This window comes from Halomonas alkaliantarctica, from assembly GCF_029854215.1.
GTDB classification, from domain to species: domain Bacteria; phylum Pseudomonadota; class Gammaproteobacteria; order Pseudomonadales; family Halomonadaceae; genus Vreelandella; species Vreelandella alkaliantarctica_A.
The window spans coordinates 57,672-115,342 of the sequence record NZ_CP122961.1 but is presented as its reverse complement, the minus strand read 5'-3'; the positions used below and the strand labels follow the sequence as shown (position 1 = coordinate 115,342).

Annotated in this window: 54 protein-coding genes (2 of these 54 cut by a window edge); 17 read left to right on the top strand and 37 right to left on the bottom strand. The window is 53.9% G+C overall.

From position 1 onward, the window contains the following. Nucleotides 1-276 carry the 5' end (the start) of a single-stranded DNA-binding protein gene (locus QEN58_RS00535; RefSeq protein ID WP_280105315.1) on the bottom strand. Its footprint begins 372 nt before the window's first position, so only the first 276 of its 648 coding nucleotides appear in the window; the start codon lies at nt 274-276; its stop codon lies beyond the left edge, outside the window. Nucleotides 277-348: 72 nt separating this feature from the next. Then, on the bottom strand, nt 349-1,728 hold the full coding sequence (locus QEN58_RS00530) for an MFS transporter (RefSeq protein ID WP_280105314.1): 1,380 nt from the start codon (nt 1,726-1,728) through the stop codon (nt 349-351). A gap of 183 nt (nt 1,729-1,911) precedes the next feature. Here QEN58_RS00530 and uvrA point away from each other — a divergent pair, with 183 nt between their 5' ends. Beyond that, nucleotides 1,912-4,758: an excinuclease ABC subunit UvrA gene (uvrA, locus tag QEN58_RS00525; protein WP_280106877.1), complete on the top strand. Its 2,847-nt coding sequence runs from the start codon at nt 1,912-1,914 to the stop codon at nt 4,756-4,758. Between the two features lie 160 nt (nt 4,759-4,918). Further along, nucleotides 4,919-5,662: a Crp/Fnr family transcriptional regulator gene (locus tag QEN58_RS00520; protein ID WP_280105313.1), complete on the top strand. Its 744-nt coding sequence runs from the start codon at nt 4,919-4,921 to the stop codon at nt 5,660-5,662. Nucleotides 5,663-5,716: 54 nt separating this feature from the next. Here QEN58_RS00520 and QEN58_RS00515 read toward each other — a convergent pair whose 3' ends face one another. Both QEN58_RS00515 and QEN58_RS00510 read right to left on the bottom strand, forming a co-directional pair. Beyond that, the gene (locus QEN58_RS00515) at nt 5,717-6,511 is read right to left on the bottom strand and encodes a ribonucleoside-diphosphate reductase (RefSeq protein ID WP_280105312.1); all 795 of its coding nucleotides are present in this window, start codon (nt 6,509-6,511) and stop codon (nt 5,717-5,719) included. 56 nt (nt 6,512-6,567) lie between these two features. Then, complete coding sequence (locus QEN58_RS00510) at nt 6,568-8,679, bottom strand: adenosylcobalamin-dependent ribonucleoside-diphosphate reductase (RefSeq protein ID WP_280105311.1); 2,112 nt, start codon at nt 8,677-8,679, stop codon at nt 6,568-6,570. Between the two features lie 195 nt (nt 8,680-8,874). Between QEN58_RS00510 and QEN58_RS00505 the strand changes: the two genes are divergently transcribed. Then, the gene (locus QEN58_RS00505; RefSeq protein WP_280105310.1) at nt 8,875-9,465 is read left to right on the top strand and encodes a hypothetical protein; all 591 of its coding nucleotides are present in this window, start codon (nt 8,875-8,877) and stop codon (nt 9,463-9,465) included. Here QEN58_RS00505 and QEN58_RS00500 read toward each other — a convergent pair. From QEN58_RS00500 to QEN58_RS00370, 27 genes are all read right to left on the bottom strand, one after another. Further along, entirely contained in the window at nt 9,462-11,483 is a 2,022-nt protein-coding gene (locus tag QEN58_RS00500; RefSeq protein ID WP_280106875.1) for a sensor domain-containing diguanylate cyclase, read from the bottom strand. The genes QEN58_RS00505 and QEN58_RS00500 overlap by 4 nt on opposite strands. Nucleotides 11,484-11,506: 23 nt before the next feature. Then, entirely contained in the window at nt 11,507-12,181 is a 675-nt protein-coding gene (locus QEN58_RS00495) for an OmpA/MotB family protein (protein ID WP_280105309.1), read from the bottom strand. Nucleotides 12,182-12,186: 5 nt separating this feature from the next. Then, nucleotides 12,187-13,008 (bottom strand): motility protein A, encoded by an 822-nt coding sequence (locus QEN58_RS00490; RefSeq protein ID WP_215090133.1) that lies wholly within the window; start codon nt 13,006-13,008, stop codon nt 12,187-12,189. Between the two features lie 40 nt (nt 13,009-13,048). Then, nucleotides 13,049-13,750 carry an RNA polymerase sigma factor FliA gene (locus QEN58_RS00485; protein ID WP_280105308.1) on the bottom strand — a complete coding sequence of 234 codons (702 nt, stop codon included), beginning with the start codon at nt 13,748-13,750 and terminating at the stop codon, nt 13,049-13,051. Between the two features lie 26 nt (nt 13,751-13,776). Further along, nucleotides 13,777-14,208 carry a flagellar protein FlhE gene (locus QEN58_RS00480; protein WP_280105307.1) on the bottom strand — a complete coding sequence of 144 codons (432 nt, stop codon included), beginning with the start codon at nt 14,206-14,208 and terminating at the stop codon, nt 13,777-13,779. Nucleotides 14,209-14,233: 25 nt separating this feature from the next. Beyond that, nucleotides 14,234-14,800: a C15 family peptidase gene (locus QEN58_RS00475; RefSeq protein ID WP_280105306.1), complete on the bottom strand. Its 567-nt coding sequence runs from the start codon at nt 14,798-14,800 to the stop codon at nt 14,234-14,236. Next, a complete protein-coding gene (gene flhF / locus QEN58_RS00470; protein ID WP_280105305.1) occupies nt 14,797-16,980 on the bottom strand; it encodes a flagellar biosynthesis GTPase FlhF in 2,184 nt (727 codons plus the stop codon). Before flhF ends, QEN58_RS00475 begins: the two co-directional genes overlap by 4 nt. A 59-nt stretch (nt 16,981-17,039) precedes the next feature. After that, entirely contained in the window at nt 17,040-19,127 is a 2,088-nt protein-coding gene (gene flhA, locus QEN58_RS00465; RefSeq protein WP_280105304.1) for a flagellar biosynthesis protein FlhA, read from the bottom strand. Then, nucleotides 19,124-20,290 carry a flagellar biosynthesis protein FlhB gene (flhB, locus tag QEN58_RS00460; protein WP_280105303.1) on the bottom strand — a complete coding sequence of 389 codons (1,167 nt, stop codon included), beginning with the start codon at nt 20,288-20,290 and terminating at the stop codon, nt 19,124-19,126. The genes flhA and flhB overlap by 4 nt, the downstream gene beginning before the upstream one ends. Before the next feature lie 102 nt (nt 20,291-20,392). Further along, complete coding sequence (gene cheZ / locus QEN58_RS00455; protein WP_280105302.1) at nt 20,393-21,088, bottom strand: protein phosphatase CheZ; 696 nt, start codon at nt 21,086-21,088, stop codon at nt 20,393-20,395. A 41-nt stretch (nt 21,089-21,129) separates the two neighbouring features. Beyond that, the gene (gene cheY / locus QEN58_RS00450; RefSeq protein ID WP_007112066.1) at nt 21,130-21,519 is read right to left on the bottom strand and encodes a chemotaxis response regulator CheY; all 390 of its coding nucleotides are present in this window, start codon (nt 21,517-21,519) and stop codon (nt 21,130-21,132) included. A gap of 125 nt (nt 21,520-21,644) precedes the next feature. Then, the gene (locus QEN58_RS00445) at nt 21,645-23,339 is read right to left on the bottom strand and encodes a methyl-accepting chemotaxis protein (RefSeq protein WP_280105301.1); all 1,695 of its coding nucleotides are present in this window, start codon (nt 23,337-23,339) and stop codon (nt 21,645-21,647) included. 81 nt (nt 23,340-23,420) lie between these two features. After that, complete coding sequence (locus QEN58_RS00440) at nt 23,421-24,482, bottom strand: protein-glutamate methylesterase/protein-glutamine glutaminase (protein ID WP_273195242.1); 1,062 nt, start codon at nt 24,480-24,482, stop codon at nt 23,421-23,423. Between the two features lie 91 nt (nt 24,483-24,573). Next, complete coding sequence (locus tag QEN58_RS00435; RefSeq protein WP_280105300.1) at nt 24,574-25,446, bottom strand: CheR family methyltransferase; 873 nt, start codon at nt 25,444-25,446, stop codon at nt 24,574-24,576. After that, nucleotides 25,443-27,593: a methyl-accepting chemotaxis protein gene (locus tag QEN58_RS00430; RefSeq protein WP_280105299.1), complete on the bottom strand. Its 2,151-nt coding sequence runs from the start codon at nt 27,591-27,593 to the stop codon at nt 25,443-25,445. The genes QEN58_RS00435 and QEN58_RS00430 overlap by 4 nt, the downstream gene beginning before the upstream one ends. 60 nt (nt 27,594-27,653) lie before the next feature. After that, nucleotides 27,654-28,925, bottom strand: a complete 1,272-nt coding sequence (locus QEN58_RS00425; protein WP_280105298.1) for a methyl-accepting chemotaxis protein — start codon at nt 28,923-28,925, stop codon at nt 27,654-27,656. A gap of 133 nt (nt 28,926-29,058) precedes the next feature. Then, nucleotides 29,059-29,556 (bottom strand): chemotaxis protein CheW, encoded by a 498-nt coding sequence (cheW, locus tag QEN58_RS00420; protein WP_280105297.1) that lies wholly within the window; start codon nt 29,554-29,556, stop codon nt 29,059-29,061. Continuing rightward, a complete protein-coding gene (cheA, locus tag QEN58_RS00415) occupies nt 29,553-31,640 on the bottom strand; it encodes a chemotaxis protein CheA (protein WP_280105296.1) in 2,088 nt (695 codons plus the stop codon). Before cheA ends, cheW begins: the two co-directional genes overlap by 4 nt. 52 nt (nt 31,641-31,692) lie before the next feature. After that, the gene (gene motB, locus QEN58_RS00410; protein ID WP_280105295.1) at nt 31,693-32,640 is read right to left on the bottom strand and encodes a flagellar motor protein MotB; all 948 of its coding nucleotides are present in this window, start codon (nt 32,638-32,640) and stop codon (nt 31,693-31,695) included. After that, nucleotides 32,637-33,506: a flagellar motor stator protein MotA gene (gene motA / locus QEN58_RS00405; RefSeq protein WP_280106874.1), complete on the bottom strand. Its 870-nt coding sequence runs from the start codon at nt 33,504-33,506 to the stop codon at nt 32,637-32,639. The genes motB and motA overlap by 4 nt, the downstream gene beginning before the upstream one ends. 255 nt (nt 33,507-33,761) lie before the next feature. Continuing rightward, complete coding sequence (flhC, locus tag QEN58_RS00400; protein ID WP_280105294.1) at nt 33,762-34,304, bottom strand: flagellar transcriptional regulator FlhC; 543 nt, start codon at nt 34,302-34,304, stop codon at nt 33,762-33,764. After that, the gene (flhD, locus tag QEN58_RS00395; RefSeq protein ID WP_280105293.1) at nt 34,301-34,633 is read right to left on the bottom strand and encodes a flagellar transcriptional regulator FlhD; all 333 of its coding nucleotides are present in this window, start codon (nt 34,631-34,633) and stop codon (nt 34,301-34,303) included. The genes flhC and flhD overlap by 4 nt, the downstream gene beginning before the upstream one ends. 106 nt (nt 34,634-34,739) lie before the next feature. Beyond that, a complete protein-coding gene (locus QEN58_RS00390; protein ID WP_280105292.1) occupies nt 34,740-35,033 on the bottom strand; it encodes an EscU/YscU/HrcU family type III secretion system export apparatus switch protein in 294 nt (97 codons plus the stop codon). Continuing rightward, nucleotides 35,017-36,273 carry a flagellar hook-length control protein FliK gene (gene fliK, locus QEN58_RS00385; protein WP_280105291.1) on the bottom strand — a complete coding sequence of 419 codons (1,257 nt, stop codon included), beginning with the start codon at nt 36,271-36,273 and terminating at the stop codon, nt 35,017-35,019. Before fliK ends, QEN58_RS00390 begins: the two co-directional genes overlap by 17 nt. Continuing rightward, nucleotides 36,270-36,680 carry a flagellar protein FliT gene (gene fliT / locus QEN58_RS00380; RefSeq protein WP_280105290.1) on the bottom strand — a complete coding sequence of 137 codons (411 nt, stop codon included), beginning with the start codon at nt 36,678-36,680 and terminating at the stop codon, nt 36,270-36,272. The genes fliK and fliT overlap by 4 nt, the downstream gene beginning before the upstream one ends. A 7-nt stretch (nt 36,681-36,687) precedes the next feature. Continuing rightward, nucleotides 36,688-37,104, bottom strand: coding sequence for a flagellar export chaperone FliS (gene fliS / locus QEN58_RS00375; protein ID WP_280105289.1), 417 nt, complete (start codon nt 37,102-37,104; stop codon nt 36,688-36,690). Between the two features lie 208 nt (nt 37,105-37,312). Further along, a complete protein-coding gene (locus QEN58_RS00370) occupies nt 37,313-39,001 on the bottom strand; it encodes an HD domain-containing phosphohydrolase (RefSeq protein ID WP_280105288.1) in 1,689 nt (562 codons plus the stop codon). Nucleotides 39,002-39,332: 331 nt separating this feature from the next. Between QEN58_RS00370 and QEN58_RS00365 the strand changes: the two genes are divergently transcribed. Beyond that, nucleotides 39,333-39,698, top strand: coding sequence for a flagellar protein FlaG (locus QEN58_RS00365; protein WP_280105287.1), 366 nt, complete (start codon nt 39,333-39,335; stop codon nt 39,696-39,698). A gap of 17 nt (nt 39,699-39,715) precedes the next feature. On the opposite strand, the gene fliE is transcribed toward QEN58_RS00365, so the two are convergent. After that, nucleotides 39,716-40,048: a flagellar hook-basal body complex protein FliE gene (gene fliE / locus QEN58_RS00360; RefSeq protein ID WP_280105286.1), complete on the bottom strand. Its 333-nt coding sequence runs from the start codon at nt 40,046-40,048 to the stop codon at nt 39,716-39,718. A gap of 256 nt (nt 40,049-40,304) precedes the next feature. Between fliE and fliF the strand changes: the two genes are divergently transcribed. The 13 genes from fliF to fliR all read left to right on the top strand — a co-directional run bounded on the left by fliF (nt 40,305) and on the right by fliR (nt 51,681). After that, nucleotides 40,305-42,074 carry a flagellar basal-body MS-ring/collar protein FliF gene (fliF, locus tag QEN58_RS00355; protein WP_280105285.1) on the top strand — a complete coding sequence of 590 codons (1,770 nt, stop codon included), beginning with the start codon at nt 40,305-40,307 and terminating at the stop codon, nt 42,072-42,074. After that, complete coding sequence (fliG, locus tag QEN58_RS00350) at nt 42,067-43,074, top strand: flagellar motor switch protein FliG (protein ID WP_280105284.1); 1,008 nt, start codon at nt 42,067-42,069, stop codon at nt 43,072-43,074. The genes fliF and fliG overlap by 8 nt, the downstream gene beginning before the upstream one ends. Further along, nucleotides 43,067-43,840, top strand: a complete 774-nt coding sequence (locus tag QEN58_RS00345) for a flagellar assembly protein FliH (RefSeq protein WP_280105283.1) — start codon at nt 43,067-43,069, stop codon at nt 43,838-43,840. The genes fliG and QEN58_RS00345 overlap by 8 nt, the downstream gene beginning before the upstream one ends. Nucleotides 43,841-43,851: 11 nt before the next feature. Beyond that, entirely contained in the window at nt 43,852-45,246 is a 1,395-nt protein-coding gene (gene fliI / locus QEN58_RS00340; protein WP_280105282.1) for a flagellar protein export ATPase FliI, read from the top strand. Beyond that, entirely contained in the window at nt 45,243-45,695 is a 453-nt protein-coding gene (gene fliJ, locus QEN58_RS00335; RefSeq protein WP_280105281.1) for a flagellar export protein FliJ, read from the top strand. The genes fliI and fliJ overlap by 4 nt, the downstream gene beginning before the upstream one ends. 19 nt (nt 45,696-45,714) lie before the next feature. Beyond that, a complete protein-coding gene (locus tag QEN58_RS00330; protein ID WP_280105280.1) occupies nt 45,715-47,019 on the top strand; it encodes a flagellar hook-length control protein FliK in 1,305 nt (434 codons plus the stop codon). 172 nt (nt 47,020-47,191) lie between these two features. After that, complete coding sequence (gene fliL, locus QEN58_RS00325) at nt 47,192-47,668, top strand: flagellar basal body-associated protein FliL (RefSeq protein ID WP_280105279.1); 477 nt, start codon at nt 47,192-47,194, stop codon at nt 47,666-47,668. Nucleotides 47,669-47,689: 21 nt separating this feature from the next. Then, complete coding sequence (gene fliM, locus QEN58_RS00320; RefSeq protein ID WP_280105278.1) at nt 47,690-48,745, top strand: flagellar motor switch protein FliM; 1,056 nt, start codon at nt 47,690-47,692, stop codon at nt 48,743-48,745. Beyond that, complete coding sequence (gene fliN, locus QEN58_RS00315; RefSeq protein WP_280105277.1) at nt 48,742-49,266, top strand: flagellar motor switch protein FliN; 525 nt, start codon at nt 48,742-48,744, stop codon at nt 49,264-49,266. The genes fliM and fliN overlap by 4 nt, the downstream gene beginning before the upstream one ends. After that, complete coding sequence (gene fliO / locus QEN58_RS00310) at nt 49,263-49,706, top strand: flagellar biosynthetic protein FliO (RefSeq protein WP_280105276.1); 444 nt, start codon at nt 49,263-49,265, stop codon at nt 49,704-49,706. Before fliN ends, fliO begins: the two co-directional genes overlap by 4 nt. An 8-nt stretch (nt 49,707-49,714) precedes the next feature. Next, entirely contained in the window at nt 49,715-50,530 is an 816-nt protein-coding gene (gene fliP, locus QEN58_RS00305; protein ID WP_425270296.1) for a flagellar type III secretion system pore protein FliP, read from the top strand. An 85-nt stretch (nt 50,531-50,615) separates the two neighbouring features. Beyond that, a complete protein-coding gene (gene fliQ / locus QEN58_RS00300) occupies nt 50,616-50,885 on the top strand; it encodes a flagellar biosynthesis protein FliQ (protein WP_007112097.1) in 270 nt (89 codons plus the stop codon). 4 nt (nt 50,886-50,889) lie between these two features. After that, nucleotides 50,890-51,681 carry a flagellar biosynthetic protein FliR gene (gene fliR / locus QEN58_RS00295; RefSeq protein WP_280105274.1) on the top strand — a complete coding sequence of 264 codons (792 nt, stop codon included), beginning with the start codon at nt 50,890-50,892 and terminating at the stop codon, nt 51,679-51,681. A 63-nt stretch (nt 51,682-51,744) separates the two neighbouring features. On the opposite strand, the gene flgL is transcribed toward fliR, so the two are convergent. The 5 genes from flgL to QEN58_RS00270 form a co-directional block, all read right to left on the bottom strand. Beyond that, nucleotides 51,745-52,971: a flagellar hook-associated protein FlgL gene (gene flgL / locus QEN58_RS00290; RefSeq protein WP_280105273.1), complete on the bottom strand. Its 1,227-nt coding sequence runs from the start codon at nt 52,969-52,971 to the stop codon at nt 51,745-51,747. Nucleotides 52,972-52,987: 16 nt separating this feature from the next. Beyond that, a complete protein-coding gene (gene flgK / locus QEN58_RS00285; RefSeq protein ID WP_280105272.1) occupies nt 52,988-54,901 on the bottom strand; it encodes a flagellar hook-associated protein FlgK in 1,914 nt (637 codons plus the stop codon). A gap of 73 nt (nt 54,902-54,974) precedes the next feature. Then, nucleotides 54,975-56,003 (bottom strand): flagellar assembly peptidoglycan hydrolase FlgJ, encoded by a 1,029-nt coding sequence (gene flgJ, locus QEN58_RS00280; RefSeq protein WP_280105271.1) that lies wholly within the window; start codon nt 56,001-56,003, stop codon nt 54,975-54,977. Then, on the bottom strand, nt 56,003-57,070 hold the full coding sequence (locus tag QEN58_RS00275) for a flagellar basal body P-ring protein FlgI (protein WP_425270316.1): 1,068 nt from the start codon (nt 57,068-57,070) through the stop codon (nt 56,003-56,005). The genes flgJ and QEN58_RS00275 overlap by 1 nt, the downstream gene beginning before the upstream one ends. A gap of 124 nt (nt 57,071-57,194) precedes the next feature. Continuing rightward, nucleotides 57,195-57,671: the 3' portion of a flagellar basal body L-ring protein FlgH gene (locus QEN58_RS00270; RefSeq protein WP_280105269.1), read on the bottom strand. Its footprint extends 213 nt past the window's final position; 477 of the gene's 690 nt are visible here — the last part of the coding sequence; the start codon falls outside the window, past its right edge; the stop codon is at nt 57,195-57,197.

The window sequence follows — 57,671 nt, the reverse complement described above, 5'->3', positions numbered from 1 at the left end:
GTTTTGATCCTGCCATTTGCGGGTTTGCAGGCGCCCTTCAATATAGACTTTGGAGCCTTTTTTCAGGTACTGCTGGGCGATTTCGGCGGTTTTATTGAACATCACCACACGGTGCCATTCGGTGCGCTCTTGGCGCTGGCCGCTCTGACGATCCATCCAGGTATCGGTGGTGGCCAGATTTAAATTGGCCACGGCGGTGCCGCTGGGGGTGAAACGCACCTCTGGATCCTGCCCGAGGTTGCCAATCAGAATGACCTTGTTAATGCCGCGAGCCATAAGGCGCTCCTTTAATAGCTGTCATGTAGAGTTTATTGCCAACCGCCGCCACACTTCATTGGCACGGCTGGATTATGATTTTGGGGGTGCCATTAGCTTGTTCAACGCTGCCTGATCAAGCTGCTGTCGGTTCACCTTTAAATAGACCAAACGCTCTTCCGGCACCACCATGACATCTTCCACGCCGACCACATCGGCTAAGTGCTCCATCAACAGGTCGAGCGCATCGGCCTGGGTCTCGTGTAGCGCCACCACTTCGCTGGAGAGTGGTGGAGGTGCGGGCATCCACCACATAGCGATCCACCAGCATAGCGCCAGACCAGCACAGCCAATGAAGACCGCATTGAGACCGCCATAGTGAGCCAGCAAGCCACCTAGCGTACCGCCTAAAAAAGCGCCTAAAAATTGGCTGGTGGAGTACACCCCCATCGCAGTTCCTTTGGCGCCCGCCGGGGCAAGTTTACTGAGCATGGAAGGTAGCGTCGCTTCTAGCAGATTAAAGCCGGTGAAGAACACAAACAGCCATACAAACAGCCAGTAGCTTGGCAAGAGTGGCAACCCCAGCCCCGCCAAACTCAGCACAATAGCGCCGATCGCTGCCAAACACATCAAGCGCATGCGCTGCTGCTTCTCAGCCACAATAATCAGCGGCACCATAGCAACAAACGATAGCGCCATAATGCCAAGATACGCCAGCCCATGATACTCAATCGCCACACCGGCGTTCAGCAGGCGAAAAGGTACCGCCACAAATATCGCCATCAGCACTAAGTGCAGGGCAAAAATCGACACATCCAACCGCCATAAATCAGGGCGGGTTATCACGCTCTTAAACTGCTGGCGGTCCATGCCCACGTCACGGTGACGCCTTCGGCGCGGCGCTGAAGGCACCCAGCGCCACAGTACTAGCAGCCCCACCAGCGTTAGCAGTGCAGTAAACCAGAACACCCCGGCCAGTCCCGCCCAGGCGGCAAGCCACGGCCCCAGCACCATGGCAATCGCAAACGACACGCCAATAGACAGCCCAATGGTCGCCATGGCGGCGGTGCGCACCTCCTCACGGGTTTGATCCGCCAGCAGTGCCATAATAGCCGCGGCTACGGCGCCACAGCCCTGCAGCGCTCGCCCAGCGATAACGCCGGCAATGCTATCGGAGAGCGCCGCGATCACGCTACCGAATGCAAAAATTACCAGCCCTATGGCAATCACCCGCTTACGACCAATGCGGTCAGAGAGTAAACCAAACGGGATTTGCAGCGTTGCCTGGGTTAACCCATAAACACCCAGCGCCACGCCCACTAGCAGCGGGGTCGAACCCTCAAGAGTGTCGGCATACAGTGCCAACACCGGCAGCACCATAAACAGACCCAGCATGCGCGATGCATAAAGCCCGGCCAAACCACTGATCGCACGTCGTTCAGAGGCCAGCAATAGTGCGGAAACCTTGCGCATAATGCCCTTTTATATGGTGGTTAAGCATGTGGTGAGTCAGTGTGAATTGTGACAATCCGCTATTCTAGCGGTTTGGGCTGGCGCTGGAAACGTCGCGAGTTGCCGCAGGTTATGAAAGCTGTTTTGCCGGGAGGGTGCCGACAAACGTATAATCGCGCTTTTGCCGCGCGATTCGAGGTGTTGATGGACAGCATTCTGGTCAGGGGTGCCCGCACCCACAACCTCAAGCAGATCGATGTGGAGCTGCCCCGTAACAAGCTGATTGTGATAACCGGCCTCTCCGGCTCGGGTAAATCATCGTTAGCGTTCGATACCCTTTACGCCGAGGGGCAGCGCCGCTACGTGGAATCGCTCTCCACCTATGCGCGCCAGTTCCTGTCGATGATGGAAAAGCCCGATGTGGATCACATCGAAGGGCTGTCACCTGCGATCTCCATTGAGCAGAAGTCCACCTCCCACAACCCGCGCTCGACCGTGGGCACCATCACCGAAATTTACGACTACCTGCGCCTGCTGTTTGCCCGTGCCGGGACGCCCCGCTGTCCCGAACATGGCGAGGACTTGGAAGCCCAGACCATTTCGCAGATGGTCGATCAGGTCATGAATCTCGCCGAAGGCACCAAGCTGATGCTGTTGGCGCCGGTGGTCAAAGGCCGCAAAGGCGAACATTTACAGCTATTAGCCGAGCTGCGCGCCCAGGGCTTTGTGCGCGCCCTGGTCGATGGTCAAGTGCTGGAACTGGACGACATCGCACCGCTGGATAAGCGCAAAAAACACGATATCAGCGTCGTCGTTGACCGCTTCAAAGTGCGCGACGACCTTGCCCAACGCTTGGCGGAGTCCTTTGAAACCGCGCTGAATCTCGCCGACGGCACCGCCATGATTCACTTTATGGACGGTGAGCGCGAAGACATTGCCTTTTCGTCGCGCTTTGCCTGCCCGGTGTGCGGCTACTCGCTGGCGGAACTTGAGCCGCGCATGTTTTCGTTCAACAACCCGGCGGGTGCCTGCCCCACCTGCGACGGGCTCGGTGTACAGCAGTACTTCGATCCGGACAAGCTGATCAGCCACCCGGAGCTGTCGCTTGCCGAAGGCGTCATAAAAGGCTGGGATCGGCGCAATATTTACTACTTTACCCAGCTCCAGGCGCTGGCCAAACACTATGGCTTTGAGCTGGAAACCCCCTGGCAAGAGCTCGCCCACCGCGATCAGGAGGTTATCCTCAACGGCAGCGGCGACGAGCAGATTCCGTTTGCCTATGTGGGCGATCGCGGTCGTAAAGTCACCCGCGAACATGCTTTCGAAGGCGTGTTGCCCAATATGCAGCGCCGCTATCGGGAAACCGAATCCAACATGGTGCGCGATGACCTGGTCAAATATATTGCCGTGCAGCCTTGTGCGACCTGTAGTGGCTCGCGACTGCGTAAAGAGTCACGCCATGTTTACGTGGATGATCACAACATCGCCGAGATTGTGCGCTTTCCGATTGGCGAAGCGTGGCGCTACTTTGCCGACCTAAGCCTGCCGGGACGCAAAGGTGAGATCGCCGATAAAATCGTCCATGAGATCCACGCTCGATTAGAGTTTTTGGTCAATGTGGGGCTGGACTATCTCAACCTGGAGCGCAGCGCCGATACCCTTTCCGGCGGTGAAGCCCAGCGTATCCGCTTAGCCAGCCAAATTGGCGCGGGCTTGGTCGGGGTGATGTATATTCTCGATGAGCCGTCGATTGGCTTGCACCAGCGCGACAACGACCGGTTGCTAAAAACCCTTGAGCGGCTGCGCGATTTGGGCAATACCGTGATTGTGGTCGAGCATGACGAAGACGCCATTCGCGCCGCTGATCACGTGCTGGATATCGGCCCGGGCGCTGGCGTCCACGGCGGTGAAATCGTTGCCCAGGGCACCCCACAAGACGTGATGGACAATCCCAACTCGCTGACAGGGCAATATTTATCCGGTACCCGGGAAATCGCCGTACCGCCCTACCGCATCCCCGGCAATCCGGAAAAGCAGTTGATCGTGCGCGGCGCCACCGGCAACAACCTTCAGAACGTCACGCTGAGCCTGCCGCTGGGGCTGTTTATCGCCATCACCGGCGTTTCCGGCTCGGGTAAATCGACACTGATCAACGGCACCTTGATGCCCATTGCCGCTCGCGAATTAAACCGCGCCACCACGCTGACCGCCGCGCCCTATGAGAAGATCGAAGGGCTCGACCAGCTCGATAAAGTTATCGATATCGATCAGAGCCCGATTGGCCGCACACCGCGCTCCAATCCGGCCACCTATACGGGTATTTTTACACCGATTCGCGAGCTGTTTGCGGGGACCCAAGAAGCGCGTTCCCGGGGCTATAAGCCCGGCAGATTCAGCTTTAACGTTAAAGGCGGGCGCTGCGAGGCGTGCCAGGGCGAAGGGATGATCAAGGTAGAGATGCACTTCCTACCGGATATCTACGTGCCCTGCGACGTGTGTAAGGGCAAGCGCTACAACCGCGAAACCCTGGATATCCACTACAAGGGTAAAACGATCCACGAAGTGCTGGCCATGACCGTGGAAGACGCGCTGGAATTCTTCAGCCCAGTCCCGGCGATTGCCCGTCGCCTGCAAACGTTGCTCGATGTAGGACTCTCCTATATCCGCTTGGGACAGAGCGCCACCACGCTTTCGGGCGGCGAAGCACAGCGGGTTAAACTCGCCCGCGAACTCGCCAAGCGCGATACCGGTAAAACGCTGTATATTTTGGATGAGCCGACCACCGGGCTGCACTTTGAGGATATTCGTCAGCTGCTGACAGTACTCCACCGTCTGCGCGATCACGGCAATACCATCGTGGTGATCGAGCACAACCTGGATGTGATCAAAACCGCCGACTGGATTGTTGATCTTGGCCCTGAAGGGGGCTCTGGTGGCGGTCAGATCATCGCCGAAGGCACGCCTGAACAGATCGCCAAGCAGGAAGTCTCGCATACCGGCCGGTTCTTAGCGCCACTGCTGGCACGGGGAAAACGCGCAACGAAGCGCTAGCATTCGTTTTTGAAGGCGGGGTGGGCAGACGCCCACCCTCAGACTAAATGGCCATGCTAGTTGGTACCTTTGGGCAACGCAGTAGGTAGCCACATTGTTTATAGTGGCGAGCAGATTATAGTTAGCAGTATTATGCAATCCTCTGCTGGAGGGATAAGTCGTGGGTCAAGAAAAAAGTTGTATTATTAAGCACTTCAATCACTACTGTTCATTAAGCGATGATGAGAAGAGATTGCTCATGACGCTGGAGGAGAGTCCGACCGATATTAAGTCGGGCACGCTACTCTGGGAGATGGGCGACCCGGCCAATGAGTTCTGCACCCTAAAAAGCGGCTGGGCCTACTCCTACCGCCATCTGGAAAACGGTGATCGCCAGATTCTGGAAGTGTTTTTACCCGGGGACATTATTGGACTGCGCGAGTTTGCATTCTCCGAGCGTCTTGAGAATGTGCGCATGATTGATGACGGAGTGATTTGCCATTTCCCGCACAAGCGTATGCTGGAAATATTCCGCCAATCGCTATCGCTGACATCGGTCATGTTTGCCATCGGTAGCCGCCAACAGGCGCTAATGACCGAGCGGCTGGTCACCTTGGCTAGACGCAGCGCCCGTCAAAAAATGGCGCATTTTCTTTATGAAATGTACCTAAGGCTGCGCCAAACCAACCCGGACATTAGCAACCAGTTCCGCCTGCCTCTCTCCCAGGAGCAGCTGGCCGATGTGTTAGGGCTAAGCCCGGTACATGTTAGCCGTACCTTTACCGCACTTAGCGAAGATGGTTTGGTGTTTCGTGATCGCCACCGCCTGACGATACCTGACTTAAAAGCCCTCAGTAACGAAGGACAGTTTGACGACTGCTACCTTACCGACAACGTCCGCCCCCTGTTATGCGAAACGGCATAAAAAACCGCGTGCTGTTAGCACGCGGTTTTTTTAAACCAAGAGTCTAAGCTAAGACTAACCGCACTTTGACCAGCCGCAGCCTGCATAGCAGGTGGGGCAGCCATCCATCATGATCAGTTCGCCGCGGCACTCGGGGCAGTTACCCACCGTAGCTGGGCCACTGCCCTCAGGCTTTTTTCCCGGCGTTGCCTTATCACCCCCAATAGGCTCTACCGCGCCGGTTTCAATGGGAACATCATTCGCCTCTTCTTCAGCACTGGGCTGCCAAGCATGGCCGTGAGTCATACGGTGGGCATAACGTTCGACCAACTGCTCAACCGGCACCTGGTTACCATCCCGATCCAAAAAGCCGCGGCGGTAAAGAATTTGCTGAATAGACCAGGCAATCGCCGCGACTTCCGAATCGTGGAACATTGGCTTGTTCCAGCGGTTCATGCCACAGCGAACCAGCCCTTTATCCCAGGCTACTTTGCGTAGATCCGCCACCGCCTGGGTGACGTAACCGCCCCGAGCCGCCAGCGAGAGACTACGCATGGTGGCGGTAATCCACTGGTGCTCGCTGGAGAGCTGCCCTGATGGAAAAAAGAACTCCACCGGGCGCTCAATCACCACCCGCTTACCGCCAATCACGCCCTCCACCGGCATAAACGACACCAGCAGGTATACTTTCTTGCGGCCTTCCGCGCCTACGTAAGAGATCTTTTCAGATACCGCTTCCAGGGTGCCTTCCGGACGTGAAGGAATACGCACCGTCAGCGGGTTTTCATCCTGAAGCTCGGGAACGGGCGCGGCCTGTTCCTGCTGCTTGATACGGTAACCAACGATTTTTGAGGTAATTTCTACAGCCATGGTGTTCTCCACTTAGCAAAGGTGTGCGTTTAAAACAGATAGCGCTTAGCGCGGCATCACCATTTGCCGTAGGTGCCTTCTTTTAAGCCATCAAAGAGGTTGGCAGCGTTATGCTCTTCACCGTCGTAAATTACCGTTTCGCTACCATTGAGCTCAAGGGTTTCACCATTTTCCAGCTCAAACACGTAGGTGGTGTTTTTAAGATCATCTTCCCGTACCAGCACGCCCTGAAAGGCCTCGGGGTTAAAACGGAAGGTAGTACAGCCTTTTAAGCGGCTTTCGTAAGCTTGCAAATAGAGATCCTGGAACTGCTCAAAGGGAAACTCGGTAGGCACGTTGACCGTTTTTGAGATCGCCGAATCGATCCAGTGCTGGGCGGCGGCCTGAACCGCAACATGCTGTTCGGGCGAGATGGCATCGGCGGTAACAAAGTAGTCCGGCAGGTCGCTATCCACAGCGTCGTCAGCGATAAAGTGACGGTAGGCGGCCAGCTCAAAAGAAACCACTTCTACCTGCTCTTTGGTCTTCTTACCCGACTGGATAATATTGCGAAAGTAGCGATGCGAGAAGGAGGGCTCGATACCGTTGGAGGCGTTGTTACCCATCGATAACGAAATCGTGCCGGTCGGCGCAATCGAGCTGTGATGGGTAAAGCGCGCGCCGTGCTCGGCCAACTGTGCCACAAGCTCGGGCTCAAGCTCGGCCACTTGGGCCATGTACTGACTGTAGCGAGCGTGCAGGATACGCCCCGGCACTTGATCGCCCACTTCGTAACCATCTTTGGCTAGCTGCGGCCGCTCGCGCAGCATTTTAGGGGTAATGGTATGCTCCTGCTCCAGCACCGGGGCCATGCCCTTCTCTTGAGAAAGCTCCAACGCCTGCTTCCAACCCTCTATCGCCAAATGACGGCTCACCTCATCGGTGAACACCAGCGACTGCTTAGAACCGTAGGGGATTTTGAGCATAGTGAGCGTTGAGCCCAGTCCCAAGAAGCCCATGCCGTGGCGGCGTTTGGCTTCAATTTCACGCTGCTGCTGAGGCAGCGGCAAACCGGCAATCTCGACCACATTGTCGAGCATTCGCGTAAAGATCGCGACCACTTTGCGGTAGCGCTCCCAATCAAAGCGCGGCTCGGCACCGAAGGGGTCGATGACAAACTTGGTCAGATTGACCGAACCCAGGAGGCAGGCGCCTTCCGGCGGCAGAGGCTGCTCGCCACAGGGGTTGGTGGCGCGGATATCCTCGCAGAACCAGTTATTGTTCATGCGATTAACCTGGTCTATCAGGATAAAGCCCGGCTCGGCGTAGTCGTAGGTGGAGGACATAATGGTGTCCCACAACTCCCGCGCTTTAATCACTTCAACAATGCGGCAGGCAACGCGGCCTTCGGCATCCACCGTGTAGCCCTCTTCCACCACCGGCCAATCACGATAGAGCAGGTCTTCCGCTTTCACGTCCTCTTTCTCACCGGGGTGCAGCGGAAAAGCCAGCGGCCAGTCGGTATTGTTCTTGACCGCCTCCATAAACTCATCGGTGATCAATAACGACAGATTGAACTGACGAAGACGACCCGCTTCGCGCTTAGCCTGGATAAACTCGCGCACATCCGGGTGGCCCACATCGAAGGTGCCCATTTGGGCGCCGCGTCGGCCACCGGCAGAGGCGACGGTGAAACACATCTTGTCGTAGATATCCATAAACGCCAGCGGGCCGTTAGTGCCCGCGCCAGCGCCGAATACGAACGCGCCTTTGTGGCGCAGCGTCGAGAAGTCGTAGCCAATACCTGCACCGGATTTCAGCGTCATGCCCGCATCGACCACCGAGTCGAGAATATCGCGCATGGAGTCGCGAATCGTGCGCGAAACGGTGCAGTTAATCAGGCTCACCGCGGGCTTATACGCTTCAGCGCCCGCGTTGGAGAGAATACGACCGGCAGGAATAGCGCCATTTTCCAGCGCCCAACGGAATTTCGGCAGCCACTCTTCCGCTTTATCACCTTCTACCACTGCGAGGGCGCGAGCAACCCGTTCAAACGTAGCACCTACGTCCTGATCGACGGGCTGGCTATGACGGTCCTTGAGACGATATTTAGCATCCCAGATCTCCCGCGAAGGGGCCTGCATCGGGACATCGTTAGAGGTCTTCATAGCCTTAGCAGCGGTGCTCATATCGCAAAACTCCTTCACAACGGGGTGAATATAGCGCTTAAATGGGGCAATTATACGTGGCATCGGAATGAAGTATAGACTTGACTTCCCACTATATGGGGCGCTTTTTTTAAAGTTTTCTACCATATATAGAAAAATCAGCGCGTTACTCTTTTGACACTTCCCAACACGCTATAGACTGACCCTTTTAGTTAAATGGCTCAGATCATGACTGCTACTGATACCCTGCGTTTCCGCTGGCCTGCGTTAGTTACTGTGGCAATGGCTGTGTCACTGATGGTAGTAACGCCCGACACTCGCGCCGCCACGTTTAATACCAAGGACGTAACCAACCACGACCATTGGCAGTCGATGACGTTAACGCTGGGGGGCGAACGCCACTACCGTGCAGTGGAAACCCACAGCTACTCCGACGCTACGCTGAGCTTGAACGCCACCGCAGGCGTTTGCGATTTACCCTGGCTGGAGATGCGCGTCACCCTTGAGCAGCAGCAAGATGAGAGCCGTGCGGTCAACCTAGTGCCCGCTCGGCTGCGAGTCGATGAGCAGCCCGTTATCGACACCATGGCGGAATTTATTACTGAGCGCGGCGATAACGGGTTTTATGCCCACTTTTACTTAAGTGACTTGGAATCTCTAATGGCCGACATGCGCCAGGGCGAGCAGCTGTTTCTCGGCTTTGATCAGCAGGAGCGCGAGCCTTGGTATATGACTTTTAGCCTGAAAGGCGCCGACGCAGCGATTCAACGGATGCTCAGCCAGTGCAAAGGTAGTGGAAACTTTTAAGGCGTGAATGATGAGATCGGCACCATGGGCTTAGGCGCTATTTCAACGCGATTGCGTCCGCCATGCTTAGCACGGTACATGGCGTCATCGGCCCGTGAGATAATGGTTTTACAGCTGTCGCCCGGCTGCCAAACAGCAACACCGATACTCACCGTAATGGTCTGTTCAAGCCCTTCTATACGTAGCGCTGCTACCAACGAGCGCAGCCGCTCAGCCAAGCCAAGGGCAGCGTCAACGTCAGAGTGGGTTGCCAGTACAATAAACTCTTCGCCGCCCCAACGCCCCAGGTGGTCGCAGCCGCGCAGCGAGCTTTCCACTAAGCGTGCCAGCGCCACCAGCACATCGTCCCCCACGCTATGGCCGTGGGCATCGTTGATCTGTTTGAAGTTATCCACGTCGAAGAGTAATAACGCAAAGGCAGCAGCGTAGCGCTTGGCAGCCACTAGCTCCGCATTGATCGCTTCCTCAATGCGGTAGCGGTTCCACACCTTGGTTAGCGGATCAAAATGGGCCAGTTGCTCAAGTCGCTGATTAACCTCTGCAAGGGCTTTGCGCTCGTGCTCCAAATGTCTATTAAGTGAGCTAATTTCATAGGCGGAAATCGCCAGCGTCAGATCTTCACCCAAATCTACCGCCGCTAAGCGCTCTACCCGTTGCCACGCTTCGCTCTTACCCACCACCTCTTCCTGCCAGGCGGTCGAGGGAACCGCTATCGACGCCGGATGAGAGTTGGTCGTGGGTTGCATCGCCCAATATAGCGTTTCCACCTGCTCGGGGCGAAAAAACATCAGCCAGGCGCGCTGGGTTGAGTTCATCGGCAGCGGCACAGCTAAAGCTCCGCACTGTTCGGGCATGTCTAGCGAACAGGTCAACGGCTCTTTGGCGATTTCGCGCGTGCACCAAGGACCGCTATGCACATGGGTCCTTTCCAGGCGCAGCACAAACTGGCTGATCGCTTCTGGGGTCGGCGTCATGCCCGCTTGATAAGCGCCACCATTCACCCACAGCACCACGCCATGGGCACGAAATAGCTTCATCCAGATAGCCGCCTGCTCATGTAGCATTTGCTGGGGGCCTTGCGGCTCGCTGCGCACTCGTACACTGAGTACCAGGCTATCCTGAACCCGCTGCAGGTAACGGGCTTCTTGACGCGCCCGCAGCAGCAGCATGCGCTGGGTGGCCATTTGCACGAGAGTGCGAACGGCATCTCGCACGGGAGGCTCAACCGAGTACGGTGCTGACGAGTGGCAAAACACGAGCCCCCATAAGCCGGTATCCCCCTGCATAGCCAAACTAAATGACCCACGCACTCCCAGGCGGTTTAAATAGCGCTGCCGCTCCGGGGCAGGCGCGCGTAAAAAACTGCCGCTAAGGCTTGCTCCCGAATAGGCGGGCTCCAGCGTTTCAGGCGACGCATCGACGTCTTCAATTAACCGAACGGGGTAAGCTTGGTAACTTTTGCGTAGGGCGACAGGGAAGTCGCTGGCAGGAAAGCGCTGCCCCAACAGCGAGGGCAGTTGCTTTCCCTGTGCTTCGGCGACCATCAAACCATGCCAGTCGCTATCAAAATGACACACGCTGACGCGATCATAGCCGGTAAGCTGTTGAATAGCGTTAACCAAAGCCTCAAGCAGCTCTTCCTGACGCGTCGCTTCTGCTAAGTGCATCAGCCGCTCATTCACAGTACCCAGTAGGCGGCGCCTACCCTGGGGATTAAGTGGCTCAATCTCGACGATAACCTGCTCACCCGCTCGGTAAGCGTGGAGTTGAAAACGCCCATTGCTGTGTTGGGAACGATTAAACACTAGCGGGCCGGGGAGCCGCTGCTGCCCCTGCAGCTCATGACGCATCCGCTGGCTTAGTCGTTTCCCCAACACGCAGGCAAGGGTGAGCTGCCCATTTTCAGGGCGCTCAACACCGGTCAAGCGAGCTAAGTTAGTGCTACTGGTTTGGACGCGTCGACAATCGGCATCTAAAATCAGCAGGGCACCAAATGACTGCAACCGCGGGTGGTACATGGACACAAGCGTGGCCTCGCAATCTATTCACCCTCGACCTGCTGCCTTAACAACAGTTCTACGCGACGGTTGGCAGCTCGCCCATCCGCGGTTGCGTTCGGTTCCATGGGTTGGGTATCGGCATAACCGACGGCCCGCATACGAGAAATATTGAACCCTTGGCGCTCTAAATGCCTCACCACAGCGATAGCCCGCGCGGATGAGAGCTCCCAATTAGAAGGAAAGCGGGCCGTTGAAATAGGCACGCTATCGGTGTGGCCTTCCACCGAAATTTGGCCATCAAAACGGCTCAGCACATCGATAAGGCTTTCTACCACATCTTGCCCACGGGGCGTCAGTACCGCTTGGCCGCTAGGAAATAGCAGGCTGGTATCAATGCGTAGCGTAACCCCTTCACGCCCTTGCGAAACGCTCACGCCGGGAATACTGAGGCCATCAAACTGTGGCTGCAGCCCTGCATGGCGGGGCTGTATGCCGGTAGCCAACGTCGCCAGCGGCAGTGATGATACAGCGCTAGCCGAGCGCATGAAAGCAGTATCAGCTGCTTCACCACCGCCTGGCGGCGTTAGTGAAAGCAGCAGTACAAAGAGCGTGATTAGTAGCGTCAATACATCAAGATAACTGGTTAGCCAACCCTCATCACCATCGCCTGGCGATGGCGACATTTCCAGCGCATGGCGCATATCGCGGTCTAACATGCTGGTTATCCCTTGGCCGCCGAACTAACCGACGAGTCAGGCCTTGGCTTGACGCTGTTATCACGAATTTCATCGTGGTAGTTAGCCACAAACGAGTTGAGGGTTTCTTCAATAAACGACGGTAGGCGACGCTTGGTAATCAGCGAAATACCTTCCAGCACCATATTCATGGTAATCAGCCGCTCTTCGGTGCGGCGCTCGAGTTTCACGGCAATCGGCTTAAACACTAAGTTGGCGAGTAAAATACCGTAGAAAGTGGTAAGTAGAGCGACTGCCATACGCGGGCCAATCACTTGCAGGTCGCCTGCGTCCATAACTTCCAGCATATTGACCAGCCCCACTAGGGTGCCGATCATGCCAAACGCGGGTGCATAGGTCGCCATGGTACGGAATATTTGTGCCTCAGCATGCTCACGCGCTTTAAGGCGGGCGATGCGCCAACGCAGCATGTCAAAAATTTCATCCTCTTTAGTGTTGGCAATCACCAGTTGGATCCCAGTACGTAAAAACGGATTCCGGGTATGCTCCAACTCACGCTCGACCGCGCGCACATCGCCTTTAAACCACAGCCGCGACATATCTACCAGTTCGCGAATATCGTCACGCATATAGGTATTTTCGCGCCGGAAAACCAAGCCCACTAGTCGTACTACGCGGAGCACCTCTTTCAGCGGATAGCTGATAAAGGTCGCCGCTAAGGTACCGGTCACCACGATGGCTAGGCCCGGTAAATTGATAAAGCTTTCAGGGGACTCTGCGGTGAAAAACAACACACTCACCAACAGCAGTATGCTGGCAAATATGCCTATCAGCGTCGAAGGATTCATCCACGGCTCCTTGCCGGTCACAAGTGAGTAAAAAGAGGTGTTATGCCGAGTCGTGTAAACGCGCTCGTAAACGGCTGACGGCTTGGCTGTGCAGTTGAGAAACGCGTGATTCCGTTACGCCCAACACAGCCCCTACTTCCTTGAGGTTGAGTTCTTCTTGGTAGTACAGCGCCATGAGCAGCTTTTCCCTCTCTGGCAGCGCTTCAATCGCGTCAATCAGCGTTTGCCGCTGCTGGCCATCTAGCAACTGCTCGAACGGTGAAGTGCCCAGCTCATTGCTGACAGGCTCGCTGCCGTCGGCCACCAGCTCTTCAAACGGCAACAGTTGGCCACTGTTGGTGTCATTGAGAAGCTGCTGATACTCACTCAGCGGCATCTCAAGGTGGAGGGCGATTTCGTTCTCTTCCGGCGCTCGCCCGAGCTGTTGCTCTAATTGGCGAACGGCACTGTCAACCGCACGCGCTGACCGGCGCACGCTGCGGGGCAGCCAGTCACGGGTGCGTAACTCATCCATCATCGCACCGCGAATACGTTGACTGGCAAAGGTCGCGAATGTCGCGCCCTGGGTGGCATCGAAACGACCCAGCGCTTCCAGCAGTCCCACCATTCCAGCCTGAATGAGGTCATCGAGCTCAATACTTGCTGGCAACCGAACCTGTAGCGTCAAGGCCTGACGTCGCACCAGTGGCATGTATTGCGTCAATAGCTCATTTTGTTTAATTCTTCCCTGTGCTGTGTACATATTCTCGCCTCGCGGCTATCCAGCCTTCACTGATAGTTCACAATCAATTGCAACCCTTGCACGCGAACAGGCCGCTGGCCTGGGCGTAAGGCGAAGCGAAAATGCAACGGCTCTTCAGCGGCTCGCCCCGCTAGTGCCGTGGTAGAACCACGCATACCGTTTAATGCAACGCACTGATCAGGATGACATAGCCAGGCGTTTAATAGCACGCCAGGGGAATGTTGAAACTGCCACTGAATGCGCCCTAGCTGCGCCAACTGCACGTTGTTAGCGGCAGTTGGTGGGGTAGCCGCTTGGCTAGCGCTTGCCCGATCACTCATCGCCACCATTAGACTAGGTATCTGGCTGCTCCAACTACCGGCTGTTGCCTGGGCACTGCCCGCTAATCCTGTTAGTAGCCACCCTGCTACTAGTACTAAGATCAGAGGCAGTCTCTTTCTTAATTGCCAGCTTAGCATGCTTGGTATCCTCGGCAGAGTGCGATCATCGTGCAAGTACCAGTAACTCCATATTTAAGTAGTAATCAGCGGCCTGACGCAAGTTATCGAGTAACCCTTGGCGCGGTAAGTGAGGTTCATGCAGCGCCAGCAAACGACGTGGCCCACCCCGCTCATGCAACTGACGCAACGTTCCAAACATACCAGCGAAGGTATCCGCATCGCTACTGATCCATAGCGCCCAACGGCTGTATTGATCGCGTAGCTGAGCAAGATCAGAAGTTTCCGCCATTGCGATACGAATATCCCAATCGTCAGGGTCACCGGCCCAGCTTCGACCTAGCCTTGACCACTGCCCCAGACGCGCTTTGACCTTGTTCACCTGGGGTGCACCGCTACCGGGCAGCCCGACCACAATAAGTGGAATTTTGGGCTTGGGTGGCGTCATTGCCGCTGGCTCTTCCACTGTCGCTAACGCAGGCGCTAATAAAGGGGCGGTATCTTCGGGCACATGCTCTGCCGCCGCAACGTCAACCGTACCCTCAGCCTGCTGCTGTTGGCGCTGCAGACTTGCCCACTTGCGCAGCCCCGAGGCTTGATCTTGTTCGCTCACGCCACACCCTCTCGACTAACACTGCCCATCTGGCGAATCGCATCCCGCGCCATAAAGGCGTAGACCATCGCATCGAGCATGCCGGTATCACGGCGGCGACGGCTGGTGCCTAACAGGTTGAGCAGATCACCGCGCAGCGTCTGCGCCTCCTCATCATCGGCCACATCGAGATGCCCGGCGACCGACGCCACACCGCTGGCCATCAATAGGCGAACTTCGGCATTGAGATCACCGCTATCGGCTTCTTTTAACTGCTGCCACGCGCGACGCGTCAAAGCGGACAAACCTTCGCTTTGCAGCTGGGTTAACAGCAACGAGAGCACCTCTGCCCCCAACCGTGCTGGGGTAAGCCAGTAACGCCGCGCCACCACTTTGGCACTTTCCGGGTCGCGCACTTCGCCGTACCAGGCGAGTAGAGCCGTACCGTTGGCGTCCTCGACTTCGGCGTAGGCAGTCCACAGCTGCACCGGTTGCCCGCGAAAACGTACCCCTACATGATGCGTCAGCACACTGTCACTAAACAGCTGACGGATCGACTGACGTTCGTGGTGAAAGCGTACTCGATGACTGGGGGCTACTTGGCTGACCCAGGTCAAGTGCTCGGCTTCCAGCCACGCTAGTGCATCAGGTTCGGGAAAGCGCGGTAGTAGATGCACCGCGACGCCGCTTGATGAAGTCAAGGCAGCTAAGCGGGGCTGCCACCCCGCGGCGTGGCGATGCTGCAGCCAGGGAAGCGCCAGCCAGGCGCCATCGGCGTCCAGACCAATGTCCGGCATTGCCCAGTCGCAGCCGCGCTCGTTACGCCGTGCTGACCACGCCATACCTAAGGTGGTTTCCGCCGCTGGGTAACCGACAAGTAATGCATCCAAACGCGTTTCCTGCACACGGCTAGGTAGCGAAGCTAAATTCCAGACCTCTTCTAATGCCGCAAAGCCCGTGACGCGTTGGCGCAGCCGCGCCAGTAGCGACGACAAACGACGCCCCTGGCCCAGTACATCCCGCGACCAGCGCGGCATGCCCATCGGTGCGTCGGCACTTTGCGCCCGCTCCCGCTGTGGCGTCGCCGTGCTAAGCGCTTGATCCACTAGCGCATCAGGAGCGGCAATGGCCATATCTTCAGGCACCTGCTGGCCATTTGAACCAAACAGCACGCGCATTCCGTGACGCATAATAATGTCTAACACCGGCGCAAGGCGTCCCGCCTCATCCTGCTTGGTAATAATGCAGTCATCTAGCTCTGCGCCTGCAGCTCGCGCGGCCTGTCGGTAACGCAGCACGACTTCTTCGAGGGTTTCCGGCTGACTGGCGGCATTGAGCAGCAGTACCAAACGCACCCGCGAGCGTCCGCCCTGGAGGTGGGCAATCTGCTCAATCACCCGCTGGTCACGCTGACTCATACCCACGGTATCGATAATCACCCACTGCTTGCCCTGCAGGCGGCCCAACAAATCGTCGATGGGTTGCTCGGCGTCAAGCGCGTACATCGGGGTATCCAGCAGGCGCGCATAGATGCGCAGCTGCTCGTGGGCGCCAATCCGGAAGCTGTCGGTGGTGACCAGCGCCACCGGGCGCGTACCGTGGCGCATCACAAAACGAGCGGCCAGCTTGGCGGTGGTGGTGGTTTTACCCACTCCTGTCGGCCCCACCAGGGCAACAATACCGGTTTGATCGAAAAAGCTGGGCTCATCGCTCAGCACGCAGAGGCGATCCATTAACTGTTGACGAAGCCACTGCAGCGGCGCTTCGCTCTCGCCGTCTAACCTGGTGAGCGGTGCGGGCAACCCTGCCAACAGCTCATCGGCGAGCTCACTGCTAAAACCGACGTTCCATAGCAGTTGGCGCAGCCGCGCCACCGTGCCGGTAGGCGCTGTTGGTATTGGAGAAGCGGCATTGGCTGGCTGGCTATTGGCTAGCAGCGCGCGCATATCCTGCATTTCGCGCAGTAAGCGCTCACTCATCGCTTGCATGGGATCTTGCGGCGGAGGCGCTGCCGGCGTTTTGGGGGCGGTGGGTTCTGGTGAAGGTTCAAAGTGGTCAATGGCTTCATCCGCCATGGCCAAAATTTCAACGCCCCCTTCAGTGCGCCGATTGGCAACAATCAAGGCGTCTTCACCGAGCGCTTCGCGCACTTGGCGCATCACATCTCGACTGTTGGCTCCCACGAAACGTCTAACGCTCATGATTTACCTTTTGCCTATTCTGGAAATGGTCGACGCTAGCCTATCACGGCGCGTCATCATTAACGTCCGCCGACGACGGTGGTCACTCTTAATGTGCGGTCATCGGGAATTTCAGCCTGGGACAATACCGACATATGGCGTAGACGGCGGCGCAAGAAACGCGATAGCACCGCTCGCAGCGAGTGCTGCACCACCAGCACCGGCGGTTCGCCGGAGCTTTCGTGACGCTCCAGCGCCTGCTGCGCCTGGGTCATTAGCGTCTCGGCCAACCCGGGCTCCATGGCGCCGTTACCGTTCATAGCCTGTACCAGCACCTGCTCCAACTGGGCGTCCAGCCCCATGACATTGAGCGTCTCCTGCCCTGCAAACCAATGCTGGACAATTGCCCGCCCCAGCGAGACACGCACCAGCGCTGTCAGCTCGTTGGGATCTTTTTGCTGAGTAGCGTACTCTGCCAGGGTATCCAGAATAGTGCGCATATCACGAATAGAGACATCTTCGTCGAGCAGGTTTTGCAAGATACGCTGCAGCACCGTGAGCGAAATAGCCTTGGGGATCACCTCTTCGACCAACGCTTTCTGATCATCACCCATTTTATCCAGCAGCTTCTGCACTTCCTGACGACCCAGCATCTCGGGCGAATGGCGGTGCAGCAGGTGGTTCAAGTGGGTCGCTATGACGGTACTGGCATCCACCACGGTGTAGCCGTACACCTGGGCATGTTCACGCTGGTTGCTATCAATCCATACAGCGGGCAAGCCAAAGGCGGGGTCCTCGGTATGGGTGCCCTGCAGCTCGCCCGATACTTGGCCTGGATTGATCGCCAGCCATTTACCCGGCTGTGCCTCGGCGCGACCAATCTCGGCGCCTTTCATGGAGAGTACATAGGCGTTGGGCGGTAGCTCCAAATTATCGCGGATATGCACCACCGGGGGCAGGAAGCCCACTTCCTGGGCAAACTTTTTCCGCACGCTCTTAATGCGCCCCAGTAGTTCGCCTTTTTGACGCGAGTCGACCAGCGGGATTAAGCGATGACCCACTTCCAGGCCAAGGGTATCGACCAGCTGCACGTCTTCCCAGCTCGCTTCGGGGGTCTCTTGTAATGGTACAGGCGCAGTCGCAATTTCTTCCTTGACCAACGATTGCTCTTTTTGGCGCATAATAAACCACGCCAAACCCGCCAGCAGCGCGGTAAAGAGTAGAAACACTAAATTGGGCATGCCGGGCACCATGCCCAGCAGCCCCATCACTATGGCGGCCAATATCAGTACCTGGGGATTAACGAATAGTTGGCTGAGCATTTGCTGGCCAATATCCTCGTCCGTATCGGTACTTACCCGAGAAACCGTGACACCTGCTGCGGTCGAGATCACCAGGGCCGGAATTTGTGCCACCAGGCCATCGCCGATCGCCAGCAACATATAGGTCTGACCAGCAGCGCCAAAGCTCATATCGTGCTGCAGCATACCAATCAACAGCCCGCCGATGATATTGACCACCATAATCACCAAACCGGCAATGGCATCGCCACGGACGAACTTACTTGCGCCGTCCATCGAACCAAAGAAATCCGCCTCTTGCGCGACTTCCGCGCGGCGCTTTTTGGCGTCTTCTTCGCCGATTAAACCAGCGTTCAGATCGGCATCGATGGCCATCTGCTTACCGGGCATTGCATCCAGGGTAAAGCGCGCCCCCACTTCGGCAATACGACCAGCACCTTTGGTGATAACCATAAAGTTGATGATGACGAGAATAAGGAAGACCACTAGACCCACAGCGAAATTACCGCCGACCAGGAACGCCCCAAACGCTTCGATGACCTTACCCGCGGACGCACCGCCTTGGTGGCCCTCCATGAGCACCACCCGGGTAGAGGCCACATTGAGCGACAGGCGCAGCAGCGTGGTAAAAAGCAACACAGCAGGGAACGCCGCAAAGTCCAGCGGCTTCTGGGTAAACATGCTGACCATTAACACCATAATGGCCAGCGCGATATTGAAGGTGAAGAGTAAATCCAGGGCGAAGGGGGGCAACGGCACAATCATCATGCCCAAGATCATGAGGATGAGCAGCGGCCCGACCAGCAGCTTCATGCGCACATCACTCATCCAGTCGCGCCGCCCTACTAGCTGACTCAAGCCTTTCATGGTTGCGCCTCATTACCACCGGCGACATGCCCGGGGCTTTCCATCTCCGGTGGTACCGGCAGGTTATCGGGGGTTGGGGGCACCTCGCCTCCTTGGTTTGCTACTTGCTTGAGGCGATAGGCCCAGGCCATTACTTCCGCCACCGCGGTATACAGTTCGGCAGGTACTTCTGCATCTAGATCGACGTGATGATACAGGGCCCGCGCCAATGGCGCTGCCTGCAAGCGAGGCACGCCCGCCTCTTCAGCAATTTCGCGAATGCGCGCGGCCACTGCGTCGGCGCCTTTTGCCACCAGCCGTGGCGCACCCATGCTGCCTTCCTGATACGTCAGTGCTATCGCGTAGTGCGTGGGGTTGGTAATGATAACGTCGGCCTTAGGCACTTTGCTCATCATCCTGCCCCGCGCCATGGCCTGCTGCTGCTGGCGAATGCGCGCTTTCACATGCGGGTCGCCTTCGGACTCTTTATGCTCACGCTTAACCTCTTCCTGAGTCATGCGCAGCTTCTTTGCATTGTCCCAGAGCTGGAAAGGGACATCGATCAAAATGACCACGATCAACACCAGCACCATGAGCCCGGCCGCCTGAGCCGCCATGGTTAGCGCGTTGGTCAGCGCTTGCTGGATAGACTGATCCATTAGCGCCATAAATTTGTCGATATTGAAATACAAAAACGTTGCAGCGACTCCCCCTACTAGCACCGACTTGGCGATCGCTTTGGCCAATTCGATCAGTGCCTGGGTGGAGAAGATACGCTTTACACCCTTAATAGGGTTTAGCTTGGAAAACTTGGGCTGCATCGATTTACCCGATATCAGCCAGCCGCCCATCAACCCCGGGGCTACTAATGCAATCACGGCTAACAGTAAAAACAGCGGCATCATGGCAAATAGCGTGCGCTGCCCAAGATCCAGCGCATTGACCAACATCGGCGTACTTTCCATTGCTTGGCGGCGCTCAAACAGGAAAGCCTGCTCCATCACTGCACCCAGCTGGTTGTAGAGCATTTTACCCATGCTATAGAGGCCAATCACACCGCCCAGCAGCAGCAAAAACGTATTTAACTCGCGGGAACGGGCAACCTGGCCCTCTTCACGGGCTTTCTCTTGTCGCCTGGGCGTGGCCTCTTCGGTCTTTTCCTGGTCGCTATCGTTATCTGCCATACGGGTATCCGGCCAGGTTAAGCGGAGCTTATCACGTATTCAGCCGTCCATAGGGACGGCTGAATAGCGTGCTTGCGTGCCCAGAGGGCGTGTAATAACGCTTTAAAAGCCTAATTCATCCAACAAGTCGTCTACTTGGTCTTGTCCAGAGACGGTATCGGGGACATTATCCTTCACTTGTGGTCCATTCAAAAGCTCTTCGTTACGCCGTGCATTGTCGTTTTTCCACTGATCCTCGGCCTTGCGCTGCAGTGTTTCTCGTGCATGTGCCCCCGGCGCGTTATCAATGAGCACCTGAACCAGCTGATGTTCGATCTCATGGATCACGTCCATCATCTTCTTAATTACCTGGCCGGTCAGGTCTTGGAAGTCCTGGGCCATCATGATTTCCATCAGCTCTTTATTCGTCGCGGAAACCACATCAGGCACATCGCTAAGATAAGTGCGCGTCTCGACGACGAGTGCCTTGGCCTCATCCAGCTCTTTCGGCGCTTCAAACCATTCGGCCCAGCGCTTATCCAACGCTTCCGCTCGGTCTGACAACTGATCCTGCAGCGGCTGCGCACGGTCAACGGCATTGAGCGCTCGATCTGCTGCCTGCTCCGTCATGGTAGCGACATAGTGCAAGCGGTCGCGTGCATCGGGAATGGCTATTGCCGCCTTCTCAATCTCTTTATCCAGCCCTAGCTCACGCATGTTCTCACGCAACATGCGCGTCAACTTACCGATGCGATGAATTAGGTCTTCAGCGGCTTGCTCGGACAGCTGGGCAGAATCGGACTGCTCATTCTGACTCATAATGTTGTCTCCTCATTAACCAAACCCATAGGCTTGGTCGCTCACATACCCAGTTTGTCGAAGATCTTATTGAGCTTCTCTTCCAGGGTGGCGGCGGTGAACGGCTTGACGACATAGCCGTTAGCGCCCGCCTGAGCTGCCGCTATGATATTTTCTTTCTTCGCTTCTGCGGTCACCATCAGCACGGGAAGACTTTTCAAAGCGTCGTCTTGACGGATCTCCTTGAGCATCTCCAGGCCATCCAGGTTCGGCATGTTCCAATCGGAAACGACGAATTCAAACTTGCCAGCGCGCAGTTTATTGAGCGCATCTTGGCCATCTTCGGCTTCATCCACGTTGGTGAAGCCCAGCTCCTTAAGCAGACTACGCACGATCCGACGCATGGTAGGAAAGTCGTCGACAACTAGGAAACTCATATTCTTATCTGCCATGGGTCATCCTCTAATCAATCAGTATATGGCGCTGGGGTGACTGAACAGTACAGTCAGGGATTTAAAGCTGTCTCTTAGAATTTTTCCTAAGACTTTTTCTTAAAACTCATTCCTAAAACTCATTCTTAAAACTCTTCCCACTCTTCGTGGTCGCTGCGCTTGGCGGCAGGTCGATTTGCTTGCTGATGGTCGCCCCTGGGTGCAGGCATTGCATTCGTGGCTGACGATGCAGCGGGCAGCACCGGATGTGACGACCCTTGCATACCTACCAGTTTAAACACGGCGACCGCTTGCTCCAGTCGGTTGGCCTGCTCCTCGAGTGATGCAGCCGCCGCAGAGGCTTGCTGCACCAGCGCGGCGTTCTGCTGGGTGACTTGATCCATCTGACCCACGGCTTGGCTGACCTGCTCAATGCCGTCGCTCTGCTCTTGGGAGGCAGCGGAGATTTCATCCATGATATCGGTTACGCGGCGCACGGCGGTGACCACATCCGACATGGTGGTACCGGCTTGCTCGACCAGCGTTGAGCCTTGCTGAATCTGGGTCACAGAGGCATCAATCAACGTTTTGATCTCTTTGGCCGCATCCGCACTACGGCTAGCCAAATTGCGCACTTCCCCCGCCACGACCGCAAAGCCTCGGCCTTGTTCGCCGGCACGCGCGGCTTCTACTGAGGCATTCAGCGCCAAAATATTGGTTTGAAAGGCAATCGAATCAATAACGCTGGTAATATCGGCGACTTTTTTCGAGCTGGTGGAGATGCCGTGCATGGTTTGAACTACTTGCGCGACCACTTCACCACCGCGCTCTGCCGTGGTGGAGGCGTCTGCTGCCAGGGTGCTGGCTTGGCGGGCGTTGTCGGCATTCTGTTTTACCGTCGCAGTCATCTCTTCCATGCTAGCTGCGGTTTGTTGAATCGATGCCGCCTGCTGCTCGGTGCGCGAAGAGAGATCAGCGTTACCGCTGGCAATCTCGCGGGTGCCGTGATGGATCTCGTTACTACCTTCACGTACCCGGCCTACAATATTGGTGAGGTTTTGCTGCATGGTGCCCATAGCGCCAAACAGACGACCAATTTCATTTTTACCCGCCTCTGGCAGCGGGTTGGTTAGGTCGGCCTCGGCAATCGCATCCAGGCGTTGAATGGCCCCTCTTAGCGGCGCAATCACCGTACGGCGTAAACCAAAGTAAATGACCAGGGTCATCAACAGGGTGAAGATCACCGCTACCGCTTTGATAATATTAAACAGATCGCTCTGGGCTGCCGCATCGGCTCGAATGGTATCTACTCGCTGGAAGCCATAGGCGACAAATGCGGTCATGCTTTCGTTCAAACTAAGTAATGGCCCTTCCAACTCCTCACGCAAGGTGTTGTAGCGGGTTAAGTCCATAGATTCGAAGGTTTCATGCTGCTGTTTAACCAGCGCCATGACAGTATTAAAATCTTCAATCAGAGCGTTTGCCAATGCCACGCCTTGGGCAGAGAATGAGTTTGACGCAAAATTCTCAAAACGCTGCTCCGTACGTTCTATGCGATTGCCTGCTATATCAACCTGCTCATTGGATTGCCGAGTCTGACCTACCATCAGGTAGTTAGAGGCAGTTTCCATCGCTAGCATGGCCTGGTTTAGCAGCGAGTCCGCGCGGTTAATCTCATTGAGCTGTTCGCTGCTAATATTATTCAATGTATCAATATTAGTTTGTGCATCGCGGTCAGCGACAACACCCAAGCCCGCAATCACCAAAATCAGCACGCCAAAGCAGCTAAGTGCCGCGACCACCGCAGCGTGTATACTCAAGTTGCGCAGTAAACGATTCATTGTGGTTTCCCTTGCGAGCTTATTAAGTTTTTATGCTTAGTGCTTATACCAAGCTATTTGTAATGATGCGTATCAATCTCACTAAACACGTTGTGCGCGACCCGATGCAGCTATCAGTGCCATCATTCGCGTGGGAATATCGTCCAAAGCCACTACTTCCACGGCACCACCCATCGCGATGGCTTCTCGCGGCATACCAAACACCACGCAGGTCTGTTCATTTTGCGCGATGGTGGGCGCCCCCGCTTGACGCATCTCAAGCAGCCCTGCCGCACCATCCTTCCCCATACCAGTAAGAATCACGCCAATGGAGTTTTTACCTGCGTGTTGAGCTGCTGAGTGGAAAAGCACGTCTACAGATGGGCGATGGCGGTTTACCGGTGGGCCGTCATCTAATCGCGCTACGTAGTTAGCGCCACTACGTGCCAACTTAAGGTGTTGATCTCCCGGTGCGATATAAGCGTGCCCCGGTAGAATCCGCTCACCATCGGTGGCTTCTTTAACCGTAATCCGGCACAGCCGGTCTAGACGCTCAGCAAACGAGCGGGTAAAACCACCTGGCATATGTTGGGTAATCAATATTGCTGGGGCATTAGCCGGTAGCGGTTCTAGTACCGCCCGAATCGCTTCAGTGCCGCCTGTGGAAGCGCCGATAATGATCAACTTTTCGCTCGACACCAGCGGTGCCTTTAAGGCCGCTGGCGGCGGCGTGTTTTTATGTCGCGCCTGGCGGGGGCGTGAGCGTGCCGCAGCACGCAGCTTTTCGGCAATTTCGTCGGCGTACTCCATCATCCCATTGCGTATTCCCAGACTCGGTTTGGCGACAAAGTCCAGCGCACCGAGCTCAAGCGCACGTAGGGTGATTTCCGAACCGCTTTGGGTTAGCGACGACACCATTAACACCGGCATAGGACGCAAGCGCATTAAGCGCTCGAGAAAATCCAAGCCGTCCATACGTGGCATTTCCACATCGAGGGTTAACACATCAGGATTGTGCTGCTTGATCAAATCCCTGGCGGCAATAGGATCAGGCGCTACCGCAACAACTTCCATATCGGGCTGGGAATTAATAATTTCTGTTAACAAATCGCGAATTAGCGCCGAATCATCGACACACAATACTTTGATCTTGGCTGCGCTCAAAGCACGCCTCCTCTTGCTGTAGACGCCTGATGTGTGATTGCAACCGCCGGAGCCACAGCGCCTAAAGCGATTATAAAGACACGATAATTGTTCATTTTTTGGCCACGGTATAAACAGTCTGGCCACGTAGCTTGAAGGCGTCACTTATATACGAGAAGTTTTCAGAGTGACCTGCAAACAGCAAGCCGTCGGGCTTCATCAGTGGCGCAAACCGTTTAAGAATTTTTGATTGTGTATCTTTATCAAAATAAATCATGATGTTTCGGCAGAACACCGCATCAAAAGGGCCTTTAATTGGCCATTGCGGCGCCAGCAAGTTTAGTGGCAAAAACTCCACCAGTGCGGAGACTTCTGGACGTACACGTGCAAAGCCCGCATGGTTACCGGTACCTTTCTGAAAAAACCGTTTTACCCGCGTCTCATCGATCTTGCGCACCTGTTCCAAGGGATAAACACCCGCACGAGCCCTGGCCAGCGCATCGGTATCGATATCGGTCGCGATCACTTTGGCTTGTGACGCTTTCGCGCCCAGCGTTTCCAGCAACGTCATTGCCAGCGAGTACGGCTCCTCCCCCGTGGAGGCAGCCGAACACCAAATGGTGACCGGGTCTTGCTTGTTCTTTATGTGTTCAGCCAACAGCGGAAAATGGTGCGCTTCACGAAAAAAAGCCGTGAGATTGGTGGTCAGCGCATTAGTAAACGCCTCCCACTCTTTGGCCTCTGGCTGGCGCTCCAGGCGTACCAAATAATCAGTAAAGCGCGTCATGCCATGGTGCCGTAGCCGCTTTGCTAAGCGGCTATAGACCATTTCACGCTTATGTTCAGCCAGCACGATACCGGCGCGCTGATAAATCAACTCGCGAATACGCGTAAAATCGGCATCTGTCAGCACCAGATCGCGTTCGATCTGACTGTTCGATGTCCACTGACCTGCGTCTACCACCCGTTCACGTTGTTCGGTCAAAACTCTTCCCACTCCTCTAATGAGGCTGTTTGCCGTTTAACGGGCGAATTATGCGACGGCGCAGTGCTAGGCAGTTGGGCAGCGTGCTTGGATGCTGTCACTGCTGGCGGACGTAGCGTCCCCTCGCTGTTTAATCGAAACGCTTCCACCGATAGCGCTAATAGCCCTGCCTGCTTCTCTAGGGAAACAGCTGCACGTGCCGTTTCCTGTACTCGCGCAGCATTACGCTGGGTGCCTTGATCCATTTCTGCTACTGCTTGGTTAACCTGGGCAATACCATGGCTCTGCTCTTCAGAGGCGGCCGATATCTCGTGCATAATTTGGGTCACACTGCGCGCTGCTTCTGCTACGTCGCTAATCGCCGTTTCGGCTTTAGACACCAAATTAGCCCCCGCACTAACTTCACGGTTCGAGCCATCAATCAGGCCGCGAATTTCTTGAGCAGCGCCTGCGCTGCGGCCAGCTAGATTACGCACTTCTTCCGCTACCACGGCAAAACCCCGCCCGTGCTCGCCAGCACGTGCCGCTTCAACTGAGGCATTCAGCGCCAAAATATTAGTCTGAAACGCAATTGAATCGATCACATTGATAATATCGGCCATCTGCTGGGAGCTTTGCGTAATCCGCTGCATATTGTCGACCAGCTGTGTCATCAACTCGCCGGTGTTTGTTACCTGAATAGCATTATTATCGGCGAGACGACGGGCTTCTTGAGCGTTATCGCTGTTTTGCCGCACGGTAGCGGTCATTTCTTCCATACTGGAAGCGGTTTGCTGCAATGAGGCCGCCTGCTGCTCGGTGCGCGACGAAAGCTCTTCGTTCCCACTGGCAATGTCCTGGGCAGCCGGGGTGACCACATCAATGCCGTTTTTGACGTCGGCAATGATACTGCTGAGGCTTTTACGCATGGTGTTCAGTGAGTCAATTAACTGGCCCACTTCATCGCGTCGTTGGTCGGGCACTTTAGCTGCCAAATTACCGCCAGCAATTTGCAGCGTAAAACCTGCGGCGCTTTTAAGCGGTCGGGTAATCGCCCGTAAGGTAACTACACCAATCAAAACAAGCAGCAGCAAGCCAACCCCAAGGACGATAGCCTGCGCGCCCAGCATCGTGGTTTGACCTTGCTGCGTTTCATCTGCCATGGCCTCAGCTGCCTGCTGCTTCAGAGCAATCAGTTGATTCACCATGCCTGACAGGACGCGGCCCTCGTTGGTCATCACGTTGATCACCGCATCCAGGCCGGTAAACGTTTGATACGCCTCTTCCGCCTGCAGGACGCTGGCCGCCTGGTTCATACCATTTTGCAAGAACACCTGCAGCGCCTGGTCAAACTCGGCGGCAAGTTCGGTCTTATTGACTTCCCGCGAGTAGTACTCCTCCCATGCAGCGGCGACCGATGCGGCGCTTTCCTGAATACTTTCGCCCGTCTCAAAACGCTGCTCAATCAGCTCCATACGCTCTGGCTGAATGATCGCTTGGCGGGATTCGGCAATAGTTTGATCGATTTTCTGCAAGCGAATAACGTCAAGCAAACCATCATTATTCAGTTGTTCCAAACGCTCGCCCGAAACATTCAAGCCGTACAAGCCTAGCCCACCACTAATTAACAGCAGCACTCCGGCCACGACAATCATGCCTACCAACTTGGCACGAATAGTATCGAGGCGTACTCGGGCCAAACGTTTGATCACACCTTTCTGGAGTAACCGACCTTTATCCAAGTAGTAGCGCTTGTTACGGCCTTCACGTATTTCAGCGTACGCCTGCTCTGCCTGCGCAATGGCTTCGCGGCTTGCCTGCACGCGCACTGAGGTATAGCCCACTACTTGCCCATCTTCGACAATCGGCGTCACGCTGGCGTTGACCCAGTAATGGTCGCCATTTTTGCAGCGATTTTTGACCAGCCCGCGCCATGTCTCGCCCGTTTTAACGGTTTGCCAGAGATTATCAAAGGCCGCTGGCGGCATATCTGGGTGACGTATCAGGTTATGCGGCGCACCTATCAGCTCTGCGTGTTCGAAGCCGCTAATATCGATAAAAGCAGGGTTGGCATAGGTAATGCGTCCCTTGGTGTCGGTACGCGAGACTAAGAAGTCGTCCTCTTTTAACTCAATTTCACGCTGAGAGACTGGCTGGTTATTACGCATAGTTTGCCTTTTTATAATGTTATATTTTTTAGAAAAAGTTGCCTGCCCTACCCAAGCAACTTAAAACGACGCCCACTCCTCTGCTTCTTCCGCTGGTTGTTTATGCCGCGCGGGAAGGCTTGGTGATATTGAAGACATAAGAGCCGGCGCTGCTGACGTGCGCTGGGCGGGGGCTTCAGTGACACGAAAGCGCTCTACAGCCTCACGTAAGCGAGCGGCTTCGCTTTCAAGTTCATTGGCACTTCGCGCGGCCTGCTGAACCAACTGAGCATTTTGCTGCACGACCTGATCCATTTGCGCTACGGCCTGGTTAACTTGGCCGATGCCGCTGCTTTGCTGCTCAGAAGCGGCGGCGATTTCATCCATAATATCGCTGACGCGCTGCACAGCACTCACCAGGTCTTCCATCGTTTGACCGGCCTGGTTGACGCGTTGCGTGCCGGTATCAACCTTATTAAGCGATGTATCGATCAGCGTTCGAATCTCTTTTGCAGCAGCGGCACTACGGCTGGCTAAACTGCGCACTTCCTGTGCCACCACAGCAAATCCCCTACCATGCTCACCGGCACGCGCCGCTTCCACCGAGGCATTTAGCGCTAGGATATTGGTTTGAAACGCAATGTTATCGATAACAGTAATAATATCAGCGACTTGATGAGAGCTTGCGCTAATATCCTGCATGGTGCTGACGATTTCACCCACTTCTTCACCACTGCGACGTGCCGTAAGGGTCGCACTCCCGGCCAGTTGGCTGGCTTGGCGAGCATTTTCAGCGTTATGGCCCACAGTGGAGGCTAACTGCTCCATGCTGGAAGCCGTTTCTTCTAGCGAGGTTGCTTGCTGCTCAGTGCGCGAAGAAAGGTCGTTATTGCCACTGGCAATTTGCTGCGAGCGTTCATAAATCGACGCACCGCTGGTACGCACAGTGCCTACCGTCTGCGAGAGAGAGCCCTGCATATGCGCCATAGCGCTATAAAGCCGGCCTATCTCATTATTACCCGGCGAGGTGATAGCCTGACTTAAATCTCCCTGCGCCATACGCTCAAAATGGCCCACCAAGCGGTCTAGTGGACGCAATACATTGGCCGTTACCCCCCAGACAACCACGACAACCGTAGCAATTGTCATCACCACAATGCCGAGCAGTGCCCAGCGAACCGTTGCGGCAAAAGCACTAAACGCGACTTGCTGTGTCTGCACGTCGTCAGATGCCTGAACAATCGCCGCGCCATGGTGTAAGGCATAAAGGCCGATACCGCTGGCAATCACGACAAGTACCGAAAGCGTCGCTAAAACTAAGCCCCAACTTAAGCGCACCGTCATATTATTCATTAATTGCCGCATTCGCTGTGTCACGCCCTTTTTCTCCACGCACAACCTGCACTCGCAAGCACTTTCCGTAGCGCGAGAATGCATCATTGGGTAAAACGGATCTGGCACACTCCCTGTGCCATGCATTTAAGCCTTAGCGGTTGCTGGTACTTTCCACTAACGCCATCTCGTCGCTAGTGAGCAACTTATCGATATCTACGAGTACCAACATGCGGTCATCGAGACTACCCAATCCACTTAGGAAATCAGACGAGAGCGTGACACCGAATTCTGGCGCCGGCTTAATCTGATCAGGGGTTAATGTCATCACGTCGGAAACACCATCCACTACGATACCGACCACCCGGTCTGCAACATTGACCACGATCACCACCGTCTGGCCGCCGTATTCAACTTTATCAAAGTGAAACTTAATACGTAGATCAACGATCGGCACAATGACGCCACGCAGATTGGTGACCCCTTTGATAAAGTCAGGCGCATTGGCAATGCGTGTTACGTTTTCGTAACCACGGATCTCCTGCACTTTCAAAATATCAATGGCGTACTCTTCATCACCTAGTGAGAACACTAGGAATTCGCGGTTTTCGGCTTCTGCGGCTAATACCGCACCACTGTTGGCTTGACTCATGACGGCTCAGCCTCCTTAAAAATTGAAAGGTTTTGATTGTTTACTACTTTTTTGCCTGCCTCTTTTTTATATCGGCTCAGGCGATGTAAACCTGTAATATCCAGAATCAACGCAACACTACCGTCGCCTAAAATGGTGGCGGCCGAAATCCCTGGTACTTTGCGGTAATTGTCTTCCAAATTCTTGACCACGACCTGCTGCTGTCCGATCAACTCATCTACCAACATGGCGTAGCGACGACCTTCGCCCTGCACAATGACAGCGATGCTTTTGGTGGGATCGGTAATCGCATTCTCGACGTTCAGCACTTCGTGAATAGCGATCACAGGGAGATACTCGTCGCGCACTTTGATCACCACGTCGTCACCGGCCATGGCATACATATCGTCTTTTGAGGGCTGCAACGACTCAAGCACGGTGGAAAGCGGAAGAATAAATGTCTCACCGCCAACTTTAATCGACATACCGTCCAAAATAGCCAGCGTCAGCGGTAATACGATACGAGTGTTGGTGCCCTCGCCTAGTTTCGACTGGATTTCAACGCGACCGCCCATGCTCTGAATATTACGCTTCACCACATCCATGCCCACGCCACGACCCGATACATCGGTCACTTCGTTAGCGGTTGAGAACCCGGGGGCAAAAATGAGCTGGAAGACCTCTTCGTCGGACATGGTGTCCGAGACGTTAAGACCATTTTCACGCGCTTTGGCAAGAAGACGATCACGATCCATACCAGCACCGTCATCGCGCACTTCAATCAAAATATTGCCGCCCTGATGGCGTGCCGATAGGGTCAACTTGCCTGTACGCGGTTTGCCAATGGCTTCACGTACATCAGGCATCTCTACGCCATGATCGAGGCTATTGCGCACCAGGTGCGTTAACGGATCGGTAATCCGTTCCACCAAGCTTTTATCTAGCTCTGTGGACTTACCTTCAGTAATCAGTTCGATCTCTTTACCCAGCTTACCGGCGGTGTCGCGCACCACACGAGGGAAGCGGCTGAATACAAACTCCATAGGAATCATTCGGATCGACATGACCGCTTCTTGGAGATCACGGGCGTTGCGCTGCAGCAAGCTCATGCCATTTTGCAGCGAGCTATTGCCAACTGACTGATCTTCTAAATCGCTAACCGTTTGATCGAGCATCGATTGGGTGATGATCAGTTCACCCACCAAATTGATAATTTGATCGACTTTATCCACAGACACACGGATTGACGACGATTCGGCGGCGGCTTTTTTGGGCTTCTCTTTAGCAGCGGCCTTTGCTGGGCTCGCCTTAGAGACCGTGTTTTCTGCAGGAGTTTGCGGTGCAGGAGTGGCAGGCGGCGGAGCTTCGGCCTCGGGGGTGGCTGACTCAACAGCAACGCCCTCGACAGCCGTAATCTCAATCTGATCAGGCTCGATAATAAAGCACATGACCGCTTCAATATCGTCAGCGCTGTCGCTGCTTTTGAGAATGACCTCATAGCGCTTCGTGTCACCGGATTGGGACTGCACTTCGCCGAGCTGCTCTAACTCTTCAACCAGCAAGATACGGTCTTTATCTTCAACATTCAGTAGCGCCACTAACAGTTGGCCGTTCACGACCTTTTCTTCGCTACTTTTTGCTTCTGTACCGTTTTCGCTTTGCCCAGGCGAAGCCTTGGACTCAGCAGCTGGAATAGCCGGCCCATCTAGCTTTTCGCCGATTTCATCCAGGGCAATTTGTTGCAGCGTGTGGCAAATGCGCTCAAATGCCTCTTGATTCGGCTCCTCTTCGCTGCGGTAGGCATCGAGTTGCTCATGCATGATGTCTTTAGCCTCTAAAAAGGTATCCACGAGATCGGCTCGCAGCGTCAGTTCGCCCTTACGTGCGTAATCGAGGAGGTTTTCCAAAATATGCGTGGTTTTCTGTAGCACGGTAAAACCAAAGGTCCCCGCTCCCCCCTTGATCGAGTGGGCGGCACGGAAAATAGCATTGAGCTGTTCACTGTCTGGATCGTCAACATCCAGTTCCAATAAATGCTGTTCCATATCCGACAGCAGCTCTTCAGCCTCTTCAAAAAAGGTGTCAAAAAAATCCGCTATATCCATTCACCGCTCCACCCTTAACGTCGCTTTTATAAAAGGCTATGACAGGCTCAGGTCACTCTGGCACTTGCACCTGAGGCTCGTCTTGTTGTGTTGATTCATTTTGCGCTTCGGTTGAAGCTTCGAGCGCCTCAATTGAAGCTTCCGGCGATGCAGCCCCCGAATCCATAACGGCAGGATCGCGAATTGCTTCAGCAATCTCAGGAAAGAGCACCACCAATTCTATGCGTCGGTTGATCGGATCAGTTGGCTCAGTCTCGGGCAACAGCACACGATCCGCAAAGCCCGACACGCGCAATAACTGATCTGGGTCAAAACCACCCGCAACAAGTTCACGACGCGATGCGTTAGCGCGATCATTGGAAAGTTCCCAGTTACTGTAGCCGCGATAGCCACCCGCATAGGGAACGCTATCGGTATGCCCACTGATACTTAGCTCATTGGGAAGCTCATTTAGCAGCGGTGCAATAGTGCGTAAGAGGCTACGCATATAAGGAACGACTTGGTCACTACCTAGCTCAAACATGGGCCGTTGGTCGGTATCCAGCAGCTGTATTCGAAGCCCTTCACGGGTTAAATCAAAACGCATCTGACTGCGTAGCTGGCGCAGCTCGGGATCTTGCTCAATGGCTCGCTCAATACGCTCTTGCAAATTCCTGAAGAAGTTTCGCTCCTGCGTGCTCGGGCGAGTGCGCTGAAGGCTGTCAATGCGAGCCCGTTCGCCATCACTATGAGTGGGATCTGGCCCGCCGCCAGGAATCGCACTGGTGCTGCCTGAACGATCGCCTCCGGTTATCGCCGTCAACAGGGGAGTGCTAAAGTACTCTGCTACCCCCCTACGCGTCTCTTCGCTGGAAACGCTCAAAAGCCATAGCACCAAAAAAAAGGCCATTAGTGCAGTCATAAAATCCGCTAGGGCAATTTTCCAGGCGCCACCGTGATGGGAATGGACGACTTTTTTGCGCCGAATGACAATCGGACGCTTGTCACCACCCTTACTCATGCGCTACCGGCCTTTTTTGCATCCTTCACGTACTCTTCAAGCTCCATAAAACTCGGGCGCTCGGCCGCAAACAGTGCCTTTCGGCCAAATTCAACAGCCAACTGCGGCGCATAGCCGTGCAAGCTAGCGAGCAGCGTAATACGTATACACTGAAGCATCTTTTCGGCTTCTTTAGCTTGTCGCTCGATGTAGCTTGACAGCGGACTGACAAAGCCATAGCCAAGCAAGATACCCAGGAAGGTCCCCACCAGCGCTTGACCGATCATAACGCCCATCTGGGCTGGCGTGGCATCAGCATAGGTGAGTGTTTTAACAACCCCCATCACGGCAGCCACAATACCGAAGGCGGGCATGGCATCGCCGACTTTGGCAATAGCATCAATGGGTACATGAGCCTCCTGCTCAAAGACCTCAATTTCATGCAACATCAGCTCATCAATTTCCATGGGCTCCATACCGCCGCTTACCATTAAGCGCAGATAATCCGTTAGGAAATTCATGATATGCGGATCGACCAGTACCGTAGGGTGCTCTTGAAACAGAGGACTTTCTTGCGGATTATCAATATCCCGCTCAATGCCTAACATCCCCTCACGGCGAATTTTTGACAGCAACTTGAACTGTAGAGCCATTAACTCCATGTAAAGTGCTTTGTCATATTTTTTGGCACGCTTGAGTCGGGGCAAAATTTTAAAGGTCGCTTTAATCGCCTTACCGTTGTTCGCTGCGATAAAAGCACCAACACCTGCGCCACCAATGATAAGCAGTTCAAGGGGTTGATACAGAGGACCTAATTTGCCACCTGCCAGCACATAGCCACCAAACACAGACAACAATACGATTACATAGCCTATAGGTATCAGCACAAGCAGAGTCCTTGCGGTATTCAGTATTAATGTAAGGAAACCAAAACTTATCCACCTGTTCTGATGTTTAAGAGGTGTTCCATCCAAAGCAAAGTTTATGCCCAATTCTAATAGGGCTGGGCTGTTGTCTAATTAAAAAGCATCGCTGACTTTTGCGGCTATCTACGCCGATACGCTCATATTTCATACCTTAAGCGCTCATCAATACGTCTTATACCCTAATTATTACTATTGGTGGCGAGATTGACGAGGTTGTTACATTTTTTCACTATTCTCCTGCTGTGACTTGCGCGTTTTTCCTGCCCTAGAAGGTGGCTGACATATGCCACATACATAGCTCTGAGCAGGGCTATGGGCATGTGCCACAAACTGCCCCTTACAACGTGTACACTGATTAAGTTGAAGCAAATCACTTTCGAAAAACCGTATCAGTGTCCAAGCTCGTGTAAGCCCAAGAACCGGCTCTACCTTTTCCAGTGACATTTGCTCATCGTAGAGTCGATACGCCTTGACAAAGGCATCGATTCGATCGCAACCTGCCGCCCCCTTCAGGCTCAAATAAATGTTGTAAAACAGTGACGAATGAACATTAGGAAGCCAAGTAATAAACCAATCCGTAGAAAAAGGCAGCATTCCCTTTGGCGGTGACATGCCACGCACTTCCTTGTACAGCTTGATCAAACGTGTACGGCTTAATTCCGTCTCTGTTTCCAGCACCTGCAGCCGCGCACCCAGCTCAATCAACTCGATTGCCAACTGAACTTGGTGCATTTCATCGATCAAGCTTTTCTGGCTCACTTCGCCTCTCCTGGCGGCATTGGCTCAAAGGTTTCTCCAGCCAACAGCAGCGAAGCATGTAAGCCAGCTAACCCCTGATCGCGCGGATTGTCAGTGAGCTGGCGAAGGCGCTCTGCACTCATCTGACTAAATCGGCACAACAGCTGGCTGGTTCGCGCCAGCTTGGTCAGTTGGCGAGCGCTAAGCGACACAATCAGCGCCGCGACGTCGCTGTCTATTTTTAAGCGAAACATAGCAGCCTCACGATCTTCATCAAGCAAGCGCTGCGCCAGAAGCAAATAAGCTAAATTTAATTCCTGAATTTCATCGAGAAAGTTGGTTTGACTCATGATGTCCCATTGAACGACTCAGGCGCGATATTGTGACCATTATACTGGCGCCATTAATGACTTTTTATTACCTGTCCTCATGGTTGCACACAACGTCTGTAAATGGCTACTCAGGGATTGCACGATGGTTCAGCCCTTCCTCTGACAGCTCGAACACCCACACCAGGAGTTCTGCGACGATTTGATAAAGGCCTGCAGGGATTTCTGCGTCCAGATCTAGCTGCATCAAAAGTGCTACCAGCTCTGGCGCGTCGTGTACATAAATGCCCTGTCGATGTGCTTCGGCCATAATCCGCTCGGCCAAGTCGCCGTAACCTTTCGCCACTACTCGGGGCGCCCGGTCGTTCTCCTGATAAGCCAAGGCAACGGCTTGGCGACGACGCTCACCCGGCGTTGCCATACGTAGCCTCCGCTTCAATATAGCGTGCGCGAAGCTGCACTTTATGTAAGTCCAAGGCGCTCAGTCGCTTCTCTAAGGCGGGCAACCCTGCATCAATGCGCTGATAAGCCTGCGTGCTTTCAGTGGTGAAATCGATACTTAACATATTTCGATAGAGCCATAGGGACGCATTGAACGACCCCAAACTGGGAACATCAAGCTGCATATCAGAGCGCCAACCGCCATCCGGCTCACCCTCCTGCTGCTTACCCTCTTTCCCTTCCTCGCGAGCGGGCAGGTTGATTACCAAGGCCATAAAAATCCCTGCCCATACATCCCCCTCCCAGCGGATAGTCGGCATCACCAACATCTCAAGCTGTTGACGCACCAGACTCTGCAAGCTTTCATGGACGATTTCGCGAGCGGGGCGGTTGGCCATCAGCTCGGCCACTTCCCTTGCCTGGCTAATCTCACGTCCTTCACCTGCCATAGCAGCAGGCGTATTCTGGGTGAGAGTAGCAGCTTGGGGTGATGCAACAGGCGAACCCGCGTTAGGAGCAGTCGTTGCAACATTGGAACGGGCCATTCCATTTTCATGGTTCACGGGTATCAGTGGTACGTTGGTCAGGATAGACATGCCACCTTGCCCCGCTCCTTGCTGCGCCCCCGGTGTGACCAATGGAGCCAACCCCGTCGTCAGCGCATGCGAGGCACCTAAACCAGGGGGTAAAAGGGGTGCTAACGGACGTGGCCCAGCCTGCATTTGTGGTTCATTTAATAACTGCTGTCGGACGCCCTCGCCCTGGAACCAGCGTTTCAAATGCGACTCATAAAACAGCCCACTGTCACGAATACTTGCTTCTAAGCGCGTCGCTACTGTACTAGCCGTTGGTGTTTCTTGGCTGGTGATTAAAGGAGCTTCTGGCCGCATCACCGAGGGGGGAGCAGGGAAACGTAACAGAACATCCGCGATCGTCCTTGCAGCAGGGCTAAAGTGCGTCTGCGTTGACCCTGGCGTAGATGGTGGTGAATCGCCGCGGGGCAATGTTCGCGCCCCATCTGCGGGAAGTGGCAACCGTTTTAAATCGCTTAACGGTGTCGCTCGCCCATCTAAATCAGCATCGCCCATCACTGCACGCGGGCCTTGGCCCGGAGGAATAGGCTTTATGGGTTGATCCAGCGCCCGCTGTAGCGACAACTCCCCCTGCCGCCCTAGCACCTGGTGCAAGAGCGTATCAATAAGCGGAGTAATACCGCTCACGAAGACCTCTTGGAATCAGCATCATCTGTTTCATAGGCAACCGCAGAGCCTTGTTGGGGCGCATAAGCGCGATGCAGATCTCGCTGACGTTGAGACACCTCTATTAGCTTACCCAGCTCATCACGACGCAATAATAAGCGACGACGAATATCCACATCATGTTCAAGAATGCGCTCAAGCAGCTCTGCTTTGCGCTTTAGAGCAGCAGAATCAAGCGATACGGTCGTATCCAACTCGCGCAGTTGCTCCACCAGCACCACATAGCTTGTACGCTGATCGATCAACTCTGCCCACTGCTCGGCATTAGCAAGTTCGTGCATGTGCTCAACGCGGCTCAATAGCGCTTCATAGCTATTAAGTAACGACTCTTGAGCACTTTTATCATGAGCAGATGTAGATGCTGACATTATTGCCTCACGCACTCTGCCGTTGACCAATATCACGCCATGCTGAAGCGATATCTTCGAGAAGGCGCTCGGCCTGATTTAAACTCTCTTCATCGTTACGAAGATTCGCCGCCAACAGCAGGCGCGAAATATAGTCATAAAGCGATGCCAAGCGCTCGGCAATTTCGCCACCTTTTTCTTGATCAAGAGCAGCGGCAAGGCCGTTATTTACAATGTTCAGCGCTTTCGATATCGACTTGCCTTTCTCGGCCGTATTGCCCGCCTGAATATGAATGCGCGCAGCACGAATAGCGGCCTGGGCGCCGTCAAACAACATCACAATCAGTTGATGAGGGTCTGCCGACATCACTCCGCTTTCTACGCCGACACGCGCATAAGCGTTAGCTCCCCGCCCATAGGCGGCGCCACCGCGAGAGTAAGTCATAAGCGGAACTCCTATGCGTGGTTTTATGCTCACCCTATAAGAGTGATAAACCACAAATATTAAAAGACAAAAACAAACAACGTACTGCACTACTAGTATCTATCGGCGCGAACTTAGGGGACTTTAACGGTCCGCAACGCTTTTTTTAGCGCTGCATATGGCAATAACTAGCTGCTCATCACTCACTAACGCCTTGTGTTCACCCCTGTCAGGTAGACACCGCGACTTCACCTACGGTTCGACCAAGCCGCTCAGTAATATTATCCCGCACAACCACGCCCACATTGTCACGCATAGGCGGCTCAACCTGGGATGCAAGCAACACTTCCGTGGGGTTGCCTTTAGCGTCGATGCGTAAGATCCAGCCCTGCTGCTGACTGGAAAAGCGCGCCAGCGAGCCAACTGGCAGCCCCTTAAAGTGATCGATGTAGCGCTTAATCCAGCGCATATCAAAGTGGTGTGGATGCTGCAATAAATGGCGATAAATTTGCTGCGCTGTTTTAGCTGAACGATCTGCCCGATCACGCCGCATTGCCTCTACGACATCGACTACAGCACTCGCTTTAGCCAACTCACTAAGGTCGGCCCCACTCAGGCCACCGGGATAACCGCTACCGTCCATTCGCTCGTTAATCCCCCCAATCACCGCCTGAGCAACACCCACCGACAGCCACTGGCAGCTATGCAAACGGTCAAGCAGCAATTGAACATGCTCACTGATCGCCTCTCGATGACTCCCCTCAAAGTGCGGGGCTTTGAATAACACCTGGGGAACCAGCGCCTTGCCAAGGTCATGGACAAGACCACTGGCCACTATCGCCTTGCGCAGCTCGCGAGGCATGCTGGCACCCACAAAATCGAGCAAATGAATGGCCACTGCAATACCGTGGCGGACTATCAACGGTTCGGGAAATAAGCAGCGAGAGGCGAATAGCAGTGCTTCACGATCCTCTTCGTGAAGATCCAGAACTCGATCAGCATAGCGGGAGAGTTGGCGTCCATCGATATCGCTACCCTGTTGCAACAACAGTAGCTGCGCATCCAGATAGGCGGCGACTTTTACCAACCGACGCGCCATAGGGGTAGCATAGCGCTGGACATCACGCCGCCCAAGAACCTCTCCGGCACCTGGTCGCTTTTTTGGCAACGCAAACAGTGGAGAGGGTTGACGCTCGTTTTGTTCTTCTTTTTTATAGCGGGCCGCTTCACGCTCTATTTCACATACGAAATACCAAATTTGCCGCTCTTGCTCTGCGCTACACTCCACGAAGTTAAAGCCGACGCGCAGCAGATGGCGCTCAGCATCTGTCTTTTGATGGCGAGCCTCTCCAAGCACTTCAAAATACGTGCCATCGGGAAAGGTAAACGCTAGCTTCAGGGGGCTAGCGGTCTCTGCCAACAGGCCGCTAGCCGCCAATGGCAACTCAAGTTGGCAGCCGTCCTGGGACAAATCCCGTAACTCACCTGCTACCTCGGCATCACCACCCTGCAAACCTGCCGACACTACCATCCCCATGCGCAACTCAGCGCGGAATGACTCACGGCGCTGTAACACCTCCAGCGATGCAGGATAGTCGCTGCAACACAGAAAGCGCCCTCCAGCATGGCGCGTCTCCGTCAGTTGCAACAGTGGCGTTTGTACCACTTTGCCTTGCGCCTGCCCGCGCAAGTAGAAAGCGGCGCCGCCCTGAAGATGGTGAAGTAAATAATCAACTGATGAGAGATCCATCACCAGTGTTTGTCCCAAGTGCTGCTCCATCAAGACAATGGGCTCTGGGCGCGCTCCAGCCGAAGCAAGGCAGAGTGATACACCGCCCGTTTCGATCAAGGCATTCAGCAGAGACTCGATCACTGTTGTGTTTGCTATTGTTTCAAACTCATCCTGCTGCGCCACCATTCTCGCCTCACTTACTCTTATGCGTTAATTAGTTAACCGCAAAGTGGGAAAGCATATCAGATGCCGACAGCCGGGCGTATGCGCAAAAAGCCATCACTCTCATGCTTATTAGATGGATACAGAAAAGTAAGCGGAGAAGGGAAGGAGATTGTCAACGTTCTCAATATTGAGCAAACAGGTCGCTACACCGGTAAGCGTAAAGTTTTTCAGCGCCCTGCCGATAATAATCAAGAAATGATTCTTAACTGTAAAAAACCGAGCTATGGCCGCCGTTCCACGCTGCTGCATCACAATTGGCTGCCAAAGCTGACTTTAAAAAGGAACGTGCACCATGAGCTCTTTACCTACCGAAGCAATGACACCTCTGTCATCAGCCCACACTCAATTAAACCCAAGACAGCGGCTAGAAAACACACTGGCCCAGCTAACGACAACGACCACCCAGCTTAACAATGCAGATACCCCCGAGCAGGAAATCTCTGCCGTCGAGCTCGTTGAACCCATTCAACGCATTAACGAGATAATGCGTCCACATGGTTTAGAGTTCGAGTTAAGCGAAGAAACTTCACGCGTGATTACTCGGGTCATTGACAGGGAGTCTGGAGAGGTAATACGCCAGATCCCAGCAGAAGAAGTACTAGACATCGCTGAGCGACTAGAAGAAATGCAAGGACGAATAATCTCTATTGAAGCCTAACGCTTGGCGTCAAAAACCTATACTTGCATGTTCATAACATCACGATATGCAGAAACCAAGCGGTTGCGAACCTGAAGCCCCATTTGAAACGCAACGCTAGACTTCTGCATGTCGACCATCACGTCATTGAGCTGTAAATTAGGGTCACCCGCCTGAAAAGCCATCGCCTGGTTATTAGCCGTCTGTTGAAGTCGGTTGATACGCTGAATAGAGGCTTGCAGCTCACTACCAAAACCGCCTTGCCCGACAGTTGCTGACGCCTGAGCTCCACTAAGCGGCTGCGTGGATGCCGCCTGGGTCGCCATGCTTTGCATCTGCTGTAGCGTAGCTTGTATTGCGGGAGTACTCATACGCTCACCTCAATTCGCAAAAAAAGATCTAATGCGAAAAGCCTAACACCAAAGCAACCCGCCTCATACGGACAAATGCGCATAAAAAGCGGAGCTTATCTTTCCTTTAGGCTCGACTAGCCACCGGATAATGGCCGTCATCACAACTCCGCCTCATCTTTTAGGCGGATAACCGCGATTGACGGATATAGCCTATGCCTTCTTTGGTGATGCGCCTGGGCCGACACCAGTTTTGCCTGCCCCTTTGGAGGGTCGCATGAGCGAAACTGGTGCAACGGCAGGCCGTCAAAACAGTACGAATCAAGCCGCTCCCCCTGGTGGAAGCTCAGCAAGTGGAAATGCCGAACGCACAGCCAACGGCTCAGCTTTCGAGCGAACGCTGAAGCAACTGCGTGGCAATCCACTAGTCGCACTGCTTATCGCTGGTGCCGCTTCAATTGCTATTGTCGCGGCTCTCTTTATGTGGGCGAGCAGCCCTGAGTACCGGGTGCTTTACAGTAACCTTAGCGAAGCTGATGGTGGCAGCATCATCAATGAACTTGATACCCGCGGTATTCCTTATCAGTTCAGTGAGGGCGGTCAGGCATTAATGGTCCCTAGCGACCAGGTTCACACGCTGCGCCTACAGCTTGCAGAGCAAGGCCTCCCACGAGGCGGCAACCTTGGTCTGGAGTTAATGGATAGCCAGGCATTTGGGATTAGCCAGTTTGCTGAGCAGATTAATTACCAGCGGGGCTTGGAAGGCGAACTTGCACGCTCCATTGAATCGCTGGGGCCGGTTGAAGGCGTGAGGGTTCACCTCTCCATGGCCAAACCATCGGTATTTATTCGTGATCGTGAGCCAGCTAAAGCATCCGTTGTGCTAACCCTTTTACCTGGCCGCGTTTTGGGTGAAGGCCAGGTCAACGCGATCGTCCACATGGTCTCGGGTAGCGTCCCAGAGCTTGCCGCTGAAAATGTCACCGTGGTTAACCAGGATGGTCGGTTACTGTCTGCTGAAACAAGCAATGGAAACGACCTGGATGGTTCCCAGCTTGAGTACATTGCCGAGGTTGAACGCTCTTACCAACAGCGCATTGAACACATTTTAACGCCTATTTTGGGTCGCGATAACGTGCGCGCCCAAGTTGCTGCGCAGATAGATTTCTCGCGGCGCGAGCAAACGTCTGAACGCTACGGGCCAAATCAACCGCCCAACGAAGCAGCCGTGCGTAGCCGTCAGCTTAGCCTTGCATTTGATGGCGAAGACCCGTTGGCCACGGGCATTCCTGGCGCACTGAGTAATACTCCGCCTGGCACCATACCCTCCCCTATCAACCAGGCGGAAGGTGAAGAAGGTGACAATCAGCAAGAAGAAGATGTGCCTCCGGAAGCGTTGCGCAACCTGCGTCAAGACGACGTAATCAACTACGAAGTCGATCGCAGCATTGAGCATGTCCAGCACCGTCTCGGGCAGATAGAGCGGCTATCCGCGGCGGTGGTCGTAAACTACCGCTCGGAAATGAACGACGAAGGTGAATGGGTCGATGTTGCCCTAACGGACAATGAGGTGGAACAAATTGAGCGCCTGGTTCGTCAAGCAATGGGCTTCTCGCAACTTCGCGGCGATGAAGTTGAAGTCGTCAATTCCCCCTTCGCGCGCAGTACAGAGGAAACCGCCGAAGTCGAATGGTGGAAAGATCCTCATATTCTCTCAATGGCTGCCACTGTGGGTCGTTACCTACTGGTTGCGCTGGCGATTCTATTGCTTTATCTGCTGATTTTGCGTCCTTTAATTAAGCGCTATACCCAAACACCGGTTATGGCAACAGCTGCGCCTGGCGGCATGCTGTCGGCTAGAGTCGGTGGCGATGATGACGAAGAGAGTGAATCGCCTGAAGAGAGCGATGAGACCTACGCCAAGCCGAAGCGTCGGCGTAAAACCTCACTTTACGAGCACAACCTCAATGACCTGCGTGAAATGGCTCAGGAAGACCCCCGCATGGTCGCGATGATCATTCGTAGCTGGATGAATGCTAATGAGTAGTTCAATTGCTGACATGAGCGGTGCCCGCAAGAGCGCCGTCTTATTGCTTGCACTCGATGAAGACAGTGCTGCAGAGGTATTTAAGTATCTCGGCGCTGCTGAGGTGCAAGAAATTAGTATGGAGATGGCCCGTCTGAATCAGGTCTCCCATGACGACATGAAGGCAGTGCTCGAAGCGTTCCATAAAGAGACAGAAGAGTTTGTAGCGCTCAACCTTAACTCCAGCGATCACATCCGCTCGGTATTAACCAAAGCGCTGGGCAGCGAGCGCGCGACTAGCCTAATTGAAGATATTCTCGAAACAACGGGAAATAACTCGGGCATCGACGCACTCAACCTCATGGAAGCCTCCATGGTGGCCGAACTCATTCGCGACGAGCACCCGCAAATTATTGCCACGATTCTCGTTCACCTGGATCGTCATCAAGCGTCAGATATCCTTGAACTATTCGAAGAGAAACTACGCAATGATGTGGTACTTCGTATCGCTACCTTCAGCGGCGTTCAGCCCGCTGCGCTACAGGAACTGACCGAAGTACTCACCAGCATGCTGGACGGTCAGAACCTCAAGCGCAGCAAAATGGGCGGCGTAAGAACGGCTGCCGAGATTCTCAACTTAATGAACTCCTCCCAAGAGGAGACCGCTATCGAGACTGTGCGTGCTCATAGCGAAGATTTGGCCCAGAAGATCATCGACGAAATGTTCTTGTTCGAGAATCTGCTTGACCTCGACAACCGCGCTATTCAGATGGTGCTGCAAGAAGTCGAAACCAACTCGCTGGTGGTGGCCCTTAAAGGGGCCCAGGACGCTCTGGTGGACAAGTTCCTGCGCAATATGTCGCAGCGCGCTGCCGATTTAGTTCGCGAAGATATGGAAGCCCGCGGCCCTATCCGCGTCTCTCAAGTTGAAACCGAGCAGAAAGCTATCCTGCAGGTCGTACGGCGCTTAGCTGATTCAGGAGAAATCGTCTTGGCAGGTGGAGACGACGAGTATGTCTAATACTCACACGCCTAAATTTGATCGCCATGGCGATTGGCGTCGCTGGCAAATGGATGAGTTGGCAACCACCCAGAGCAACCACGCATCAGATGGCGAGGTACCCACGGCTCACCAGCGCAAAGTTCAGGCGGCACAAAAAGCCGCCGAGCTGGCACGCCAGCGTGAAGAGAGTGAACGCCAGGCACTTCACGAGCGCATACGCCAGCAAGCCGAAAAAGAGGGCTATGAGGCTGGTTTTGAACAGGGCCGCCAAGAGGGGCTTGGAAAGGGTTTAGAGGAAGCTGCTGAACAGGCAAAAAATGAGTTGGAAGCACAAATCCGCAAGACGGTTACACCGCTGGAAACCCTGGGCAAACAGTTTTCGGATGCGCTTGAACGACTTGATGACACCATCGCCTACGACTTGGTCGAGTTAGCACTAGCCACTGGCAAACAGCTTGCCAGCGATGCCCTAAAGGATACACCGGAACAAATTTTAGTCATTGTCCGCGAGCTGCTGCACACCGAGCCACCCTTGGTTGGCCAGCAGCGCCTTTGGCTCAACCCCGATGATCACGCTCTCGTAGAGGAGCACTTGGGCAATGAGCTCCGGGCCGCCAACTGGAAGCTGCAGCCGGATGACCAGCTTGCCCGTGGCGGCTGTCGGGTAACCAGTGCTCAGGGTGAAATTGATGCCACCTTCGAAAGCCGTTGGCACGCCATTCAGGCTCAATCGCGCAAACGTGGTCTCAATTCCCCACCCTCCTCTAACGCTCCTTCATCCTAGGCGGATACGCTATGGCAGATACCACCTGTCCCCATCAACATCGTTGGAATAAGGCATTGCGACGCACACAGCAGCGTGTCAGCCATCTGCCTCGCTACCGCAATAGCGGCCGCGTTATTCGTGCGACGGGTATGGTGATTGAGGTGGTTGGTCTTCGTGTAGCCGTGGGTAGCGCCTGTCGGATTGAATTGCCAGGCAGCGACGGTCGCTTAACCGACAGCGATAGGCATGCTGAAGCAGAGGTCGTCGGCTTTGCTGGCGACAAGCTATTTCTGATGCCCTTGGAAGAGGTCATTGGGCTGATGCCTGGCGCGCGCGTCGCACCTCTGGATGAGAGCGGCAACAATAGCGCACGCCGCTTTCCTATAGGCGATAACCTGCTGGGCCGTGTTCTGGATGGCAACGGTAATCCGCTTGATGATCGTGAGAGCATCGAAGAGATACCTCGGGCAACACTCAGTTCACCACCGCTCAACCCACTTTCTCGCGCGCCAATTGATGCGCAAATCGACGTCGGGATTCGCGCTATTAACGCACTGCTCTGCGTAGGTCGAGGTCAGCGAATGGGGCTTTTTGCAGGCTCTGGGGTAGGTAAATCAGTGCTGCTAGGCATGATGGCACGCTACACCAAGGCCGATGTGATTGTGGTTGGCTTGATTGGTGAGCGGGGCCGTGAAGTGCAGGACTTTATCGATAATATTTTAGGCCCTGAAGGACGACGACGCGCTGTTGTCGTCGCCGCTCCCGCTGACACCTCGCCGTTACAGCGGCTGCAGGGTGCTGCTTATGCGACACGCCTGGCAGAAGGCTTTCGTGACGAAGGTCGCGATGTTCTGCTGATTATGGACTCACTGACGCGCTATGCCATGGCGCAGCGGGAAATTGCCCTGGCCATTGGTGAGCCACCCGCTACTAAAGGTTATCCGCCGTCGGTGTTTGCCAAACTGCCTGGGCTAGTGGAGCGTGCAGGTAACGCTGAGCGTGGCGGTGGTTCCATTACGGCATTTTATACCGTTCTAACGGAGGGTGATGACCAACAGGATCCTATTGCCGATTCTGCTCGCGCCATTCTAGACGGGCACATCGTGTTATCGAGAACATTGGCGGAAGCCGGTCATTATCCGGCAATCGATATTGAAGCCTCGATTAGCCGTGCAATGACATCGATTGCCTCGTCCGATCAGCTCCTGGAAGCACGGGTCTTCAAGCAACTGTTCTCACGCTACCAGCGTAACCGAGATCTTATCAGCGTGGGGGCCTATAGCCCTGGTCATGATCCTCAGCTCGATGAGGCAGTGAAACGCTTCCCATCATTAGAAAACTTCCTGCAACAGAATATTGATGAGTGTGCGACGCTTGCCGATGCTCGCCAAGCGCTGCATGCCCTAGTAGGAGGACGCGCATGAGCAATTCACAGCTCGAAATGTTGACCGACTTAGCCAGAGGCGCCCGCGATCAAGCCGGCAAGACACTGGCTCAAGAGCGACAAACGGAGCAGCAAACGACCGCTCAGTTACAGTCGCTGTTGACCTATCGGGCAGAATACGCAGAGCGTTTGCAAAAAGCGATGAGTGACGGCATTGACCCCGCCACCATGTACAATTATCAACAGTTCCTAGCCTCTTTGGACGCAGCCCTAAGTCGCGCCCGCCAAGCGTTAGCATCTCAAAAGGCAAGTGTTGAACAGAGCAAAAAGAACTGGCAACAAGAGCAGCGAAAGCTGTCTTCCTACGATACACTGGCGTCGCGTCGTCTATTAGAAGAGCACCGTCGCAGTGAGCGTCATGAACAAAAAACTAACGATGATCTGGTGACAAGCCGCGCGGCTCGTCAGCATAACGACACTCCGCATTAGCGGTGTCAGGGAACTGAATATGAATATTCAACAGTTGCTTTCAGTCAGCCAAAGTTCGCCTCAGACGCAGTCTCAAGGCGCTTTCAGCCGACAAGACTCAACCAACGGTTTATTTCATCAAACGCTGTTACAAGCATCTGATGCTCAACGTTTACCAGCGCGGATGCTTAGTGAAACTAGCGCCTCCCAGGCGCCGCTTCAGCAAGGGCAGCTAAAAACACTCGGTACTCTTTTATCAGACGCATTAGGAGCTGACGTAGAAGATTTGAGCGCTCTACTTGAAACTCTGGGTCTTGACGTCAGTGAGAGCGACTTATCCGACCTGTTGGCTCAGCTTCAGTTATCGAACTCAGACATCCGCGTAGACACGCTAGGCCTTAGTGGAGAGGCATCAACGCCCCTTGACGAAATTGCTAGCCGTCTTGCACTGATGGCCTCCTTTTCTGAAAGTAGCCCTGAAGCGCAGCTGGAGTCCCCCTTAACTCCGGCGGCGCTGGAGGCGGTTGCCGAACAGCTAAATATTAATCAAACGGAAGCTGCCCAGCTGGTCTCAGCATTACATGTCCTGGTGGGCCAGCAACAGAGCACCAACCCACTACCTGCAGAGACGGCTCGATTAGCCAATGCGCGCTCGCCTGTCGTTGAGCTCCAGGCAGCCCCAAGACCACAGCCTGATATTTTCTTCACTCAAATCAACACTGGCAGTGCAGTCTCTCAAGTCAGTGGTGAGGCGCTCATGGGCGCTCTAATGACCGTAGAGGGAGCACCTAAAGGAACTCCAGCAGGTGAGCACTTACTCTCTGGATTCTCTTTAAGCGCCGGTGGTTCGTTACCCTCGTCGCCAGCAGCACAAGGGTTTGCTCCCACGGCCAGCCCAACAGCTGCCACTTTGACAACACCTCTAACGAACCCCGCCTGGCCACAACAGCTAAGCCAGCAGTTGGTGCAGATTTCACAGCGCGGGGGCGAACAGCATGTCCAAATGCAGTTGAACCCGGCAGAACTAGGACCACTTTCTATCTCACTAAAATTTGGCGAGCAGGGAGCTCAAGCACACTTTTTGTCGGCCCATGCACAGGTGCGACAAGTGCTCGAACACGCGATCCCCCAGCTAAGGGAAGCGCTGGCTGAGCAAGGCATATCGCTCGGCGAGACATCGGTTGGCGAGCAGCGTGACCCCAACGCCCAGGGCTTTGCCCAGTCAAGCGGTAAACAAGGCACTAAAGCGGGCGGTGACGGCGGCGATATTGGTTTGGATGAAGCAACACAAGGCGCTGGAAGCAGCCCATTGATACTGGATGGACGCGTAGACCTTTATGCTTAAGCGAAGGGCCTGAATTTGTACTCTTATTCTGGTACCAGGCACATGAGTGCTTACGTGAAATAGCTAAACCAAAAGATAGGCTTGCCAAATGAGCCTGTTCATTTCATCACCAGCATGCGCGATAGGCATAATACGTTGCTAGTGATACGCATGGAGTTCACAGGAATCGCAAATGGCAGAAAAAAGCGGCGGATCAAAAAAACTACTCTGGATAATGATTATCCTGGTCTTGCTGTCGTCAGCAGGCGCAGCAGTAGCTATATATATGGTAATGGATCAGCGTGATGACGGTTCGGAAGACGCAGAGATGCAGCAGGCAATGGAGCTTGAGTCGCCTATTTTCATGCGTATTGAACCCTTTACCGTCAATCTTGCCGATGATAGCTATGGCTCACGCTTACTCTATACAGGCGTAACTCTGCGTTTGGGTGATGAGGAAAGTAAAGCGATTCTAGAAGAACACATGCCCCAAGTGCGTAGCCGTTTGTTAATGCTACTATCCGGCAAGCAGGCTGATGAGCTGACCTCATCTGAAGGTAAGCAGCAGCTAGCACAAGCAATTGTTGATCGACTCAACGTCCCGCTGACGGAAAATCAGCCGCCGCTTGATTTGCGTGAAGTTTTATTCACCGAATTTATTGTGCAATAACCTCGGGAACTGGAGCCGTTCATGTCACAGGACGATCTACTGTCCCAGGAAGAAATTGATGCCCTGTTAAAGGGCGTTAGCGGCGATGATGAGCCATCGGCTTCATCTTCCCCTGCGTCGGATGAAACCCGAGTTCGCCCTTACGATCCGTCGACCCAGCATCGCGTTATTCGTGAGCGTTTGCATGCGCTTGATTTTATCAACGAGCGCTTTGCGCGCTACTTTCGTACTGGCCTGTTTAACCTATTGCGGCGTAGCGCGGACATTACCGTAGAGTCCGTTCGCTATCAGAGCTTTAGCGAGTTTTCGCGTAATGTTCCCGTGCCTACCAACCTGAACATTGTGTCGATGAAGCCACTGCGGGGTTCAGCGCTCGTAGTATTCCCCCCCAATCTCGTTTTTATGGTGGTGGATAACCTTTTCGGTGGTGACGGTCGCTTTGTGACTAAATCGGACGGTCGAGAATTCACCAATACTGAACAGCGTATTATCCAGCGCCTGCTCAATCTCGCTATTGAGGCATACCAAGAGGCCTGGAAAGTCGTTTATCCGCTGGATGTCAGTTTTTTACGCTCAGAAGTACAGTCAAAGTTTGCCAACATTACCAACTCACCCAATGAAATTGTGGTGAATACCAAGTTCAATATCGAAGTCGGCAACCTATCGAGTAATTTTCAGATATGTATGCCTTACGCCATGATCGAGCCATTGCGTGATTTACTGGCCAACCCGATCAATGATAGTAACCACGACCAAGATGGCAGTTGGTCGCGCCGTATGGCGAGTGAGCTACGTCAGTCAGAAGTAGAACTGGTTGCTGAATTTGCTCAAATACCCAGCCGTATCGCCCATGTAATGGGGTTGAAGAAAGGCGACGTGCTACCGTTAGACATTCCGAGCTCTATCACAGCCAGCGTTGATGGGGTTCCCGTTATGGAGTGTGAATACGGTAGTCAGCGTCAACAGCATGCACTGCGTGTTTTACATATGATTGACCATGCCGCTATGAATAACGCATCGTCCAAGGACTTTATTAAAGGGTCTACGCGACAGAAAGCCAAGGAATCCAAAGCATGACTGATCCCAATAAGCCTGATCAGAACGTCTCTGACGACGATTGGGCGGATGCCATGTCCGAGCAAGAAGAGCCTACATCCAGCGCCGATGCTGCTAGCGAAGAGGAAGATCCTTGGGCAGCCGCGATGGCGGAGCAGGAATCCGCCGAAGAGAGCGAAGAAGAAACAACCGCTACACCAGAACCAAAGGCACCTGCAGCGAAAGCAGCGAGTGAAGACATCTTCCGTCCGTTGAGTCCTGACAGCGGCTCATCGCAGGCGCGTGAGCTAGAGATGATCATGGATATCCCGGTGAAACTCACCGTGGAACTTGGCCGCACAAAACTAACTATTAAGCAGTTGCTGGAGTTGGCGCAAGGGTCTGTCATTGAGCTTGAAGGTCTTGCCGGTGAGCCAATGGATATTTTGATTAACGGTTACTTGATTGCTCAAGGCGAAGTTGTCGTGATCGAAGATAAGTACGGTATTCGTATTACTGAAATCATCACACCTTCTGAACGTATTCATAAATTGAACCGATGAGCGTTGCAACCCCCGCGTCACAAAATGGATCGCTCGATGCATTAGGTAACGGTGGCGAGGCATTGATAGGCATGGCTGTTTTAGGCAAGACAGCCGCGGCTCTAGCCCTCGTCATAGTGATCATTTTAATCTGCACGGCGCTTTTAAAGCGCTGGAGCAACCATACCACTCGCCATGGCGCTCACCTGCGCGTTGTCGGTAGCACTGCTGTGGGCAATCGTGAGCGTATTGTGATTGTCGAAGTAGAAGATACCTGGCTGGTCGTTGGTGTGGGTGGTGGGCGAATTACAAAGCTCCACGAGCGACCGGCGCCAGAAGCTCCCCCGGCAACGGCATCGACTCCGCCTTCCTCAGGCTTTTCGCGTCGCTTATCCAAAGCGCTAGCCGCAGGTCGCCGCCGCGATTCATCCGCACCCACCGAACCACATCACACGCCATGAGGCAATGGATGCACCTTTCTTGGCCCTGTGCTTGTAAGAGCATTGATTTGAAGAACATTGTTTTGAAGAGCAAAATGGCTAAGCCGCTCTCACTGTGGCTAGCCGTTGTTGTCGCGTGCTTCATCGCAGGCCCAGTGAATGCACAACAGATCCCCGGTATTATTTCGCAGCCGCTAGAAGATGGCGGACAGCAGTGGTCGCTTTCGCTGCAAACATTGCTCTTCCTAAGCTCGCTAGCGTTTTTACCCTCCATGCTGCTAATGATGACGAGCTTCACGCGTATCATCATTGTGCTTAGCCTATTACGCACGGCAATGGGTACCCAGGCAACCCCGCCCAACCAAGTACTCTTGGGGATAGCGCTATTTTTAACTTTTTTTATCATGTCGCCAGTATTGGCACAGGTGTATGACAACGCCTGGGTGCCGCTGACGAATGAAACAATTAATTTTGAAGAATTTTTGCTAATTGCCCAGCAACCATTTCGCGAATTCATGCTTGCCCAAACCCGTGAACCCGACCTGGCTCTGTTCGTTCGCTTGGCGGATATAGGGCCGATGCAAGGCCCGGATGAGTTACCCATGCGAGTGTTATTGCCCTCTTACGTCACTAGCGAGCTTAAAACAGCGTTCCAAATTGGCTTCACTATTTTTATCCCATTTTTAATCATCGACCTAGTAGTAGCCAGTACCCTGATGGCGCTAGGCATGATGATGGTGCCACCCATTACCATTTCGTTACCTTTTAAGCTAATGCTGTTCATTTTAGTGGATGGCTGGCAGCTTATTATTGGTTCGATGGCAGAAAGCTTTTACATGATATAGCGCTTCATAGAGATGGCTTTATTGCTGGAGTAGGTCGCGTCGTTTTATTTGACACGTCGTTTATACGACACAGAGGATCACAGCTATGACCCCTGAAATGGTGATGAGCATTGCTTACCAAGGTATGCGTGTAACGCTTCTCCTTGCTGGTCCCATGCTACTTGCGGCGCTATTCACCGGCCTTATCATCAGCTTGTTTCAAGCTGCGACCCAGATAAATGAAATGACGCTAACTTTTATCCCTAAAATTCTAGCGGTATTTACGGTGCTGGTATTAGCTGGCCCCTGGCTGATTGGATTGATTACCGACTTTACTCACCGCCTATTTACCAACATCCCTAGCATGGTGATGTAGCGCTATGGTGGAAGTCACTTTCGCACAACTGCAGGGGTGGTTGGTGGCTTTTTTATGGCCGTTTGCGCGCATTACTGCTTTCATGGCAGCCTCACCTTTGTGGGGCCACTCCAGCGTTCCTAACCAAGCTAAAGTGGGCCTTGCTGCCCTCATTGCCATTGTCATTGCGCCGATTTTACCGGCCATGCCTGATATTGCCATCATGTCATGGGCTGGGATCGGAGTGATGATCGAACAGATCCTAATCGGCTTAGCGATGGGTCTCGTTATGCACATCATGTTTGCGGTTGTTCAAGCTGCGGGGGATTTTATTGGCCTGCAAATGGGCCTCGCGTTTGCGAGCTTTTTTGATACGTCGAGCGGCACCAATATTATGGTGCTGTCACGTATTCTCTATATGATAACCCTGCTCATGTTTTTGGCGATGAATGGCCACCTGATGGTGCTTGAAACCCTGATTATGAGCTTCCAAACGCTGCCCATTGGTATTGGCACCTTTAACCCAGGTGCATTTGAGTTGCTCGCCCGCTATGCGGGAACAATCTTTGCCTCGGGTATGTTATTGGCGTTACCGCTGGTGGGCTCACTGCTTACCATCAATCTGGCACTGGGCATACTGAACCGTTCGGCTCCGCAGCTCACGGTATTTAATATCGGCTTTCCTACCTCTCTCCTCGTGGGGCTTATATTAATGATGGTTTTGATGACCGACATTAATCGCTTTTTGCAGAGGCTATTTACCCAGGGGCTAGGATTTATGCAGGAATTAATCGAGACATTGGCTCCTTTAAACTAAAATCCCCATGCTTAATAAAAAGCATGGGGATTTTAGTGAAAACACGTAAGAACTAGAAGTTCGTTACATATAGTTAAATAACGATAAACCTTTAATATCCACGAACGCTTTTTGCGCTGCCTGCATACCGATTTGTCGCAAACTATACTCAGAAATTGCTTCTGCGTAATCCAGGTCGACTAAATCCGATAGCGTTTGATCATAATTTAGCATTCGGTTACTGCCTACCGAATCGATAACATCAAGCTCATTCAAGCGAGCCCCTGCAGAGGCCCGCACGGTCAGGACGTTATCTAGACTATTATCCAGGTCGCGCATAGCTGTATTCAGGGTATTGCGTTGATCGGCTTTCTTAGTGGCATTGTCAGCAGGGTTTTCTAATACGCGAATAGCCTCTTCCATGGTACGGAAGAGATCAGCACCGCGAACATCACCGCCTGACTTGGCAACCAGAATTTCGTCTCCGGCCGCGGGCGTACCTTCCAGAGTAATTGAAATACCCCCAACGGCGATCTGTTGAGGGGAATCGCCACCACTATAAGTTTGGCCAGTAGGGCCAGGAGTCCAGCTATTACTATCATTATCATATGTTTCGATGCTGAACTCGCTGTCACTGGTAAAGGTGATGCGGAAGTCTGTTGCATCTTTTACATCATTGATCTGCGGCCCACGAAACGTCACATTACCTGTATTAGCATTGTCGGCTTCGGCTACGTAGCCAGCACCGCTAGCCACGCTTTTAAAGATAGTCTCGCCATTATCGGCTACCGACATCAAACGCGAGGCATCGACGCGCTGTTCACGTGTATTGCTGTCGCCCTTATATTGCACATTTTCATTACCATCTTTAGCGAATGGTGGCTCGCTGTCCTTATAACCTCCAAACAAGTACCGGCCACTACCATCGGTGGCATTGGCTTGGCCTAGCATCGTTTCATAAACGCCTTTGAGTTCACTCGCGATTGACTCACGATTGGCGTCAGTTAGCGTGTCGCTAGACGCCTGAACCAACAAAGTTTTGGCACTTGTTATCGCATCACTGATGCTGTTTAAAATACTCTCGGTTTGCGATAACGAATTGCGCGCCGAAACCCGCGAATCTGAATATTGCTCGGTCACCGCTTTCGCCTGATCCACGCCAACCGCCCGCGAGGCGGCCTGGGGGTCGTCTGATGGGTTAACCACGCGTCTGCCACTGGCGATCTGCTGACTGACTTTCATCAAATCGCTTTGCTGGCGGTTCATAGACGCCGTGCTTTGCTCGAACATGGTAACGGTACTAATACGCATCACTTAAGCTCCCGAATTAACCGCGCAGGTTCAAGATGGTATCCATCAGCGTTCCTGCGGTGTCAATCACACGCGCATTTGCCTGATAGTACTGTTGGTAACGGATCAAGTTAGCGGCTTCCTCGTCTAAATTAACCCCAGACTCGGACTGTTGCACAGCGGTCAGCTGATCCGTAAGCCCCTGCCTAGCATCCAAGTTCACTTGTGTAATATTAGTACGGTTACCGACATCACCAACCATGGATGCATACGCCCCGGTGACCGTTGCGCTAGCGCCGACTATTGATTCAGCTTGCAGGTTTTGCAGGGCCAAAGCGTTGCGGTTATCGCCGGTGTTGGCGTCGCTTAGGCCAACCGCTAGCGTTGCCGTTTCGCCCGCTTTGGGCAAGCTGTTAAAAGTAAATTCGACGCCATCGACCGCGACGCGTGCCCCAACGGGTATCGTATCGCCAACGCTTAATGCGTTCCCGTTAACGGTCATCGCTCCGTCTAACTCGGTGACTTCACCGTTTTCATCAACGCTAATAGAATATGTATCACCTTCCGGCAAAGAGGCTAATGCACCCTCGGCCATGCTGATGTTACCAATATCCAAATCACCTTCAAACTCGGCGAAGCTTGCCGCCGCAATCTTGTCGACATCAGCAATATTAATATCCATACCATTAGCAGCGCGACGAACAGGCTGAATTTCAAATTGATCGCCGTCAACCGGCGCCGGTGTGTTGCCGAACGTCAGAACCACGCCACCGAATTTTAATTGATCTTCATCATTCCAGGCGTCTTGATCGAAATCGACAACCTCACCGTTATCGTTTCGAGTCACTACAGGAACCGAAGGTGCAGTGCCCTCAAAACTGACTGTATAATCCGTAGCACGCAGCTTATCAACAGTTTCTGGATCAAACTCTAACGACGTCAGCAGATCCGGATCACTGTTACCTTTATAACCGTAACCTTGAGGGGAACGGGTGCTGAAAAAATCTTCCCCCTGATCACCATTAAGATCCACACCCTGCTTGTGCTGCTGATTGACAGCAGTCGACAGAGACACAGCTAGCTGGCCGATCTGATTTTGCGTCTTATCCAGGGTTTCTGAACGGAAGGTCATTAATCCACCTAATGCCCCACCCGTAATCGTCGATTCGTCTAGCTGGATTAAATTGCCACCACCATCGCGATAACCGACCACTGTGCGTTGTGGATCATAGTCAGCTTGCATCGCTTCAAGTTGAAACGAGTCAGTACCTGTCACCAGCGGCTGACCATTGGGCAGGCTAATGTTATAGGTTTTGCCATCCTGAATATTCAGTCGCAAATTCACGCGCTCATTAAGCTCGGAAACCATGTGGTCGCGTTGATTCAATAAGCTGTTGGGGGCTTCACCTGTACGTGCTCTGGCCAGAGCAATCTCTTTGTTTAAACCGGCGATCTGCTCGGTGGTGTTATTAATCTGGGTAATTTCATCTTTAATTTGGCCATTAATATTTCCCTGCATATCTTGCAGGTAGCCATCGAAAGAACGGAACTGTGAACTCAGCGTATTGGCTTGCCCCAGTACACCCTGGCGAGCCGCCGGATCAGAAGGGGAGCTCGCTAGATCTTCCAAAGATGAGAAGAAGCCCTGCATCAGAGGAGCTAGGCCTGCCGCGCGATCGGCTAACAGGTTATCGATTTGCGATACCTGATTATAGTAAGTGTTTAAAGCGCTTGACTGTGTTTTGGCACTATTTAACTGGTCAGCCACATACGTATTGAACTGGCGCTCTATATCATTGACACGAACCCCGCCACCGACACGCCCTTCACCCAACTGTGCCAACTCTCGGTTATAGCCAGGCGTATACACATTACTAATATTATTACTGCTTGTATTCAGGGCATTCTGGGCGGCATTGAGGCCGCTTAAGCCGATCGAAAACATGCTCATGGTTCAATTCCTTAGGCCAATACCTATATCTTCTTTAAGTATCGGCACCGCGCAGAAAAACTTGAGGAATGGGCTAGCGAGAATCGGCTAAGAAATTGCCGTCAGCGTTAAGTGGCCCCATGGTATTCATCACCGCGACTAATTTCTCAGCGTAGAGCGGGTCAGTAGCATATCCGCCTGACTGCAGTTCATGTGCTGCCTGCTCTGCGGTGGGCGCCTGAACCACACCGGCATAGCGGGGGTTATTGCCGATTAAGCCAGCATAGTCGGTAAAGGCATGCTCAAATGAGTCGTAGACGCGGAAAGTATCGACTACCTGCGTGCGGCGCCCGTTGATATATTCGTGGGTCACAATATCGGTCGTTTCGCCCTGCCACTGGCTGCCCGCTTTAATACCAAACAGATTGTGGCTATTAGCACCGCTGCGCGTTGCGATTTCATGACGCCCCCAGCCTGTTTCTAACGCTGCCTGGGCTAAAATAAGTTCCGCGGGAACGCCGGTAGCCGCACTGGCCGCTTGGGCTGGAGCTGCTAACGTTTGAATGAATTGATCTACGTGACCTAAGGCCGTCTGCTCACGCTGGTTTAGTGTCGATTCATCTGCTGTATTGCCCCTCTCCACACCTTGCCGAATGGCCTCTAGCTCTGCTAAGAATTGACCGCTGCCCTGCGCATTTGTGGTGACAATCCTGTCAGCATTAGCCGCAAATGAATCGTCAAGCACACGGGGGGTGCCACGGGGAATGCCAGCTATCAATGCTTGTAGCTCTTGATCCGAATTTGGCTGCGCTTTTGAGATGGCTCCTTGGCGCTCCAATTGCTCAACAAGCACATCGGCAAGGCCCATTCCTCGCGACGCCATCACCTGAGACCACTGTTGATCCAGCATCGATTGATAAGTATCCGTCGCACTGCTGTTTATCAGCCCAGAACTGGGCGTCGCGTCGCGCATACTCTTCATCATCATCTGAATAAATAGCGCTTCGAACTGCTGGGCTGCGCCATTCACGCCTGCTTCGGGGTCAACTCGTGCGGTATGTTGCAGGCGCTGAAAGCCATTCATATCCAGGGCGAATTGATTGGTCATATCACTCGCGCTCATTAAATAACCTCCAGCTCAGCACGCAGTGAACCCGACGCTTTTAACGCTTCCAGAATCGACATCAAGTCTTGAGGTGTAGCGCCTAACGCATTCAATGCATTGACTACTTCGTTGAGCTGCGCGCCCTCTACGATTTGCAGGTAAGCCTCTTGCTGCTCAATATCGATATCCGCATCGGGCACCACCACCGTCTCTCCCCCTCCAAAGGGATTAGGCTGGCTAACACCAAATTGGGTATCAATCATGATCGATAGACTGCCGTGAGCCACCGCCGCCTCTCGTAATGTGACGGCACTGTTCATCACTACCGAGCCGGTACGTGAATTCAGCACAACACGCGCGGGGGCCTCAGTGGGCGTCACCTGAACGTTTTCAACGCGCGCCATAAAGTTGACACGCGCGTTGTCATCCACTGGCCCATCCAGGGCAATTACTCGTCCGTTTTGCGCATAAGCAACCGACTGACCAAACTCGTTATTTATAGCCGTGACCATACGCTGAACGGTGCCAAAATCGGAATCGTTAAGCTGCAATTCAAGCATGCCACCGTTACCGCCCAGGTTGAGCGGCACTTCCCTTTCGACCAGGGCGCCATTGGGAATACGCCCCGAAGCCTGCTGATTGATCTGCACGCTGCTGCCACCCGCCTGGGCACCCGCGCCACCTACCAACATGTTGCCCTGGGCAATGGCATAGGTGTCACCATCGGCACCTTTTAAAGGTGTCATTAACAGCGTACCGCCGCGCAAACTACGCGCGTTGGCAATCGACGAAACCACTATATCCAAACGCTGACCCGGCCTTGAAAACGGTGGGAGATCGGCCGTTACCATCACTGCAGCGACGTTACGCAGTTGCAAGTTCGTTCCTGCTGGCACCGTCACCCCAAGCTGGGAAAGCATATTGATCAGACTTTGGCTGGTGAAAGGCGCTTGAGTTGTTTGGTCACCGGTACTGTCAAGGCCTACGACTAAACCATAGCCCACTAATTGGTTATCGCGGACACCGGCAAACCCGGCCAACTCACGAATACGCTCCGCATGGGCAGGAAAAGCCAATAAACACATCAGCACCAAAACACTCAACTGAATTAACCAAGTGTTGATTGTTCGATAACCACTTAACCGCATCGCTATTGCCCGCCGTAACATTGTTATTGGTCGCTTTAACATTGATAGCTCCAAATAGGGGCTAGAATGGCGAGACGTTTAAGAAGAAACGTTGTAGCCAACCCATGTGCTGCGCTTCATTGATGTAACCATCGCCCACGTACTCAATACGTGCATCAGCCACCTGCGTGGAGGGCACAGTATTTTGCGAGGTAATCGTACGCGGGTTAACCACCCCAGAAAAACGGATAAACTCCGTTCCCTGATTGATGGCAATTTGCTTTTCGCCTCGCACACGCAAATTGCCGTTATTCATGACCTCCAATACCGATACCGTGATAGTGCCCGTAAAGGAGTTATTGGCCTGCGAGCCACCACTTCCCGTAAAGTCATTTGCGCCTGCAATATCAAAACCGTACTCTGCTAGAACATCGAGTACGTCCGGCACCTGTGCTAAATCGAGACTAGCACTACCAGTACGGCCCGCATTAGATTGCGAATTTTTGCTTGCGCTCACTTCTTCATCTAAAACGATGGTTAAAATATCGCCTATTGATCG

Coding starts and splice junctions, on each gene's coding strand:
- QEN58_RS00530 (WP_280105314.1), bottom strand. CDS start 1,728: ATGCGCAAGGTTTCCGCACTATTGCTGGCCTCTGAACGACGTGCGATC.
- uvrA (WP_280106877.1), top strand. CDS start 1,912: ATGGACAGCATTCTGGTCAGGGGTGCCCGCACCCACAACCTCAAGCAG.
- QEN58_RS00515 (WP_280105312.1), bottom strand. CDS start 6,511: ATGGCTGTAGAAATTACCTCAAAAATCGTTGGTTACCGTATCAAGCAG.
- QEN58_RS00510 (WP_280105311.1), bottom strand. CDS start 8,679: ATGAGCACCGCTGCTAAGGCTATGAAGACCTCTAACGATGTCCCGATG.
- QEN58_RS00505 (WP_280105310.1), top strand. CDS start 8,875: ATGGCTCAGATCATGACTGCTACTGATACCCTGCGTTTCCGCTGGCCT.
- QEN58_RS00500 (WP_280106875.1), bottom strand. CDS start 11,483: ATGTACCACCCGCGGTTGCAGTCATTTGGTGCCCTGCTGATTTTAGAT.
- QEN58_RS00495 (WP_280105309.1), bottom strand. CDS start 12,181: ATGTTAGACCGCGATATGCGCCATGCGCTGGAAATGTCGCCATCGCCA.
- QEN58_RS00490 (WP_215090133.1), bottom strand. CDS start 13,008: ATGAATCCTTCGACGCTGATAGGCATATTTGCCAGCATACTGCTGTTG.
- QEN58_RS00485 (WP_280105308.1), bottom strand. CDS start 13,750: ATGTACACAGCACAGGGAAGAATTAAACAAAATGAGCTATTGACGCAA.
- QEN58_RS00480 (WP_280105307.1), bottom strand. CDS start 14,208: ATGCTAAGCTGGCAATTAAGAAAGAGACTGCCTCTGATCTTAGTACTA.
- flhF (WP_280105305.1), bottom strand. CDS start 16,980: ATGAGCGTTAGACGTTTCGTGGGAGCCAACAGTCGAGATGTGATGCGC.
- flhA (WP_280105304.1), bottom strand. CDS start 19,127: ATGAAAGGCTTGAGTCAGCTAGTAGGGCGGCGCGACTGGATGAGTGAT.
- flhB (WP_280105303.1), bottom strand. CDS start 20,290: ATGGCAGATAACGATAGCGACCAGGAAAAGACCGAAGAGGCCACGCCC.
- cheZ (WP_280105302.1), bottom strand. CDS start 21,088: ATGAGTCAGAATGAGCAGTCCGATTCTGCCCAGCTGTCCGAGCAAGCC.
- cheY (WP_007112066.1), bottom strand. CDS start 21,519: ATGGCAGATAAGAATATGAGTTTCCTAGTTGTCGACGACTTTCCTACC.
- QEN58_RS00445 (WP_280105301.1), bottom strand. CDS start 23,339: ATGAATCGTTTACTGCGCAACTTGAGTATACACGCTGCGGTGGTCGCG.
- QEN58_RS00430 (WP_280105299.1), bottom strand. CDS start 27,593: ATGCGTAATAACCAGCCAGTCTCTCAGCGTGAAATTGAGTTAAAAGAG.
- QEN58_RS00425 (WP_280105298.1), bottom strand. CDS start 28,925: ATGAATAATATGACGGTGCGCTTAAGTTGGGGCTTAGTTTTAGCGACG.
- cheW (WP_280105297.1), bottom strand. CDS start 29,556: ATGAGTCAAGCCAACAGTGGTGCGGTATTAGCCGCAGAAGCCGAAAAC.
- cheA (WP_280105296.1), bottom strand. CDS start 31,640: ATGGATATAGCGGATTTTTTTGACACCTTTTTTGAAGAGGCTGAAGAG.
- motB (WP_280105295.1), bottom strand. CDS start 32,640: ATGAGTAAGGGTGGTGACAAGCGTCCGATTGTCATTCGGCGCAAAAAA.
- flhD (WP_280105293.1), bottom strand. CDS start 34,633: ATGAGTCAAACCAACTTTCTCGATGAAATTCAGGAATTAAATTTAGCT.
- QEN58_RS00390 (WP_280105292.1), bottom strand. CDS start 35,033: ATGGCAACGCCGGGTGAGCGTCGTCGCCAAGCCGTTGCCTTGGCTTAT.
- fliT (WP_280105290.1), bottom strand. CDS start 36,680: ATGTCAGCATCTACATCTGCTCATGATAAAAGTGCTCAAGAGTCGTTA.
- fliS (WP_280105289.1), bottom strand. CDS start 37,104: ATGACTTACTCTCGCGGTGGCGCCGCCTATGGGCGGGGAGCTAACGCT.
- QEN58_RS00370 (WP_280105288.1), bottom strand. CDS start 39,001: ATGGTGGCGCAGCAGGATGAGTTTGAAACAATAGCAAACACAACAGTG.
- QEN58_RS00365 (WP_280105287.1), top strand. CDS start 39,333: ATGAGCTCTTTACCTACCGAAGCAATGACACCTCTGTCATCAGCCCAC.
- fliE (WP_280105286.1), bottom strand. CDS start 40,048: ATGAGTACTCCCGCAATACAAGCTACGCTACAGCAGATGCAAAGCATG.
- fliF (WP_280105285.1), top strand. CDS start 40,305: ATGAGCGAAACTGGTGCAACGGCAGGCCGTCAAAACAGTACGAATCAA.
- fliG (WP_280105284.1), top strand. CDS start 42,067: ATGAGTAGTTCAATTGCTGACATGAGCGGTGCCCGCAAGAGCGCCGTC.
- QEN58_RS00345 (WP_280105283.1), top strand. CDS start 43,067: ATGTCTAATACTCACACGCCTAAATTTGATCGCCATGGCGATTGGCGT.
- fliI (WP_280105282.1), top strand. CDS start 43,852: ATGGCAGATACCACCTGTCCCCATCAACATCGTTGGAATAAGGCATTG.
- fliJ (WP_280105281.1), top strand. CDS start 45,243: ATGAGCAATTCACAGCTCGAAATGTTGACCGACTTAGCCAGAGGCGCC.
- QEN58_RS00330 (WP_280105280.1), top strand. CDS start 45,715: ATGAATATTCAACAGTTGCTTTCAGTCAGCCAAAGTTCGCCTCAGACG.
- fliL (WP_280105279.1), top strand. CDS start 47,192: ATGGCAGAAAAAAGCGGCGGATCAAAAAAACTACTCTGGATAATGATT.
- fliM (WP_280105278.1), top strand. CDS start 47,690: ATGTCACAGGACGATCTACTGTCCCAGGAAGAAATTGATGCCCTGTTA.
- fliN (WP_280105277.1), top strand. CDS start 48,742: ATGACTGATCCCAATAAGCCTGATCAGAACGTCTCTGACGACGATTGG.
- fliO (WP_280105276.1), top strand. CDS start 49,263: ATGAGCGTTGCAACCCCCGCGTCACAAAATGGATCGCTCGATGCATTA.
- fliP (WP_425270296.1), top strand. CDS start 49,715: ATGCACCTTTCTTGGCCCTGTGCTTGTAAGAGCATTGATTTGAAGAAC.
- fliQ (WP_007112097.1), top strand. CDS start 50,616: ATGACCCCTGAAATGGTGATGAGCATTGCTTACCAAGGTATGCGTGTA.
- fliR (WP_280105274.1), top strand. CDS start 50,890: ATGGTGGAAGTCACTTTCGCACAACTGCAGGGGTGGTTGGTGGCTTTT.
- flgL (WP_280105273.1), bottom strand. CDS start 52,971: ATGCGTATTAGTACCGTTACCATGTTCGAGCAAAGCACGGCGTCTATG.
- flgK (WP_280105272.1), bottom strand. CDS start 54,901: ATGAGCATGTTTTCGATCGGCTTAAGCGGCCTCAATGCCGCCCAGAAT.
- flgJ (WP_280105271.1), bottom strand. CDS start 56,003: ATGAGCGCGAGTGATATGACCAATCAATTCGCCCTGGATATGAATGGC.
- QEN58_RS00275 (WP_425270316.1), bottom strand. CDS start 57,070: ATGTGTTTATTGGCTTTTCCTGCCCATGCGGAGCGTATTCGTGAGTTG.